This window comes from uncultured Shewanella sp. (assembly GCF_947495455.1).
In the GTDB taxonomy this organism is placed as follows: domain Bacteria; phylum Pseudomonadota; class Gammaproteobacteria; order Enterobacterales; family Shewanellaceae; genus Shewanella.
This window is the reverse complement of record NZ_CANLZC010000024.1, coordinates 1-57,671: the sequence shown is the minus strand read 5'-3', so window position 1 is coordinate 57,671 and position 57,671 is coordinate 1. Positions and strand designations below refer to the sequence as shown.

The following is a 57,671-nucleotide window of genomic DNA, read 5'->3' as shown; positions in this document are numbered from 1 at the left end:
CGAAAGCACAGATTGAAACCATGACATTTCAAGAGTCTATGTTACAAACCGATCTGGAAACCCTAAGAGGGGTGATCCGCACGCAAAATGATCAGCAACGGCAAATGATGAATGAGTTTAACTTGTTGGCAGAATTGAATAAAGCCAATGCCCAAGCTAAAAAAGCACTATCAAGTGAACTTAATCAACAAATGCAATTATTGGATAATTTAATGGAGGCTGATAATGGGGAGGCTAATGTGTGGGCGACTGAGCCTGTTCCTGTGGATGTTAGCCGGGTGCTCGAGTACGCCAGTGACTGTGCGAACACTGCCCTACAGCCAAGTCGTGTATGTTTTACCGCCCAAAAATATGATAGTCAGGTGTCAGATCCCGCGATTTTCAAACAATGAGGCGTTAAGTCAACACTTGCGGTTTGAAACACTTAAGGTTGATGAGCATATTGAACAGACGGCTTCACTCAAAATGTGGCCGACTTCGTCTGCAGAAGCACCTATGACATCACCATCTATTACAGCACCCATAAGAAAACAGGTCATCAGTAGGCAAACCAATGCTGATTTGATCCAATATACCATGAAACTCATTGCCAGTTTGACCCGCTGTAATGCCGATTGGCAGCGGATCGATAGCTGGTATTTGATGAAAAAAATGGCACAAGAAAAAAGAAAGGAGTGGGGAGGGAATGAGTAGCTTAGAGGAAACGGGTATTCAAAAAGTGCTCAGTCATGCCTCCTATAGCGCTTCGGTGACAACAGCAGCAGGAAGTGCATTAACAGTCAATGATTGGGCATTATTATTGGGCATTATTCTGGCGGCATCAACCTTTACAACCAATTGGATCTATCGCGCTCGGCAGAATAAACGCGACAATGAAAAACATGAATTGGAAAAGCAATGGTTGAAGTTACGTCTTCAAAAATGTTTACAGGATGATAGCGAGGATGAGTGATTGTCATTCCAGTCCGTCGCAGTGAAATAATAAAACAAAATTAAAAGTCGGAGGCGACATGGAGCAGAGCAGATTCTCTGTGAGCAAACCCAGTGAGTTTTATCAAGCCATAAAACAAGCGCTGCAGGCACAGTTAGCGGATTGGAAAGCACAAGGTATAGTGGAAGAGGTGTTAGTGCAAAGCTACCAAGGTGCTGAGCGGCAAGCACAAATCTATAGTACGTTGAGCTTAGCGGCAATTTTTATCGAATTTGAATGGCAAGTGGAGCAAGCATCAAGTGGCCAAGGTTTATATGGTCATGGTTTATATGGTCATAGTTATCATATCAAGTTGCATTGCGCTGTGCCGCAAACGGCTGCTGACAATATCACTCCCAGCACAACAGCGGCGCTGATGAACCTGAATCTATTAGCGGCATTAACCCGTTTTGTTGATGACAATACTTGGGGCATTAATCCACTACAAATCGATAAGCCCAAATACTTAAATACCAGTGGTTGTGGCTTTTATGCTATCGATCAGGAGCAGAGTCATCACGAACACGTCAATGCGGATATATCTGCTTTAGGCACTCATGAAGAAAGCACTCATCAAGACACCACTCATGAAGATGTCATAGTGAGAGTCTTAAGCTGGCGGCAAACGCTATATTTAGGCGAGCAAGAACAAGCAGAAGAAGCACGAGCAGGCATGCGTGTTGCGGCTAATCCGGTGAATATAGATGTCACCGATGAATACCGAACCATTTTAGTGACGCCCCGAAGCCCTGAGACCCCGAAGCCCGAGGTCCCAGAGTAAGTCATGTTCAGCGAGTAACATTACATTGAGAGTAACATTGAGAGTAACACTTAAATATATTCATACCTTTTTAATCGCTTTTTTCATTAATCATTTTATCCATCTTTTAATCAATCGAAAGGATCTTTATGCGTGACGCTATCGAATCGTTAGTGCGGGAGCAGCTGCGCCCCTATTTAGCGCAATTATCACAGCTTAGCAGTGAAACGGAAGAAGTCAGGCGGCGTATGCAATCTATGATCCGCTTAGGTCGAGTGAGTGATATTCATGAGAATAACAAGCTCATTAAAGTGGAACATGGCGCATTAACCACCCCTTTTATTAAATGGTTTGCTCATGCTGCAGGCAAGGTGAGCCATTATCGTTGTCCAAGTGTTGGCGAGCAAGTCTTGCTATTAAATTTTGGCGCGGGTTATTCGGCTCAGCAATACATCGCCCTTGTGGGGTTGATATCAGAAGACTTTCTACTGGAGGGAAATGCTCAGTCCCAAGTGATCACTCACTTTGGTAACAAGTGTAGCCAAATATGGGACATGAATGCAGGCACCTTAACCTTAAAAGCCGATGCGAAAATCACACTGGATACTCCTTTAGTTGAGGCATCAAAGGATGCAGAGATCATCAATAACCTCGATGTGGGGAAGCATATCAAGGCGGGCGCCGATATTACTGATAAGAAGCAGAGTATGGCTGAAGATCGAAGGATTTATAATGGCCATACTCACCCGTATAAAGATGATGGTGTTGATACGACAACGGCTAAACCGACTGAGCAGCAATAAATCAAAAAGGAGCCTTCTATGATAGGCATAGACAGAGCAACTGGTCAGCAACTTGATGGCTTTGAGCAATTTGTCAGTCGCGTCACTCAAGTCATGACCACACCGTTAACGGGACGGGCGAAACGAGCAGGGTTTGGCAGCCGAATACGTGAGTTGTTGGGTGCCAATATGTCACCTAGCACTTTAGTGAAAGTGCAGTCCTTTGCTATTGAGGCATTTTACAATAGCAACAATGGCTTAAGTGATTTTATTCCCAGTCGCTGTGTCGCTAAACGGCGAAAAGAGGGTTTAAATCTTTATTTTGAAGGTCAATGGCAAGGTCGCCATGTTAATTTTGAGGTTCCCGTTAATGTTTCCACACCAAAACCCCTTACCTAAACCTGAGTTATTAACAACGCCAGATTTTGAAGACTTATTTGCGCAAATTAAACAGGATGTGCTTGCGCATATTCGTTTAGCGTCACCTCAGAATGAGGCGGCAGTTGAACAAACGCTAGAAAATGAAGCAGAAATTCTGACTAAGTTTACGCAAGCTTTTACTATCGTGTTGCAAAATCACATCAGGCAAATTAATCAGCAGGCGCTGCAAATGTTTGGCATGTACGCCACAGATGATGACGCCGTCGATGTCATTGCCAGCCAGTTAGGCGTCAAACGCTTAGTATTAGATACTGGGGATGCCAGCGGTGAAAACCCTATCATGGAGTCTAATGAGTCCTTACTGAACCGTTATTATTTGGCGGCTTATGCGCTAGCGAGCACGGGCACGCGAGCGGGATATCGTTTTCATGCTATGACCTTAGGGGCCAGACCCAATATTGACATTTCAAGTCCTGAAAAAGGGCATGTCCGTGTGGATTACCAATTTGACGAGTCGGCTCTTGCGGGTCTCACTAAAGATGCGCAAGCAAGGCAAGTGAGTCCAGGCGTTGTGGACTGTTATATTTTGACTCACCTTGATGAAGGGATCCCGAGTGAGGCGCTGATCGCTCAAACCCAAGCCTATTTAGAAAGTGATGACATTGCTCAAGAAACGGATTTGATCACAGTGAAAGCCCCAAGTATTAAACTCTGGCAATGTGAACTGGACTTGTATATTCACTCAGGATCCGATGCGAATGTTATCAAAGTGGCTGCAACTAAGGCCTTGCAAGATTATGGTAAAAAGCAACATCAATTGGGCGCCCATATTGAACCTTCGATGATTTACAAGGAAGTCCTTGCCGCGACTGGCGCTTATCGCGCCGACATTATTAGCCCTAAAGAGCCACTTCGCTGCAATTTTAGTGAAGCGGCTTATTTAACGGGGGTGAAGATCCATGTTTTCGCTGAAAGCGGTGAAGATTGAATCGCTGAAAGCGGGGAAGATTGAATCGCTGACAACGGTGATGACTAGCCTGAAAGCTCAGTGATGATTGAATAGCGTAAAGATGGATTAACCAGAATGAAAGGGAGAAAAAATGTGGATGACCAAGCATTAAGCGCGCTTCCTCAAGGATTACAGACGCACAGTGTGCTGCCGGATAATCGCAGCGCCCTAGAGCGTGGTTTAGAGCTGGCGCTGGCTCGGCAACTCAATGGGATTGAGCATCCCTTTCCTGATTTACTCAATGGAAAAACTACGTCAAACGCGAACCTGCCCTATTTGGCTGCGGAGCGACAACTCACGGTATGGGATGAAAATGATGAGCCTCATATAAAGCAAAATTTGGTATCACAAGCCTGGGAAGTGAAGCGGTTAGGGGGCACACGAGGGGGGCTTAAAAAGGCCCTGGCATCACTGGATTTTGACAGTGAAATCACCCCTTGGTATCGATTACAAGAGCAGAATGCCAAGCCATACTTTTTAGACATAGTGGCGTGGAAAAAGGGCAATAGAGCACTGGATATGTCTAAATTGCATAAGTTGCAGCGCTACATTCAAGACAATAAATCTGAGCGGGATGATGTTAGTTTATCTTTGATGTTTGGCGTTGAGACACAGTTAGGTTTGGCTGGCGCAGCAGCGCCAGTCACTAATGTGGTGGCGACAGAGTCAACGGCAACAATGTGGCCTATGCCGCATTTAGCGGCAAAATTAACGTTAGGTGGTGGTGCAATACCGCCTACAAATATGACTTATGTTAGCGCACAAGCCGTCACCTAACATTTAGTTAAAATTAATAGTCGTGCTTAAAAGCGAATGAATAAACGCAATGATATTGACTTATTAAGCAGTGATTTTATCGAATAATAACTTTTTCGATTCGCTGTTTTATTAACCCATTATTTTATTAAAATATTTTATCAAAAACTATTTTCTCACACTATTTATCACAATCTATTTTATCAGAAATAAGGTGACGTAATGAGCGAAGAATTAAACTTGGTGATCACTCGCCAAGGCTTAGAAGAGTGCATTAATGCCAAAGCCCAAGGTGTACAGCTTAATTTGAAATGGGTCTCGGCGGGGGATAGAGCTTACACGCCAAGTCGTGAGCGCACAGCCCTTGAAAATGAGCTGCAACGGGTTGAGTTTGGCGAATATAAAAACATTGGTGGTAATCAATTACAGGCGGTGGCCAAATTCAGTGGCGAGCAAGAATACCCTATTCGTGAGCTGGGGTTCTGGCTCGACTCGGGCACTTTGCTGGGGGTCATCTCAGCGCCCAATACGACACTGAACTATAAAGCTAAGAATGGTCATTGTATTCAGCCTATTACTCTAGATTTAAGTGCGCTACCAACTGATAGTGTGACTGTGGTGGTGGGCACTGAAAACCTCAATATTTTAGTGGATACCGAGTTCACCAAAATGGCTACCGCCCAAGTGGATACTATGCATAGGCAAATTCTTCAAGAGTTTCGACTGCTAGAGCTGGAGAAGAGCTAGAGCTAGAAAACTGCTAGAGCCTGAGAAGAGCCAGAGCTTGTGAAGAGCTGAGTTAGAAAAGCGGCGAGAGCTGAAAAAGGGCCCGAGAAAAACCTGAGTTGGAGAACTGCTAGAGCCTGAAAAAAGGAAGAGTTTAATAAAAGTCAGCGCTTGAAAAACCAAGCAAGAAAAACTTATAGAATAAAAGGAGTCTTCATGAGTACAGAGCAAACTGCGAATTTAATAGAGTCGGTCACTGAGTTGACGGCCACAGTGGCGAATAAAATGGGTGTTATTGATAATCGTATGGCACAAGCGGAAGCAACATTTGATGAGTGGCGAAATCAACGGGATTTACATGGTGAGGCATCTGAACACGGTACAGTTAGAATGGGTATTTTGCAAGGTTTTGTAAATACAACGGATGGATTAAACAGTGTCAATTCAGGTACAGGAGCATTTGCAAATGTGTCTAATTTGGAGACTAGACATAATATTTATCTACACTTTAAAACACCTTTAAATATTAATACTCATGCGGAAATGTTTTGGTTTAATATTAAAGGCTATAGTTACGGTTCAGCTTGTATTATAGATGAAACTATTGTGGGTTATTGTTATAAACCAAATAATAAATTAATAAACCAATCCGCTTTCGGGTCGTTAAATCCTTCTAGTTATGCAGATGTAAATGGTAATGTTATCTTGCGGATATTATTGCCATCTTCTTATTATACAACTTGTCGAGTCGATACTATGCGTGTGGGAAATGGTCGTTTGTTCAATGAAGGAGATTTAGAAGCTAAGTTTAGTTTAGAAGAAAAAATTACGTTTGATTAGTGTCTGTTTACAGTTGTTAATTGATAAGGTTAAATAATTATGGATATAAACGTAGAAGATTTTATATTAATGAGTTGGGCATCAATTCGAACACGACGTGATCAACTCATAAAAGAAACAGATTTTACTCAATTACCAGATAGCCCATTGACCAGCGATAAAAAACTAGCGTTTGCTGAATACCGCCAAGCATTAAGAGATATTCCACAAACAAACACTTCGCCCGATAATATTGTTTGGCCAGTAAAGCCTGAAGTTGAATAGCTAAATACAAGGACAATTTATGAGTACAACAGAAACGGCTGATTTAATTGAGTCGGTAAATGATCTAACCGATACAGTGATTGGAAAAGTCGAAGAAATTGATAGTAGAGTCGAAGTTAAAGAAAAACAAGTTGATGAATTTTTAATAAATGCGACACCTGAAAAGCGTTACGTACAAGATATTAAAATAGGTGGTTCAACAGATTATTTGTATCCTGTTTTTTGGCGATTTCCAGATTGCAGTTTTGGTGTAGGAAAATTAGAAATTAGTCGACATTATTCTTGGAATAGAAATACATTAGATGATAGTCATGTCGCTTCTCTTCTACTTCAAATTGAAGGAAATGCAACGCCATGGAATGGTGATGCAAATTATTTGAGACTATTAAGGTATCGATATCGTTATAATAAAACGGCATCTCATTTACAATTTGCTGGATTTTCTTACAGAGAATCTACGGATGAAAATCCACCTGAATATGGTGCTGATGGTGTTAATTATCGATATTCTGGTGTGTATTTAAGAGGTGGATTAGATTATCGTTTATCCTCTAACTGGAGTTTTTCACCGGTTAGATTACAGAATGAAGATAATATTAATGAAACACTTGAATTACATCGTCATTATAATACTAAGTTTATGGTAAAACCCATTCCATTTTCGGAATTGGTAACACCTGTGGAGGATTTTTATGTCGGATAAAGAAACAAGTTATGTATTGAGTCATGATGATGCGTTAGCTTTAGCTGTATCGCAAAAAAATTATTTGAGTAAGTTGCGCTTAAGAGCCGCGATTGAAGATGAAGCTGGTGATATTAGAAGTTTACTTGGAACAACTAATGATGCAATGCAAATGTTATTTTACCACTTTTCTAAAGTTATCTTGGAGCTAGAAAAGATAAATAGTATAGATGATGTTAAATCTGTTGGAGAAAATTTTAGAGTTTTAGCCAAGGATTTTATTGATAGTGTAGAATCTGACAGTACCTCATTAACATTAAAAACTAAAGGAGAGAAATTAATATTAAATGATATAAAGTCACGTTCTAATATTATTAGTTTAGCACTAGCAAATTAACTTCTAATCTAAGTGGGATTTATTATGCATAAGTTTAAATATAAAGTTCTCACTTCATTCTCCTGTCCAAAGACGAATAAGTGGTTTCAGGTGGATGAGACATTATCACTATTAGCTTGTGAGGCAACCTTGTTACTTCTGTCAAATAAAATAGAAAAGGTGGGTTGATTATTAACTTTTTTTAATGCTATCCTTAATATAAGGATTAAGCATTGCTTGAATAAAAGTTTTCAACAAACTTGTGATTAAAAAACTAAAGTAAAAAAGTATCTATTTTTTTCATTTTCCTATTCTATTAAACATTCAGTTGAACATGCGATGTTGAATGGGATTCAGTGTGTTTTAAATATAATTTAAGTGTTCATTCATTGAAATGAAGGCTTATTTTATACCGTACTTTTGTTTTTCGCTTTGGCTTTGCCTATATAAAAGCAAAGTAGAAAAAAAGTCAAAGATAAAGTTAAAAAGAAAGTCAAAAAGAAAGTACCGATATCAATACCAAACAAAAAGGAAACACTATGCCAAAGATTGCAGCCTTTGCACATAACGGGATCAGTATTGAGCGCCAACCGACGCCGCCACCTATGGGGCCATTGGGAGGGATTATTTTGGGCTTAGTGGGCACGGCGCCTGATGCCGATGAGTCATTGGCCAAAAATACGCCGATACGCATCGCAAACATGAGTGATGCCGCCAAATTAGATACCACGGGGGATGAAAAAGGCACCCTTTGGCGTACTTGCTATGAGCTATTGCGCTTAGTTTCAGTGCCTATTTATACGGTTATTGTGGATGAAGGTGATGATGTGGCGGCGACTACGGCCAATGTGGTGGGTAAAGTGGATGCCACGACTGGCCAACGCTTAGGCATTGAAGCCTTAGCCGATTGCATGGAAACCCCGACCCATATCGCCGCACCGGGTTTTAGCAGTAAAGCTGCGGCGGATGCGCTCGCGGCCATGGGCAAACGTTTGTTCGCCATTGCCGTGGGTGATGGCCCCAATACCAATGATATGGATGCGGTGGCCTTTTCACAGAGCTTAGGCGGCGAAGGCACAGGTTATGAAGGCTTTTATCTGGTGGATCCCCAAGTGTCGGTGTACAGTCAAGCGGCTAAGGGCAATGTGTATTTTTCCGCGGCAGCAGCGGCGCTTTCTTGCTTTGCACGAGTCAGTGCTTGGGAAAGTCCCGCCAAAGGCGGCATGGGCGCCCTTATTCAAGGGACGGCTCGCAGCATTGATTACAATATCATGGATAAATCCACTAATGGTGGCTTGCTCAATAGCCATGGTGTGTCTTATTTTGCTCGCACATCTATGGGCGGCTTTTCATTGATAGGTAACCGCTGTGTCACAGGGCGCTTTGTGTCTCAAGTTGGGCTGGAATATGCCATCATTCGCAAACTGGCGCAAACCGCCCAAGGGGCTATGGGGCGTAATCTTAGTAAAAGTCTGATGGATCAAGAAATTGCCAAGCTTAATTATTGGCTGCAATCTCTGCAAGCGGATGAAACCATTATGGGCGCGGAAGTCTATTTGCATCCAACGCTTAATAATGTGGAAAACTACACCAATGGTGAGTGGCATATTGCCATTAAATATTATGGTTTTGCGCCTAATGAGCACATGGTTTATCACATGATTGAAGACACAGGCATTGTGGAGTCTTTTATCGAACAAGTGCTGTAAAAGCCGCTTATTTATTAGGATACATTACCGTTTAACAAGGAATATTAACTATGGCAGGACAACGTTCACGTATTACTCGCAGTGCATTGGTTCATGGACAGCCGCTAATGAAAGAGCTGGATGAATTCACACCACCCGAAATTAAAAAAACCATGCAAGAAACTCGAGGAGGTTCCTTTATTCCCGGTGAGATCATGGTGGGGCTGGAAAAAATGTCCTCTAAATTGAAAATTAAAGGCGCGCCTCAAGCCTTGTTGGCCGCTTTTGGTTTAGGTGAAGGCGAAGTGTGTCAAATTGATGTGAAGGAGTCACATCAAGATGAAGACGGCAATAAATTTGCTGTGGCCTATAGCCTGACGGGCGAAATCATTACCGTGACTGAATCGGCCAGTAAAATGGGTGAATTGCCAGATCAAGAACTGGAGATGTCGGTGAGCGCCTATAAAAAGGTGGAAAGCGGCAAAACCATCTATGAGATTAACCGTAATGCGCAAATTTTGAATTTGGGCAATGGCGACTTGATGGCCGAACACAGACGTAACATAGGCATGAGCTAGGGATGAATCTGCCATGAGCTAGGTATAAGCTAGTGGTATGAGCTAGTGGTATGAGTTAGCCATGAGCTAAATGGATTGCTTTATCGTCAGAAAATAAAGCGCCGCAAATATGGCGCTACAAATATAGCGTCACAAATATATAGCATAATAGAAAAGAAAAGCCGCTAATTGATATTTGATTAGTGGCTTTTTTATCGCCTATTAGCTGGCTAAATAGACTTAAGAGAAAAATAAATAATGATAAATGAAGGTGACCAAATGATGAGTGAAGCACAAGGGCCAGTATTTGAATATTCCCCTCATATTTTACATTGGCCAATCGAAGATGATAAAGGCCAATCACTTGAACAAGTCCAGATCAAGACGATCACTATGGCCACTCATAGAAAGCTCACCCAGCAGTATAAAGATCAAGACTTAGCTTTATTGCATGCTTGTATGAGTGGCAGTACTGGACTCACTAAAACGGAATTAGAGCGTTTAGTGACGCCAGATTATAATAGCCTGCAGGCATCTGTGTTGGCATTGATGCAAAAAACAGCATTCAGCCTTTTACTTGATCAGCAAAGCGATGACAATGAGCTTGATTTGAGTGAGCTTGATTTGAATAAGTGTGCAAAATGTGATGTCGACCCCAATCAGCTTCAGCTACTCGTGCCTATTCGAGGGGATGATGGCGAGATCAAGCAAACTTATCATTTAAGGCCGCCCACAGTTCGCACCACCATTTTAATGGAGACTCACAAGGATGAATGGGAGCGCACTCTGTTTATCAGTGCCAGCTGCTCAGGGTTTAGCCGTGAAGAGTTGGGGCGTTTAAGCCTACCTGACTGGAATCAACTGCAGGAGCGGCTTATCGATTTTTTGCAACAACCGGCGGACTTCTTTCGCCGCGAGACGTCCAAGTGTTAACGGATATTATTCCGCTGGCCTATCATGTGAGACCAGACGATGTGCTGGGTTGGCACAGCGATGAAGCTTTGAGACGTTATCATTTAGCCGCCGCTAAGCTTGGAATGAAGAAAAGCTTGGAATGAAGAAGGCGTGATAAAAAGGCGAGATATACACCCTCAAGTCAAATTAGCATTAAAGGTCAAATCAGCATTAAAGAACAAAGTTAGAGAAGATAAAAAAGATAAAGAGGATAGACAAGATAGAACAGGCATAACTTTTGGCAAAACAAATAATAGCGCTTTAAATATTTCATTCATTTATATATAAAACAGCTGGTTATTTAGCTGTATTGTCTGTGATCTAAAGAACGTGAGAATAAATAAAAATAGGACAGGCATAACTTTTGGCAATGCAGATGATAAAGGCTGAAATCATTCATTTATTTGTATACAGAGAATAGCTTGTTATATCAAGAGTGATGTGAAGGGCGCTGAGCAATAAAAAGGAGGCGTTATGGCGGCAGGAACACCAAGACTTGCGACAGCATCGGTGGCATCAAATATGTCATTATTAAATACTCGAGTAGCCGGATTAACGGGTCATGTTAGTAGCATTAATGTGGCATTCGTTAACCTTATTCAGGGGATTAACCAGTCGGCTGCAGAGCTCGATGCCAGTAGCCAGTCATTAAAGGATAAAATGGCGACGGCTGTTGATGCTGGCGCCAGCCGATTGGCTAATGGCATGGTTATCGCTGGTGTGTCTGCAGGTAAGGCTGCGATGAATTTTGAGTCTAGTTTTACCAAATTAGAGAAGAAATTCAAATTAAGTGGTAAGGCTGCTGAGGATTATCAGAATCAACTAATCAATGCTGGAGCTAAAATAGGTATTGATGCGGATACGTTTGTGAAGACAGTATCATCAGCTACGCAATCCGGAGATACTAAAGAGGAGGCATTAGCTACAGCCAATTTGGCTGTGAGTGCCAGTAAAGTTTGGGAAGACTCTCTTGATAATACTCTGGCTCAGCTTAATGGTTGGCGCAATGCTTTAGGACTCAGCCAAAAGGCAGCATTAGAGCTAGTTGATGTGACGACGACATTGAGCATCAAAACAGGAGTCAGTGCAAAGGATATTGCGGCTGTAACATCCTCTCAAGGGCGAAGTGCAATGGATGTTGGGCTTGGAGCCGAAGCGATAAGTGCACTCGCTGCTAGTTTATTGGCAAGTGGTTCAACGAATGCAGAAGCTGGCGCCGCACTGAACGTGATTGCTGGTGGGTTAAGTCAATTAAGGCAAGGTGCCGACAAGGAGACTTATGTTTTACTTGGGGTTGAGCAAGGAAAAATTGAAGAGGCCATGAAAGCGGGTGGTGAGGCCTCTCAAGCTGTATTAGTCCAAGTATTGAATAAGCTCAAAGGATTATCAGCAGAAGACCAAGCTAAGGTTAAAAAGGACTTATTTGGTAATAAAAGTACCGTCGCCATTAATCAGCTTTTGGCTAAATCGAAAGATAAAAAAGTAGGATTAAGCAATAGTTTAGCGCTTGCTTATGATGATAAACAAACAGCGGGCAGTTTGGCTAAACAACAAGGCCCTGAAACACGTGCAGAATTAATGGCTAAGTTAAATGCCAGCTTTTCTGCTTTAAGTATCACTATTGGAGACAAGTTATTACCCATTATTGATGCGGTTATTCCTCCTCTGACGCAAGCTGTGAAGTCGGTTACAGAGTTTGTGCAATCCAATGGAGATTTAAGCCTTGGCATTATCGGAGTTACAGGGACTTTGGCGACGGGTTTTTTAGCCTTTAAAAAAATAAAATCGGTATTGGGGATAGTTCAATCAGGTTCAATTGCTGACTCCTTGGGAGTGGGAGGAGGCAATTGTTGTTGCAGATCTGCGGGCAGTGTTTCTGCTGGTCCGCTTGAACAATTGAGTGGTAGCGAGCGAAACAGAGAAAATAGATCTTCTAATAGAGGGCGCCGACGTAGAAATGCTGTTGCTCGCATACGAAGTGCACCTCGCTCTGCTGGAAGAGGGTTAAGTCAACTATTAAGACTTGGCGGCAGCTTAGGAAAAGGCGCGTTAACTGCTGGCCGTAATATGGCGAGCAGTAGCTTGAATATTGGAAAAAGATTGGCAACGAAAAGTCAGGGGATGGTGAAGCGCCTCTTTTCATCTGGAATGACATTGTTTAATAGGGCACCGAGTGCAGTGCCCCGCGTTGGTGGAGGGGCGGCTTTATTTAGTGCGGCTGGTGGAAAGTTGGCGGCTAAAGCCTTGGGTAAGGTATTTAAGCCATTATCAGCCTTGATGTCTGTCGGTCAAGTGATCAGTGCCGTGAAAGAAAGAGACAGTAAAAAAGCAGGTACAGCCTTAGGTGATATGTCTGGAGGATTGGCGGGAGCGGCGATGGGCGCCGCGTTGGGAACGGCGATATTCCCTGGTGTTGGAACTGCAATAGGTGGCTTGATTGGAGGGTTAGCAGGCGGGGAGCTTGGTGCCACGGTAGGTGAATATGTGGGTGGCTGGTTTAGTGATGATAAAACTGAGCAAGCGGTGCCAAATGCGGTAGCTAAACAAACCCAAGCAATGGTCAACCCATTAAATAATGCTCAAGGCACAGGAGCAGCATCCAATGCCAATCAAGGAATTAACTTTGCACCTGTGATTAACATGACGCCTTCGGGAGATCCCCGTTATGACACTCAAGTCAGTCAGAATATTATTGCTAAACTCAAAGCGGAATTGACGCCATTATTGTTGGGCAATATGGATGTGGCCACACAAAGTGATGCACGCTTACTGGACAGTTATGGCGTGTAATGAGTAATGGATTAAGTGAATAATAGTGAAAATCACAGTCGCAATCACAGTTAAATGAGTTAAATGAGTTAAAGCTTATGATCAAAGCTCAATAATCAGAGCTTCACAAACAGCGTTCAATAATGAAAGTTCAATCATTAAAGCTCAATAAACAGAGTTTCGAGTTCAAAAAGATCATAAAACCAGCCAATTGAGCTGGTTTTTTTTATCTGTTCAATGGGATTCAATGGGAATAAGGGGGGATATTAGGAAGGGATATTAGGAAGGGATATTAGGAAGAACAGTATGGATGAAAGCTAAGGGATATGATGGCTTTTTATGAGCTGGTTTTTTATCTGTTCAATGGGGTTCAATAGGAATAAGGGGGGGATATTAGGAAGGACAGTATGGATGAAAGCTAAGGGATATGATGGCTTTTTATGAGCTGGTTTTTTTATCTGTTCAATGGGGTTTAATGGGAATTGTGGGGATATTAGGAAAGGACAATATGGATGAAAAACAAAGCGGCATGATGGCTTTAGGTGGGTTTGTTTTTTCATTAAATGAAAATACACCTTACGAGAGCCTGCAGAGAAGCAGTGATGGAGGTTGGGTGAATGTGGCACGCTTCGGCCAAAAGCCCACCAGTCAAAATACTGGGCAAAAGTTAGAGACCATGACTCTATCCGGCACTTGGTTTAAAGGGGAAGGCATGGACAATATGAATAATCTGAGAGCACTTCAAGCGCAAAGAACACCTTTAGTGCTCAATAATGGTTATGGCGAATCTATGGGTCGCTGGGTGATAAAATCCCTGCAAGAAAAACAAGAGCGGATCATCATGGATGGTACAGCCTTTGTCGTAGGTTTTACGGTAGATCTTGAAGAATTTATAGGTTAATCACTAAGTATAGATCTAAAAATATCACCAATTTTCAAGATTTATTTTAAGCCGGTGAAAGGCTGACTTTATCGAATAATCATAGGGTTTAAAGGGGAAGGCATGGCTAATATGGATAACCTGAGAGCACTTCAAGCGCAAAGAACACCTTTAGTGCTCAATAATGGTTATGGCGAATCTATGGGTCGCTGGGTGATAAAATCCCTGCAAGAAAAACAAGAGCGGATCATCATGGACGGTACGGCCTTTGTGGTGGGTTTTACGGTAGATCTTGAAGAATATATAGGTTAAGTCGTGTATCGAGAAGATGACGAGGAGGCGTTATGGTTTTACCGAATATCAATAATGAGTTGAAAACCATTATCAGTGCTGATGGTGATTTACCTTCGCTTATTTTATGGCAACAATTACAGCGGGATGACGATGAAGCGGAAGCGGCATTGCATAGGCTCAATCCACATTTGGCGGCTTTTGGCCCGGTTCTGCCAAAAGGCGTGTTTATTAAATTACCTAAATTGACAGAAGCAACACCGAGCAGAGTGCTGAATATTTGGGACTAGATAATGAAGAGTGATGACACAGAGGGTGATAGGGCTGTGCTCATAGAACTAGTCTCATAGGATTGAATGTTGATTAAGGAGAATGATGATGTCAAAGGTGGGGAATATGACAGCGCCGCAAGTGAGGGTGTCTGGGGCGGGAGCCGAGATCATTAATCAAAGGCTATTGTCTTTGAAGCGCATCGATGCGGCGGGCATTGCATAGCTCTGAACAATAGCTTGAATCAATAGCTCTGAACAATAGCTCGAATCAATTGATACATAGCTTAATAGGGCTGTGCTCATAGAACTAGACTCATAGGATTGAATTCTGATTAAGGAGAATGATGATGTCAAAGGCGGGGAATATGACAGTGCCGCAAGTGAGGGTGTCTGGGCCGGGAGCCGAGATCATTAATCAAAGGCTATTGTCTTGGGAGCGTATCGATGCGGCGGGCATGGAGTCCGATCAACTGAGTTTAACCTTGGATACGACGGGCCAAACAGGGTTGCCAAAAGAGGGAGCGCGATTAATCTGGTTTGAAGGTTATCAAAATAACTTGAAGCAAAAAGGTCAGTTTATTATTACTCGCATTACACCGCGTTTATTTCCGCCAACCATGACCATAGTGGCGACTGCTGCGTCTTTTCAGATAGAAGATAATACGGGGTTAAAACAGCGTCGAAGTCGCTCATTTGAAAACATGAGTTTGGCGAGTATTTTTAATACCTTGATCCATTTTCATGGCTTTACAGCAAAAGTGGCACCAGAATTTGAAAATATTCATATCGCTCATGTAGATCAAGTGAATGAAACAGACTTAGGTTTTTTAAGCCGTTTAGCAAAAGAATATGACGGTGTCGCCAAACCCGTTGATGATATGTATGTGTTGGCTAGCGCCGGACAGTCTCATACTGTGACGGGAAAGACGATCACGCCTGTGGTGCTCTCTGTGCCGGATCACAATAATCCTTCTATGGCGGGGCAGTTTATTAATTGTCAGCTCGATAAGCCAAGTCGTGGCAAAGTGACGGGCGTAAAAGCCTTATGGACGGAGGTTAAAACGGGTCTTGAGCATGAGGTGAGTCAAGGTATTGCGCCCTTTAAAGCCTTACCACAAAATTACCTTAGCAAAGAAACGGCCATGCAAGCATGCCAAGATCATTTACAGAAAGTGCAAAGAGAAGGCATGAGCGTGCAAGTCAGTTTGCCGGGGTCGCCTTATTTAGTGGCAGAAGGTCTATTGGAGCTGGATGAGAGTTTTCCTCCTGAAATGGCAGGCATTTGGTCTATTGATAAAGTCACGGCTAAAGGGGATAGTAGTGGGGGATATCGCTGTGCGCTAGTGGCTACATTACCTGCTTAGCAGCAAGTCTACAGTTTATGATGTTATGAGTCACAGCCAATTACTGGTATGCTATTTCATATTAAAAGACAGAGTTGAAATGTGGTCGCTATGCGGGATGTAATTGATGAATAAGCAGGCTTATTTGAATGCAATGGGAATAACTCGCTGGACGATCCGTCGGCCTAAATTGCCAGTTTGTACTGTGTTAATCGATGATGATAATACAGAGAGCCAAATTAGTGAGCATCCTATTTTTTTATCGGTACTCACATTTATTGGCCACAGCCTAGGCACTTGTGAGTTTAGAACCACAGAAGAGAAAGACGATACGATTATTTGGGATCTTCGCCGTCCTAAACTTGAGCACGCACTGCTAAGACGTGTGAGTAGAAAATCATCGAATAAGCAAGAGCGCCTTGTTTCTAAGCCGCTTTGGGAGCTGGAACACAGCGTGGAGGATAAAAAAGCCTTATGGCAGCAGATTTCAACCCTTTATCCTGAACAAGTGTTACAGTTTGGCCAGCAGCTTGTACGAGAAGCGGATAGCGAAGAAGAGCGAAGTGAATAGTGAAGCGACTCATATTCCAGGTAATATTTCGAGTAATTCTCATGACGGCAAAAAATTATGACAAATAAGTGTTTACGTATTGATGTGTTGGAAGTCAATGATGTTTCAGAAATGGCCAGTATCGCTCAATTAGCGCATTCTCATCCCATGAGCGAGTCAACAATCAAGAGCTGCTTTGGGCATTTATATCGCGTGTCGGGCATATATAGTGATGAAGTATTAGCCGGTTTTGCCATAGTCCATCAAATTTTTGAAGAAGCCAGTTTGATGGATATTTGCATCGCACCTCAGTATCAAGGCAAAGGCTTAGGAAAAGCTTTATTAACCTTTGTGATTGAGGATGTGAAAGCGCATAAGGCGAATAAGGTGTTTTTAGAAGTTCGAGCATCATCAAAGGGAGCCCAACAGCTGTACCTCAATTGCGGTTTTAAGCAAACCGGAATACGTAAAGGGTATTATAAGACATCGATTATAGAGAATAATGACCAGCAGGTAAGCGGTGTGGAAGATGCTGTATTGATGGAATTGGCGATAGATTAAATGATTTTTCTATTAAAAAGCCTTCAGATTCCAATTTGAAATCTGGAGGCTTTTCTGTGTTTACAGTCAAGTGACTTAAAGATGCATGAAAGAAGTGAAATAAAGCTAACTTTATTTCACTTCTTTTCCTTGGGCTTGAAGATCCGCATGGTAGCTTGAGCGAACTAACGGCCCACAAGCAGCGTGAGTAAAGCCGATGTTTTCAGCCAAGACTTTAAGTTCGTCAAATTCTGCTGGTGACACGTAGCGCTCCACTGGTAAATGGAATTTTGACGGTTGCAAATATTGGCCTAAAGTCAGCATTTCCACATCATGAGCACGTAAGTCATGTAGTACTTGAGCGATCTCTTCATTGGTTTCACCCAGTCCCATCATTAAGCCCGACTTTGTTGGCACATGAGGATGGCGAGCCTTAAATTTTTTCAGTAAATCTAAAGACCATTGATAGTTGGCTCCGGGACGCGCTTTACGGTAATGGCTTGGCGCGGTCTCAAGGTTGTGATTGAATACATCAGGTGGCTCAGTGGCTAAAATATCTAACGCCACATCGATTCGACCACGAAAATCAGGTACTAAGATTTCGATTTTGATTTCAGGGTTTAGCAGACGAATTTCACGAATACAATCGGCAAAATGTTGTGCACCACCATCACGCAGATCGTCACGATCCACTGAGGTGATCACTACATATTTAAGCTTCATATCCTTGATAGTCTTAGCTAACTTTTTGGGTTCTTCGGCATCCGGTTTTAACGGTCTACCATGGGCCACATCACAAAACGGACAACGACGGGTACAAATGGCCCCCAAGATCATGAAGGTTGCCGTACCATGGTTAAAGCATTCGGCCAGATTAGGACAAGAGGCCTCTTCACAAACAGAATGTAAGTTATTTTTCCGTAATGCTTGTTTAATTTCTGTAATGCGCTGATTGGATGCGGGCAATTTGACTTTTAGCCAACTAGGCTTGCGCAGCATAGTTTCAGGTTCTGATGGAACCACTTTGATTGGGATCCGCGATACCTTATCGGCGTCTCTTAGTTTTACGCCGGGTTGTAATCTTTCAGGCCTATTCATAATGACTCTGTTAATCCTTGGTGATGAACGAGTTGCTGATAGCCAAGCTGTTGGCTAAGCGTATTGAGCAATTGGTTGCCAGCCTCGATGACAGTTTGAGGGCCGCCAAGAGGCTTACATTGGATCATTTCCATTCCTGCATACCCACAAGGGTTAATGCGCTGAAAAGGCGACATATCCATATCGACATTGAGTGCCAGTCCATGAAAAGAACAGCCTTTACGGATCCTAAGCCCCAATGAAGCAATCTTACGCTCATCAACATAAACACCGGGGGCATCGGCTTTGGCGTAAGCCTTCACTTGGTATTGTGCTAGCATATCAACAATGCTTTGCTCAATCTTTGTGACGAGTTCTCTTACACCTATTTTTAATCTTTTGATATCAAGTAAGGGATATACCACAAGTTGGCCGGGTCCATGATAGGTGACTTGGCCACCTCTATCGACTTTAATCACAGGAATATCACCTGGATTTAGGATATGTTCGCTCTTACCTGCTTGTCCTTGGGTAAATACTGGTGGATGTTCAACTATCCAAAGTTCATCAGGACTCGATGCATCACGATTATCGGTATAATCTTGCATGGCGTGCCATACGCTTTGGTAGTCTTGTTGTCCTAGATGCCTGATCTGCAAAACCGCTTCTTGCAAGGGCAGCCTCTCTAATCAAAAGATCCATTATACAATAAGTGTTAACTGAATCACACTTATCCTGTTTTTGTGCGAAGGCGCTGCTTAAAGGACGCGCTTAACGCCATCAATCGCCGCTAATTCAGTATAGAGGGTTTCGACATGATCTTTACTGGTTACCATGACTCTAATCGTGACTGAATGATAAGTCCCCTTGCTGGATGCTTTTGTCGTGGGACTGTAATCCCCAGGTGCATGTTTCTGCACAACGGCCACAACCCTATCGGCTAAGGTGTCACAGGCATCGCCAACGACTTTAAAAGGAAAAGAGTTAGGAAATTCCATCAACTCATCAAATTTAGTCTCTAACATGTGTTATCTCTTACTGAATACGAATACGGCTTATATGGTGACGATTATACCCAATAGCAAGCCTCATTGGTATGCGATCTTTTAGTGATACCGAATGCAGGTGTTTGTTGAGGGAAGAAGTGAGGTGATTAAGGCATAGTAAAAGCGACGACTTGGTCGCTATTACTATGCAAAAGAGAGCTTAATTTAGCTAAACCATGCGCTGAATTTTTGTTGGAAATAATCCATTAAGCGGCTAAACCAGCTGCCTTCATTCACTTCTTGAAGCGTCACTAGCGGGAATTGAGCAATATCTTTGTCGTTCAGTTGGAAATAAACGTTACCGACGACTTCACCTTTTGCAATAGGTGCTGTCAGAGGCTTAGTGAGTTCAAAGTTGGCTTTTAAATTCTTCGCTTGGCCACGATTGATGGTGATAGGGGTATCGGCATTAAAGCCTAAATCTATGCTGCTACGATCGCCATACCAGATTTTTTGTGTGACAAAGCTTTCACCTGCTTTATAGGGGGTGACGGTTTCAAAGAAGCGGAAACCGTAGTTGAGTAATTTTTTGCTTTCAGCTTTACGCGCCGCTTCACTTTTAGTGCCCATGACAACTGAAATGAGGCGCATGCCATCTTTTGTTGCTGAAGCCACTAAGTTATAACCTGCACCAGAAGTGTGGCCGGTTTTAATACCATCGACATTAAGGCTCTTATCCCACAATAGACTATTGCGGTTGTACTGTTTAATGCCGTTATACGTAAATGACTTTTCTTTGTAGAGTTCATATTCTTTGGGCACATCACGGATTAATGCTTTACCCAGTAATGCCATATCATAAGCGGTTGTTTTATGATCTTTAGCATCCAGTCCATGGGCATTTTCAAAATGGCTGTCTTTCATGCCAATTTGCTCTGCCCAAGAATTCATTAAATCAACGAATGCATCCTGACTGCCTGCAACATGCTCTGCGAGTGCAACACAAGCATCATTACCCGATTGTATGATGCTGCCTTTGTTTAAGTCTGCAACGGAAACTTTTTTACCCACTTCAATAAACATTTTTGATGAGTCAGGGAAATTTTTTGACCATGCATTTTTACTGATGGTAACTTCATCGGTTGGGCTGATATTACCGGCCTTAATTTCTTGGCCAACGACATAGCTGGTCATCATTTTGGTTAAGCTGGCAGGATTTAGGCTTTCATATGCATTTTCTTCTGCAATAATTTGCCCAGTATTATAATCCATTAACACAAATGCTTTGGCGGCGACTTTAGGTGCATCAGGGATCACCATAGGTGCCGCAAAGGCCTGAGTAAAAGAAAAAGAGCTGACAAGTAGCACTGCTTTGAGTGAATTATTTAAACATTTCATAATAACAAGGCGCGTCTTATTTGTTTAGGTGAGAAGAAAACCATTTTTCGAAGTATACCATTTACTGGACAGAGAAATAGAAAGAAGGTTCATTAAAGTTACTTTATTCGATGACGAGGTAACTGTTAGGGTAACCGTCATTTTTTAGTTTATCAGCAAGTTCAGTCGCTAGCTGTTGTTGGCCAATGGGGCCGAGTTGTAGGCGATAGAGGTTATCAACAGTTTGTAGTCGTGACTTTAATTGGTACTGAGTTGAAAGTTTCTTTGCAAGCTGATTAATTTTTTTCTTGTCAGCGGAAGCAAACACTTGAATATAATGTTGCTTATTTGAGCTTACGTCACTGATAGCGAGCAGAGTGGGATCGGGAATATAGATGACCTCGATTTTGACTTTCGCCGTACCTGTGTCAAGCATATCCAGCTTATAGGCTGCTGCGTAGGATAAATCAATTAATCTATTTTGGTGAAAAGGCCCCCTATCATTGACTCGAACGATAACGGTCTTGCCGTTACTGGTATTAGTGACTTTGACAAAGCTAGGTAAAGGTAGAGTTTTATGAGCGGCAGACATGCTATACATATCATAAACCTCCCCATTGGAGGTGAGATGACCATGGAATTTGAGGCCATACCAAGACGCGATACCTGTGGCTGTGTAATCTTTTCCTGAGTCTAATACCTGATAGGATTTACCCATGACGGTGTATTTTTTAGGATTGCCCCCTAGGCTGTAAGGCTCATACTGAGGGATCGCATCAGTGACCTGACTGACATCCGGCGCGAATGTTGGCGCTTTGTCTTTATCCATCGCATAACGGCCTGCGTTGGGGTTATCGGTATTGGACTTATTGCTTGAACAGCTAGCGATAAAGAATAAAACGGTAAGACTGCAAATAAGGGTGATGCTTTTTATCATTGATTTTATTTTACAGCTCAGGCGATGAATAATATGCAGCATAAGGGTTAGGGAGTATTAGTGCTAGTGCTAATTTTAATTTATATGTTAATTTCTGTATCATTTTAACACAACTCTTAACTTGGTTCAGCTTGCAGTCAGAAAGCTGATTTGCCTGATCCACTTGATTTAGCTATACATGAGAGTGTTTTGTTGAAAGTGCGTATGTTTGACGGTTTATTGAATATTATTTCGGGTGATGCTTTGAAGTGAATGATCGCGGCAAGAGGGATGAATGTAAGCCTACTTGATATGCTCTATTCAAGTAGGCGAAATGGTGATGGCATTAGGTTATTTTAAGGCCAATGATTGGCTAAGATAAACTGCCTTTAACTCCTGGCTAAATTGATATACAGCCATGGCATATAAAGGACTGCGGTTATATCGAGTGATCACATAAAAATTGTTAAAGCCTAGCCAATATTCATTCTTGTCTGCTCTGTCCAGCTCAATAAGCAAGGCGGGTTTGTCCATATTGGATTGATAGAGATGAGATTGCGTATCCACATAAGGCCCAAAGTCTGAAACTTGGTATGTAGGCTTTTTTTCTTCCCATACGTTAAGGGTGTCAGGTTTAGTGTGATTTTGTGTTAGTGGAATGGCAACAGGTTCGCCTTGTTGCCAGCCATGCTGATGAAAGTAATTGGCGACACTGCCAATGGCATCAATGGGACTATTAAGTAAATCTTTACGTCCATCTTGATCAAAGTCCACAGCATAATGGCGATAGCTTGAAGGAATAAATTGCCCGTAGCCCATGGCGCCGGCATAGGAGCCTTTTAGATGGGTGATATCCAATTGCTCTTCTTGAGCTAAAGCTTGTAAGTTGGCAAATTCGGATCGAAAAAAATCGGCACGAGGGGGGTAGTAAAACCCTAAGGTGTAGAGTGCATCGACAACAGGATAATTGCCCATCACTTTACCATAGAAGGTTTCAATGCCTATGATAGAGACGATAATTTCGGGTTCGACTTGGTATTGCTTCGCGGCTTTTTCTATTGTGTTCTGATATTGATTCCAAAACTGAATGCCGGCATCCAAGCGTTTTTGTGTGAGAAAAATAGGATAGTATTGATCCCAAGGTTTCGCTTCCCAAGGTCGAGTCATTGCATCTATGACAGCTTGATTATAATGCCCTTGTTGTAAGAAAGCATCAATGTCGGTTTTATCATAGCCTGCGGCTAATTGTGTGTTAATAAAGTCTTGTTTGTATTGTTTGGCTTGTGTTTCTGATGCAATATTGGTTGAGGAGCAAGCCATTAATCCAAAAGAAGTTGCGGCTAAGAGTGAAATCTTAGCCAAAGAGCGGGAGAGAAAAGTCATAAATCCTTGTCCTATCTGTCGATGAAACGTCTATGGGTGTGTATGCTCATGAGAATGCCAAAACCCGTCATTAATGTCAGCATCGAGGTACCGCCGTAGCTGATTAAAGGCAGTGGAACACCCACCACAGGCAAGAGCCCTGAGACCATACCGATATTGACAAAAATATAGACGAAAAATGTCAGAGTAATACTACCTGCTAATAATCGTGAAAAGCTGGTTTGCGCTTGAGAGGCAATCATGAGTCCTCGGCCAATAACATAAAGATATAATGTTAGTAAGATAAGACTGCCAATTAAACCAAATTCTTCACCGATCACGGCAAAAATGAAATCCGTATGGCGTTCGGGTAAGAATTCAAGCTGGGATTGGGTTCCCTGTAGCCAACCTTTTCCCCAAAGTCCACCGGAACCAATGGCAATTTTTGATTGAATAATATGATAACCTGCGCCAAGTGGATCTTGTTCAGGATTAAACAATGTCAACACACGTGTTCGTTGGTAATCATGCATTAAAAAGTACCAAAGGATAGGCAACATGGCTAATACACCAAGGATGACGCCAATGACAATGGTCCAGCTCATACCGGATAGAAAGAGTACAAAGATCCCCGATGCAGCCACGAGTATAGAGGTGCCCAAATCAGGTTGCTTTGCGATTAGTAAGGTCGGGATCAATAATAAGATCGCCGCGCCTGCAAGGTAGCGTTTTTTAGGCGGAAGAGGAAATTTACTAATATACCAAGCCATTGTGATAGGAAACACTAACTTGATAAGCTCAGAGGGTTGAAACTTCATAAAGCCTAAGTTTAACCAACGTTGTGCGCCTTTATTAATCTCACCAAAAAAATGAACGCCCAAGAGCAAAATAATTCCTGTGATGTAAATAGGGAAAGCCCAACGTCTTAACACTTCAGGATTGATCTGAGCCATGCCAAATAAAATGACCAAAGAGAGTGCCATGCGGACTAATTGACGATCGAGTAACGCCATATCTTCGCCACCGGCAGAATAAATGACAATTAAGCCATAGGCCATTAAACTTAAGAGCCCTAATAGTAAGGGAAGGTCAATATGTAATCGTTGCCAAATATTCGGCTTATGGTTATGTGTACTCATTTCACCGTTTTCCCATTGTCTCTTAGCATATATTCATCGAGCATAGCACGGGCGACAGGCCCAGCATTTTTTGATCCCCAGCCTGCATTTTCAAGTACGACAGCAAGGACTATTTGAGGATTTTCATAGGGAGCGTAAGCAATCACTAATGCATTATCCCGTAAATGATCTTTAACGGTTTTTGCGTTATAGCGTGTATCTTCAGCAACACTGAATACTTGAGCAGTACCTGTCTTCATTGCGGCAGTATAAGGTGCATTTTTAAAGTGTTTATGGGCGGCTTCACGCATGGCTTCTGACACTATGTTCCAGTTATTTGGGTTTTTTAATACAATAGGCGCTAATTCATTATCAGGATTTTCCTCGGTACTATTAGTGGTGACCGATTTCAGAAAATGCGGAATAAAACGCTTACCTTTGTTGGCTAAAATAGTGGCTGCATTGGCGATTTGTAGTGGCGTTGCCGTCCAATAGCCTTGCCCTATGCCCACTGAAATGGTGTCACCAATATACCAAGGCTGGTTATAACGGGCGCGTTTCCACCCCTTAGAAGGTAAAATACCTGGCGATTCCTCTGTAATATCAACGCCTGTGTTTTCACCAAATCCAAAAGGGGTCATAAAGTTAGCTATGCTATCAACACCCGTTTTATAGGCCAAACTATAAAAGTAGATATCGCAAGACTCAACAATTGCGCTATGTACATCGACCCAGCCATGTCCCCAGCGTTTCCAATCTCTATACTTTCTGTCAACGCCGGGGATTTGCCAGTATCCTGGATCCCATACGCGGGTTTGAGGAGTGACGGTTTTATGTTCAAGTCCCATTATCGCCAAAAAGGGTTTGACGGTTGAAGCGGGAGCATATTGACCTTGTGTCGCACGATTGATCAAAGGACGAGATTTAGAGTTAAGCAATTTATTATACGCTTTGGAGCTGATCCCGTGAACAAATTGATTAGGATCATAGCTGGGATTTGAAACCATGGCTAAAATCCCTCCATCACGGGGATCAATAGCGACAACAGCGCCTCGTTTGCCTTTTAATAGCTCTCTGGCTTTTTGTTGTAATTTTAAATCGAGAGTGAGATAAATATCTTTTCCAGGTTCTGGGGCTTCAGACTTAAGTACACGAATCGTTCGGCCACGGTTATTCACTTCTTCTTCTAAGTGACCAGGTTCTCCATGTAATGTTTTTTCGTAATAACGTTCAATTCCTTGTTTACCGATATCCTCAGTTCCAGCGTATTGCTTCCATTCATTTTCCCGTTCAAGTCTGGCTTGATCACGTTGATTAATGCGGCCGACATAACCTAATGCATGAGTTAACAAGCTCGAATAGGGATAATTGCGTTTGAGTCCCGCTTCAACTGAAACGCCAGGAAAGCGATATTGATTAACACTAAATTGTGCCACTTCGTCTTCAGTTAAACGGTTTTTTATGGTTAAGGGCTTGAATCGGCGGTGTCCTTTGAGGGAGGAGATAACATCGTCGATTTGATCATCACTTAAAGGAACGATTTTTTTAAGGCGATTGAGCATTGCTGGAATATCTTTGACTTTTTCAGGTAACATTTCCAGCGAATAAAAAGGCTGATTTTCGGCGAGTAATACGCCATTGCGGTCGTAAATTAATCCTCGGTTAGGTGGAATGGGAACGACGCGAATACGATTGTCATTTGAGCGTGTAGTGTAATCTTGAAAAGAAAGGATCTGTAGATGATACAGGTTGCCTAACAGCACGCCTAACAATGCAATGACGCAGACAAAAGTAAAAATGGCACGACGTTTAAACAGTGATGCTTCGGCAGCATGGTCATTCATTGTGACTCGTTTATTGGGTGCCACTGATGCAGTCTCCTTAATCCTTAAATTGTTAGGCACAGGCATTGAATCATCTTCAATGTGATGCTGCTTTGCCTATTCTCTATGATACGGATGATTGTTATTGATGCTCCAAGCGCGATATAAACTTTCAGCAACGATGACTCGCACTAAAGGGTGAGGTAGCGTCAGTGCCGATAAGCACCAGCTTTCTTTGGCTGCTTGTTTACAGGCTGGTGATAATCCTTCTGGCCCGCCAATGAGTAAACTGACATCGCGTCCATCGAGTTGCCATTTATTAAGTTGGGTAGCCAGTGCTGGCGTTGTTAAATTTTTACCGGGCAAGTCAAGACTCACAATATGATTGCTTTTGGGGATTTGTGCGAGCATTAGCTCGCCTTCTTTATTTAAAATGCGTGCAATATCGGCATTTTTACCCCGTTTACCGGCAGGAATTTCAATAAGTTCAAGCGCCATATCTCTAGGAAAACGGCGCTGATACTCTTGAAAACCTTGTTCGACCCAATTTGGCATACGCGTGCCAACGGCGACTAACTGTATTTTCATTATTCTGGTTTTTCTGACCAAAGTTTTTCAAGTTGATAAAAATCACGGGTTTGTTGTTGCATAACATGCAAAATAACATCCCCTAAATCCACTAATACCCATTCACTGGTGTCTTTGCCTTCGATGCCTTGTAGAGGGATCTTGGCACGTTTTGATTCAACAACGAGATTCTCAGCAATAGAGCGAACATGGGTTTTCGAGTTACCTGAGCAGATCACCATGTAGTCGGCAATATTAGACTGCTTAGAAACGTCAAGTACGGCTATGTCTTTTGCTTTCAAATCATCAATTTTATCGATTACAAATTGCTTTAATAGGGCGCTTTCCACGCTAAGTTACCTTTTGTCTTAAAAATAGCGCAGCAGTATAGCAGGTTTAAAGGCCGACAAGTAGGTGACTCTTTAGCTATCGCTAAATTTTAATGTCATTTTCCTGATGAGTAAATTTTTTACTCGATTTATGTCTTTTTTTTTAATATGGGATAAGAGTTGATATGAACGGAACTTAATTATTCTATTGAGGTTGAAAAGTATACACTGAGTCAATGGTGTTCTCTGTATATTTGACCTGCTTTTTGTTGAATGTGAGTTTTATTTAGGTTTCTAATTTGTTTTTATTTTGGTGTTTTTTGTTTTTTGTTTAGCCAATATGTATTCTCTTGTTGTTGGTGTTTTTTTAATGTGCTAAATACACTCTTTTTTTATTATATCTTTGAAATGCAGTTGAGTATTGAGTTTAATGGGCGGCATTAGTCATTTTGGATTGGCAGAATGAATGGTAAGGTTTGAGAAAGCGATACTGGCATTGTGGGCTTTCTTTATAAGGGCTTTTGAAATGTTGCTTTACTCAAAATTTGATGGGCTAAATTGAAATGCCAGCAATAATAAATCAATGTGGTGAAGATATTTTTGATTACTGATAAGCAATAGCTAATGTTTTTATCTTAATGATATTAAAAACTTTAAATTAGTGTTGTTTTAGTGTGGTCTATTTTAAATTGGGATAGTGACTTTGCAAAAAAATCAATTGAGTTTGGCGGATACTTTAGGTTTAGGTTTTATGACCTTTGCATTCTTTTTGGGCGCAGGAAATTTGATTTTCCCTCCTCTTGCTGGCTACTTGGCAGGGAATAATCTGACATTCGCCATGTTTGGCTTTTTGTCTACGGCAGTGGGTTTGCCTTTATTGGCGTTAATTGCTGTGGCTAAAGCTAATGGAAAGATCATGGCGCTGTTACCTGCGGGAATAGCGACACTATTTGCCGTGACAATTTTTATTATTATTGGTCCTGCGTTTGCTGCGCCAAGAACGGGATTAGTGGCATTTGAGGTGGGGTTTAAGCCCTTTCTAACGGATACCAGTGCGACTATTGAGTTTGCTGATCTTACCTTTAATCTTGCGCAACTTTATTATACTTTTGGCTTTTTTATTGTTGCGATGTTTTTTGCGCTTTTTCCTGGGAAATTATTGGATAATGTTGGAAAAGTATTAACCCCTGTTTTATTGTCATTACTTATCGGATTAGCGATATCTGTTATTGTATTACCGAGAGCAGATATACAAGCAGCTTCTGGGGATTATGTGTTGCACCCGCTAACCACAGGTATCTTAGAAGGTTATAATACCATGGATGCATTAGCATCGCTTATTTTTGGTATTCTAATTATTGATATTCTGCGTAAAAAAGGCATTGATAGTCCAAAGGCACAAACACAATATTTAGTGAGAGCGGCAGTCATTGCAGCCATTGGCTTAGCTTTTGTTTATATTTCACTTTTTTATTTAGGGGCAACGGCTGGTGATCTTGCGTCTAATGTGACTAATGGAGGGCAAATTCTAACAAACTACGTAGTGAGAGAATTTGGTTCTGTCGGTCTCATTTTGCTTTCAAGTGTGGTGACTTTAGCTTGCTTGACAACCGCAGTCGGTTTACTGAGTGCTTGTTCTGAATTTTTTAATGAAACCTTTCCTGTTATCTCATATCGTGTGTTTGTGGTTTCCCTGAGCTTGATTTGTGCTTTAGTGGCGAATGTGGGGTTATCACAATTGATTAGCATTAGTGTGCCCGTTTTGATGATGATTTATCCCGTTGCGATTGCTTTGGTGTTAGTGACTTTTTTGACATCGAAATTGCCACGTCCCGTATTTTCCCAGCGGTTAGTGCTTAGCGTGGCTTTGTTCTTTGGCATTATCGATGCGCTAAAGGAGGCAGGGGTCAATGTCAGTGCATTTGATTTTATGCCCTTGCAGCATGAAGGTATGGCATGGCTATTACCGACATTGACGACGATTTTTATTTGTTTATTTATCAAAGAAGATAAAGACAAACTTGACAATACAGCTGAAAATTTTAGCTAATAAGTGTTTTTTATTTGAATAAATAAGGCCCTAATCATATTAGGGCCTTATTTTTATGCTGCTATTTTTTATGTTCCCTTACGCCATCAAAGAGTGATTACTGCTACAGTATTTACATGGCTTAAAATGATTATGGATAATGGGTGAGCATTAATAAATTGAATCGTAAAGATACGCTAGCCCTTGGGTTGATGACTTTTGCTTTTTTTCTTGGTGCTGGTAATTTAATTTTTCCGCCTTTTATTGGTTTTCTGGCGGGACAAAATATGATGTTAGCGCTATTTGGTTTTTTGCTAACAGGTGTGGGTTTACCTTTATTAGCCTTGATTGCTGTGGCTAAATCTAATGGTCAAGTTTTTGCTTTATTACCTAAGAGTGTGGCAACTTGTTTATCTTTTTTGATTTTTATCATTATAGGTCCAGCTTTTGCTGTGCCTCGTACGGCGTTAGTTGCCTATGATATCGGTTTTTCTCCTTTTCTTAGTGAGCATTTACCTCAATTAAATGTTTGGCTATTTGATATTAACTTAGCGCAATGTTTATATACCTGTATTTTTTTTATTCTCGTGTTGTTTTTTGCATTATCACCGGGGAAGTTAATTGATACTGTGGGAAAAGTATTGACACCAATAATGATTATACTGTTGCTGAGTCTAGCGGCTTCAGTGATGTTATTACCCAGTGAGCCCTTGACGATGGCGCAGGGGAATTATCAATTCAATCCTTTTACCAATGGGATTTTGCAAGGATATAATACCATGGATGCGCTAGCTGCCTTGGTGTTTGGAATATTATTGATTGATGTGTTGCATCAAAAGGGGGTAGATAAAAAAAGCATGCAAACACGTTATTTAGTTCGCGCGGCAATGATTGCGGCAATGGGATTGGCTTTTGTCTACCTTGCTCTTTTTTATTTAGGGGCGACGTCGATTCATTTAGGCTATTTCCCCAGTGACGGAGGGCAAATATTAACAAGTTATGTGACGCAGCATTATCATTATTGGGGATTAGTACTATTGTCAATGGTGGTGACCTTAGCCTGTCTCACCACCGCAGTGGGTGTGCTGGGGGCTTGCGCCGAATTTTTTCATAAGCAACTTCCCGTACTTTCATATACGAGTTATCTGATGCTTTTTTCAATAATTTGTATTATTGTCACTAATGTAGGGCTTAACGAATTGATCATGACGAGTGAACCTATTTTACGGATCATTTACCCTGTTGCGATTGCGCTTGTTGTATCGACTTTTTTGACTTCATATTTTTCACGACCTCATTTGTCTCATTGTTTGATTGTCGGTGTGGCTTTCATTTTTAGTTGCCTTGATGGGTTAGCAAAATTGGGCGTGATCTTTCATTTTTTATCTTTTATACCGCTGCAATCACAAGGGTTAACTTGGCTGTTCCCTACTGTACTCATGGTAGTCTTATGTTTGCTATTGAGAAAGCCTGTATATAGCCGTGACTGATGGATCCTCAGCTTATTAGTCATGGGCATAAATGACATTCTTGGACTTGTTTTTCATGTTCTCTTATAGGTAAGATCGAGTTCAGAAGAATGAGTTATTATTGAGCATATTATGAAAATCGCTATGATTGCAGCGATGGCGAATAACAGAGTGATAGGGAAAGATAATCAAATGCCTTGGCATTTGCCTGAAGATCTTCGTCATTTCAAAGCCATCACAATGAATAAGCCTATCGTGATGGGAAGAAAAACATTTGAATCAATAGGTCGGCCTTTACCAGGCAGGCATAATATTGTGATCACGAGACAAACGGACTTCACAGCAACAGGGATCACTGTTGTCGATTCAATTGAAGCGGCTATTGAGTCGGCAAAAGAGTGTGATGAATTGATGATTATTGGTGGTGGACAATTATATTCTGCAGTGTTACCTAAAGCTGATAGCTTATATCTAACCGAAATAAACCTTGAAGTCGAAGGAGATACCTTTTTTCCTCATTGGGATGATGGTTCTTGGGTAGAAGTGTCTCGTATTAATGAAAAAAACAGTAATGGGTTGGAATATTCCTTTATCAATATGGTCAAAAAGTGTTAAATTGTATCGGGTTAACATTGTATTCAAAGGATTAGTCAGCACGATTTTCGTGCTTTCTTTGGGTTGATAAAAATAAGATAAGGGAGTACCCGATGCGTTTATTACCTACCGCGATGGCTTCATTGATTGTAGCGTCTTCATTTACCGTCCCAGTTCAAGCAGATCCACAACAATTAGCTGCCAATATTTGCCATTACGTAAAGAGTGATGATAAAAATCGTTTACGGAAGAAGTTAAAAGAAAACCGCCTAAAGTTGAGAAATATTTATGCCGGTATTTCATGTGATGGGAAAAGTTTATTGCGAACAGCTTTTGACGCGAATGCTGACAAAATCGGCATTTTTGTTGCTAAGCGTTTATCAGTGAAAGAGTTGAAGTCTGTTGAAGCAGATGGTCAGACTATCATTGACTGGGCTAAAACAAAAGGCTATGAATCAAGTGACATAACCACCGCCATTGAGGCGCGTATCGCAGATAGTTAATATAATTTTTAAGACTAAAATACCGAGTGCTAGGCTCGGTATTGTAGTCTATTCTCCAAGATTAAGTTATATTTTAAATTCTTTTACAGAGGCTTGTAACTCTTCGGCAAGTTGAGCGACTTGGTGACTCGATTGAGCGGTTTGTTCTGCGCCTGTTGCCGTTTCTTCTGATATTGATGCTATATGCTCAAGTTTTTCTGACACTTGCTGGCTGACAACATGTTGCTCTTCTGCAGCTTGGGTAATGTGAGTGCCTGAATCATGTGCTTTGTGAACGGCATGGCTAATGCTTTCTAACGCATTATTCGCTTGCTCAGTTTTTTCAACACATGAATTAGCTTGCTCTTTACCCAACTCCATTACTGATACGGCGTGCTCTGCGCCTTGCTGAAGCACTTCAATCATTTGCTGTATTTCTCGAGTTGAATCTTGCGTGCGAGAGGCTAAGCTTCTGACTTCGTCTGCGACAACGGCAAAGCCTCTGCCTTGTTCTCCTGCACGTGCAGCTTCAATTGCTGCGTTCAGGGCGAGTAAATTGGTTTGTTCGGCAATGCCTCTAATTACATCTAAAATTGATCCTATGGAGGCACTGTCTGCATGTAATTTATTGATCACAGAACCTGCTTTTGATACTTCTTCAGCCAGTGCCAAGATGGTTTGTTTATTTTCATTAGCAATCAGTCTCATGTGCTGGCTCTCATCATCTGCGGCTTTGATTTCTGTGAGGGCAGCATTTGCACTTAAGGTGACTTGTTGTGCGCTGGAGTGTAATTGAGTGGTTGCAGCAGCAACTTGATCGACTTGATTTTTTTGTTCTTGGATCCCAGTCGTTGTTTGTACTGTGATGGCTGAAGTTTCTTCAGCTGCCGCAGCAAGTTGATCTGAGCGATGTAAAATGCCTTCTATGAGTTGACGAAGGCTATCAATTAGGCGATTACAATTTCTTGATAGTCTTGCAAATTCATCATGGCCTTCTTCATTGAGTTTATGGGTTAAATCACCAGAAGCAAGAATATTAAAAGCTTGGTTAACACTGTTCAACGAACGCTTTAATGGCCAAATGACGGCTATGCTAACGAGGATTGACACAATAATAGCGGCGATCCCTAAGATAAGTGTATTGATACTGGCGGAATGGATATTGTCGATGGCAGAAAGACTGATCTTTTGTGACATAGATTCGATGGCGTATGTCAATTTCTGCATTGACTCATCAGTATTACTAAATTCTTTCTCAATTTGTAAAAATAATTTATCTGCCAAATTTTGACTTTCAATTGATTGCTTTTTTAGCGTTAAAATGGAATCTTCGCCTTCAATAAGAGAAAATAATGCGGTAGCTTCAGCATTAATTTTATGTATGACATCGGCATCAATAACGTGGCCCCAGGTTTGTGACAGGTCATTAAGTTTATTTTGTGTGTCGCTAATGATGAAGGTGAGTTCTTTTTGAATGGTCTCAAACTTGGCTTGATCTTTGACTTGTAATAAGTCATAACTGGTACTGATAATACCGCTGAACCCAGTATCGATACTGCTTGCGATTGAAGCAATTTGTTGTTTTTCTTCATCTTCACTGATTTCAAAATCAATTAAATCCAGTAAATATGATGCGGTGTCATCTGCGGTGTTTTCAATGGTATCCATTTTTTTGAACAGATGTTTTTTCGTTAATAGTGTCGCTTTATGAGTCGTGAGTAGGCGCTGACTATTATCATGAAATGCTTGATAATTTCTTGTCAAATTGGCCAAAATGTTATCAAAGCTAGTATCATTATTGATTTGACTCGATAATGCTTTTAATTCTTGAGTAAATTGTTGAGCGTATTGTTCAGATTCAGCGGCAAAAGCCGTTATCTCATTGGTATCTTGGCTATAAAAAGCAGTGATATTTTGTTTTTCTTGAAGAAAGAGGGAGCTGGATAATGTGTGGCTTGATTTTAAGGCTGGAATACTGACATTTTGCAGCACACTGGTACTGGTTTTAAGTTTATTATTGGTGAGTAAAGCGGCTGCACCTAATATAATCAATAACAAAGTGACGACACTAAACCCTCCTATTACACGTGTAGCGACATTCATTTTCATAGGGGACTCCATCGTTGTGTTTACTGGTGTAAAATCACGTGAATATATTGCTATATCGGCAATAAAGTGAATGAGTTTAGTCATTTTTTTATTTTTTTTAACTTTAACTTAACCTTGATAAGTAAAAGCTAAATAAAGCGTTATTTCTTGAGGCGATTGAGATGTGATTTTTCTGATGGGTCGTGGCTGCAAACAGATTTCCCCTTAATGGCTAAGTGATGGAGTGAGATAAAAGAGACGAGATTATAAGACAATAAAACAATGGGAGTTAAGGCGATATGAATGATGTTGCGCAATAAACTGACTTTTTCATTTTTAAGATGGAAAAAATGGGTGAAAAGGCCATCGATACAAAAGACCCAAATAATAAACAGCCAAGGGATAAGGCCTAAAATATACCAAAGTTTTGCATCATTCGTCAGTTGATAATGATGCCAAATGGGGACTGCAATTAATGTCGCAAAGAAAATAATACTTTGAAAAAGGCCGTAGAGTAACGTCATTGTAATCGTTAAGCGGCTTGTCATTATGATCCCCAGATTAAACGCTTTAATACAAATGTAATGAAATACTTCAAATGCACCAATGCTCCATCTTTTTGTTTGTCTGTGCCACTCGCTGATTTCTTCTTGCCAATTGTCACCTGAAGTCGGCCCGCAAATAACGGGCAAGTATACAGGGCGCAATTTTATTTTGCCTTTGCGTGTATTCATAGAAGAGACAAAATAATGCATATCTTCCATCTGATAGGTAGGATCAAAAAAATTATTATCAATACAAAGCGTTAAGGATGATGAGTAAACACTCATCGAATGAACTTGAAAAGGAATATTGAAGCCTATCATCCAAATTGTTCTAAAAAGTGCTGTTATTCTTGTGAAAAAAGGGGATTGATTAAGGTTCCAATTATAGAATAAGGCTGCTTGCCATATGATATTAACGCTATCACTGCCTATGCTTTTTTCATAGTCTTGGGCGATATATTCTAAATATCGACGATGTAGCAGTGTATCAGAGTCCATCACAGTTAAAAGAATATTGCGAAGATTGAATTCATTGGGAAGCTGGTGGATCATGGTTAAAACTTGCTTCACCGCAAAACGTTCATTACTGCACTTTCCTGGTATTTCATTTTTAATATCAATAGGGTGAACTAGAACGTTAAATAAATAGAACTGCTTTTCGTAAGTATTCATCAAAGCGCGTTTAGAGGCATTGAGGTTGGGGCTTTTGGCTTCAAAGCTGATGATGAGGATAATGTTGTTTTGAGCATTGATTGTTTGTTTGAGTATGGATTCGATAGACTGTTGGATGACTTCAATAGGCTCTTTAAAACAGGGAATGATCACTAGATGTTTGGTTTTTGTTTTGTCAGGTACAGCATTCACTTTTTTATGCTCAATGAGCATTTGATAAAAAAAGCATCCACTGGTTATCATCATTAATAGCATTAAGCAGGCTTGTAATCCCCAGAGGGTTATTGAAAAGTGATAGCCTTTTTCAGGATTAATGCGCCAGAGATAATCGGCAAGAAATAAAATGCTCCAAAGTGTTGGTAGTAATAATAAATACCAACGAAATATTTGTCGATTTTTGATGTAATCTAACATATTTAGTTGATCCATATAGCATGGTTCATGTTGAATGACATTTTGAATGTATCAAGTATAGAAGTTATTCGGTGACTTTTTAGGTTTTATCATCAAGTGATTTGAAGATGAAGATTTTTTCAATGTGATTATTTTAATCTATTTGATAATTTTTATGTGTTAATGCTATTAATTAGTTATTTTTTGAGTGGAATGAAGTGTTGGTAATACTTAGTTTGTCTTATTAATGTTTTAAATGTTTCCTTAATGTTTTAATTGTTTTTTTGTTGGTTATTTATGTGTTTTTAATGTCTGTAATAAACAATATCTTTACAAATGATTTTTGTATTAACTATTTGTATTTTTTAATTTTAGTTAAAAAGATATCAACCTTGTTGCAATGTGAAAGGATACTCGATAGTTTATACCCGTTATATTATTAAGAGATCCTAATGAATAGGTTAAGCGGAGCTAATGACTGACCATGTATTACCAAAATGATGATGTTCGTATTAATAAGATTAAAGAACTCTTGCCTCCTATAGCTATTTTAGAACGATTTCCGGCAACACAGAACGCATCAGCGACAGTATTTAATGCTCGAGAGAATATTCATAATCTTTTAGCAAAAAAAGATGATCGTTTATTGGTGGTTATTGGTCCTTGTTCTATTCATGATCCAGAAGCGGCCATTGAGTATGGTCAGCGCTTGGTTAAAATGCGTGAAAAATACAAAGATCAACTCGAAATCGTTATGCGAGTGTATTTTGAAAAACCAAGAACAACGGTTGGGTGGAAAGGGTTAATCAATGATCCTTACATGGATAATAGTTTTAAGCTTAATGATGGATTACGAACTGCACGCAAGTTACTGTTAGATCTGAATGATATGGGAATGCCGACTGCCGGTGAGTTTCTTGATATGATCACACCACAATATGTCGCAGACTTAATGTGTTGGGGGGCGATTGGAGCGCGTACAACAGAATCTCAAGTGCATCGAGAGTTGGCTTCTGGATTATCTAGCCCAGTTGGCTTTAAGAATGGTACTGACGGTACAATAAAGGTTGCCATTGATGCTATTGGGGCGGCAAGTGCCTCGCATCATTTTTTATCTGTCACTAAGTATGGACATTCAGCGATTGTTGAAACCAAAGGTAATCCTGATTGTCACATTATTTTACGGGGGGGAAAGGAGCCCAATTATAGTGCAGAACACGTTGCGAAAATCAGTGAGCAGTTGAGTGAAGCAGGTCTTGATCAAAATATTATGATTGACTTTAGCCATGCAAACAGTAGTAAACAATTTCAACGCCAAATGCTGGTGGCCGACAATGTGGCATCTCAAATCTCACAAGGTGAACAGGCCATTTTTGGTGTTATGGTTGAAAGTCATCTTGTTGAAGGGCGCCAAGATCATGTTTCGGGTCAGTCACTTTGCTATGGGCAGAGTATTACGGATGCTTGTATTGGTTGGAATGATACAGAAGTATTATTGAAAATCCTAAACGATAGTATTATTGCGCGCAGAAAGTAAAAGGTAATTTATGGAGGCAGTTATCATGCCTCCATATAAAGGTTTTGTATTTTTAATTTTTAATCGAGACGCTTTTAGGCTCGTTGGCTCAGTAAATAGTCATTGGCTTTTGCTAAGCTTCCAAAGGACGCGATTAAGTTATTTTGACCTTTTTCTTGGATTTCAGGGTTACCCGATTGGGTCATCATCCATATCCAAGTTTGGATGAGTGGTAATGGTGGGTATTGTATATTTGATGAATCCAACATTGTTGCCCCTTGCTTGAATCTGAGTGAGAATACTTTTTTACTAACTCAATAATACGAATAGTCGATATTTTTGAGCTTTAAAGCCATGGATTATAGCCTTTACAAAGGTTAACAATATTCGACTTAATGTTAAATCTTTTTTTACATATATGGCTAACCTTTTTTGTTTCATTTTTATTGTTTTTAAATCGGAACAATTGGGTTGAATGACAACAGGCTATCAAGATACAGCATTTTTTGGAAAAAATGATGATAAAACAAGTAAGTTGTTTTATTTGCTTTATGCAAAATAATGGGAGAAATTATAGGTTTTTAGAGTAAATATGCGAATTATTTAACTAAAAAATCAAAAAAAGAGTGCATATTGTGTGCATATGAATTAATTTAGATACGGTGTTATTAATAATTTTTGCTAATTGGGTGGTGATTTATGAAAAATATCCCTTTACAGGTCAACATTGAAGGTCAGGGTGCTAAAGTTAATACTGATTGGTTAGCGATAATGGCGACACTTAAGAAAAGAGGTTTATCTCAGTTAGAGCTTGAATCTGTCTATTGTGAAGTTAATGCTGGAATGCTGGTGACAACACGTGGATTGACGCTAGCCAGATGGGTACCTTCAGAGTCATTAAATGGCATTATTAAAGAAGGGAGTTTATCTTCACAGGGAAATCCTAATTTAGTCACGGCTTAACTTGGTGTTATTGATGACGTAAATAGGTTAAATATCAATTAATGGTAGATATCACTGGGTTATTTAATATAGATTAGTTATAAGCTATACCTAAAGCATCCAGAGGAGATAATACTAATGAAGAATATTCCCCTACGCGTTAACATTGAAGGTCAAACGAGTAAAGTAAATACTGATTGGTTAGCAATAATGGCAACGCTCAAGAAACGTGGTTTAGAGCAAGATGAACTGGCTAGGGTTTATTTTGATTTAAATGCTGGAATGAGAGTAACAACCCGCGGGTTGAGCCTCGCAAAGATCACGGTCACTGAAAATTTGGAAGGAATAATTAAAGAGTCTTCTGTATCAAAGACCGATTTTACTACTGTGATCAGTGATTAATAGGTTAATCGTCCTAATTTCCAATCATGGCAGAGTAAATACGTTTGAGAAGAAGGAGGCGATTGTGTTAATGATACAATGCTTCCTTTTTTGTAACATATTACTTCACCTTCGATGGTGACCATGCGGTTACAACTCCTGCAATTGGAATACATACTTTGTTTATTTTGCTTTGAATCCTTCATGTCACAGCTCTTCTACTGAACGAAAAAATCACCTTATGATGTTATTTAAGCACTTTTCATATAAAATATAAAGTATTCATCATATGGTTTTATTTACTGTTTAACTTGGTTTTATTGACCTTGTGAACTGTTAATCCCTTTTGTTGTGGTTATTTTAGCTTTTCTGGGTAAGTTGTATTCATTAAGATAATGGTATTTTTTCATAGTCGGTGTGTTTACATTTTCTTCTAAGCTTGTGTTAATTTAATAATTCTTGTTTTTTCATCCTATGAGGTGATTATGTGGACTACAGGTCAAGTTGTTGAACGCATTGATTGGAATGATAAGTTGTTTACTTTAAAAATAAAGTCAGATCTTTCTCCTTTTATTGCTGGTCAATTTATCAAACTAAGCCAAATGATTGATGACAGGCGGGTTGCTAGGGCCTATTCGTTAGTGAATGGTCCCGATGCTCAGTATCTTGAGGTGTTAGCTGTTACCGTAGAGGGAGGTCAATTATCGCCTCGTCTACATTTATTAGAGGCTGGCGATGAAATTGAGGTGACAACGGCAGCAGCTGGTTTTATGACATTAGATGAATTGCCAAAAGAGCAGCAAGTGTCATCTGATTTATGGTTCTTAGCGACGGGTACGGCTGTAGGGCCTTTTATTTCAATCATGGATACGAAAGAGCCTTGGCAACGCTTTAGAAAAGTGATTTTAGTTTATGGTGTTAGAGAAAAAAAAGATTTAGCTTATTTAGATAAACTACATGAATTAGCATCAAGATATGCCGATCAGTTTAGGTTAATCTTGTCTGTGACTAGAGAAGCAGTCAATGGCGCATTAATGGAACGTATTCCTGCTGCGTTAGCGTCTGGCGACATAGAAAAAATGGCCGAGACGACACTGAGTCCTGAGCATTCCCAGGTTATGCTTTGTGGCAATCCTGGTATGATCTCAGAATCCGTTGAGGTGTTGAAAGCTAAAGGGTTAACGAAGAATTTACGTCGTGTACCGGGTCAGATAACGATGGAGAAATATTGGTAATGAATGATGATTCAAATTTATTAATTTTGAATCATCATTTTATATAAGTGATGGATTATTAGGTTGAGAAAGTTTCGTGATAAAGGTGATGAGAGATGGAAAGTCAGACAATGCCTCGTGAACAGTTAGGAATTTGTGCTGAGGGAAACTTGCATAGTGTTTATTTGATGCTAAATGCAAATGAAAATGTTGAGTCTCAGCTGCGTCCTTGTGTTGCTAATGTTGCTCAATATTTGTATGAATTAGCTGATAAGTATGCTGATAGTGCCTTTAATGGTTTTATTGCCATCGGCGCCAATTATTGGGAAAACCTTTATGGTGATCTTCGCCCAGAACAGTTGAAGCCTTTTCCTGCTATCCAAGAAGGTAATAGAGAAGCGCCTGCTTTGGAATATGATTTATTTGTTCATATTCGCAGTGATAGATTTGATATTTTACATCTCGTTGCTAACGAAGTGGATCAGATGTTTGATGGCTTAGTTGAACTTGTCGACGAAGAAAGGGGCTTTCGTTTCATGGATAGCCGAGATCTTACTGGTTTTGTGGATGGGACTGAAAACCCTCAAGGCAGGCAGCGGCAAGCAGTGGCTTTAGTGGGGGAAAGAGAGCCGAATTTTAGTGGTGGCAGTTATGTACATGTTCAAAAGTTTGTGCATAATTTAAGCAAGTGGAATAAGCTTCCTCAGAAAAAGCAAGAAGATATTATCGGTAGAACTAAGCAGGATAATATTGAATATGCTTCTGAAGATAAGCCGCTCTTTAGCCATATCAAGCGTGTTAGTTTAAAAGATGAGCAAGGTAATTCAAGAGAAATTCTACGTCAAAGTATGCCATTTGGCTCCGTCAAAGAACAAGGTTTGATGTTTATCTCACTGTGCGAAAATGCTATTAATTTTGAAAAAATGCTGGAAAGTATGATGCTAGGCGATAAAGAGGGTCATCACGATCATTTGATGCACTTTACTCAAGCCATAACAGGTTCATCATTTTTCGCACCATCATTAGATTTTATGATTGCAAATACTTAAGGTAAGTGAAATGCACAAGCAGAACTTTTATTAGCACTGCTTGTGAATTTTGCCATTCTTATTTCATTGTCATTGCATAGCTTTCATAAATGAAACCATTATTGATGGTGTTAATTGTTTTGCCATTTAAACTCACAATGACTTGGCTGACACCCTGTTTTGCCACTTCAATATTAAATTTTTCAATTGCATGAGTTATCGTTTTCTTTAATTGATTCTGGAGCAATTTTTTGACATTGGTACTATGTAGTATGCCCATTCCCTCATTTTCACGATCGACTTCGTTGAAAATTTCATTATAAACAACAGGCTGGCCAAGGTTATCATTTAAGGTTAATTGTAGTGAAACGTGTCTTTTGCTTGTGACCGTCACAAAACCTGTTTCATTTTCAAATTCAAAATTAATAATTTTTCCTTTCAATTCATAATCAAATGGTAAGTTTTTATCAAAACTAAATGCATCTGCAGAGACAGATTGAAGTTCATTAATGAAAATATCCTGCAAAATATAGGATATTTTTTGATAATCAGTACCTTGGTAACTTAAACCGAATCGCCATACGCCTTGTTGAGCAATAAATGAGGGAGATTTTTTGTCTGATGTGTCGATCCAAGCTCGTAGGTCTTCAAATTCATGCACAGCTATTTTCTTATTTTCTAGTACATTATTACTAATGTTGATGCCTGATTGATAGTTTGCATCGATAGTTTTTGTACAGCCAGAAAGAAACACTAAAGATAAAATGATAAAAAAATATTTAAACATACGTTAATTGACTTTGTTAATTACTGAAAAAAACGGATAGTAAATATGTGGGATACATTTGTCAATTTTATGTTTTTATGTATTATTTTCTAAGATGGTATTGATTGAAATCCCCAGTTTTAGTGAGCATTCCAATAATACCTTTATATAACAGCTTAATATTTAATCATTATAGTTAAATAATGACTTAACTGTTTGTAGTGTATCTTCAATATCTTGGATATTTGACGGAGTGATAAAAATGGTATCATCACCGGCAATTGTACCTAAAATACCTTCAGGCTTACCGATAGAATCTAATAAACGGGCAATCAATTGTGCCGCCCCTGGGCTTGTTCTTACCACTATCATGGCTTGGTTATGATCAACATCCAGTACTAAATTTTTTAATGGACTGGTCGCGGTGGGGACGCCTAATTCTGCTGGTAAACAATAAACCATTTGTTGCTTGGCATTACGGGTTCTCACGGCACCGAATTTACTGAGCATGCGTGAGACTTTGGATTGGTTGATATTGCTAAAGCCCTCGGCTTGCAATGCATTCACAATTTCACTTTGGGAGCCAAAACGCTCTTCTTTTAAAATGGCTTTAAAAGTTTTAACAAGATCATCCTGATTTCTAATTACTGGCATCATATTATTATTCTTTATTCAAAAATACGCCTTATTCTGAGTATTACGGCACTATTTGTCAACAATTATTCGTTTTTAGTGAATAAGAATTCAATTGGGTAATGTTGATAGCGGAAAAAGCGTGAGGGGAGTGAATGAAGAGTAATACACTTGATGTTTCTTAGGTGGTTTTTTTGTGTTTATTGTAACTCAGTTGTTTTACTTTAGTAACCCCCAGTTAAAATAAACATAACGTTAGAGTAATTGAACTTTTGTCGTTAATCCAGTAGGGTGACGGCATTAAAATTGTTCTAGTTTACACACTATCAGAGAATTAATGGAGAAAACTATGAAAGTTGCCGTTCTTGGTGCCGCAGGTGGTATTGGACAAGCATTAGCCTTATTGCTGAAGACACAATTACCAGCTGGGTCTGCATTATCGCTGTATGACATCGCCCCTGTAACGCCAGGTGTTGCCGTTGACTTGAGTCATATTCCAACAGATGTTGATGTGAAAGGTTTTGCTGGAGAAGATCCTTCAGCGGCCCTTGTTGATGCCGATGTTGTTCTTATTTCTGCTGGCGTTGCTCGTAAGCCAGGTATGGATCGTTCAGACTTGTTCAATATTAACGCAGGTATTGTCAAAAACCTTGTTCAGAAATGTGCAGATAACTGCCCTAAAGCACTTATCGGTATTATCACTAACCCCGTTAATACAACTGTAGCCATTGCGGCTGAAGTCTTAAAAAAGGCGGGCGTGTATGATAAGAGCCGCTTATTTGGTGTCACAACATTGGATGTGATCCGCTCTGAAACCTTTATTGCTGAAGCGAAAGGCCTAAATGTTGATGATGTGAATGTCAATGTTATTGGCGGACATAGTGGAGTGACCATTCTACCTTTACTTTCACAAGTAGAAGGAGTGAGTTTTACAGATGAAGAAGTGGCTGCATTGACGACGCGTATTCAAAATGCAGGAACAGAAGTGGTTGAAGCCAAAGCGGGTGGCGGAAGTGCGACCTTATCTATGGGCCAAGCAGCATGTCGTTTTGGTTTATCCTTAGTACGTGGTTTACAGGGGGAAGCAAACGTCGTTGAATGTGCTTATGTTGATGGCGGTAGTGAGCATGCGCAGTTCTTTGCTCAACCTGTCTTGCTTGGTAAGCAAGGTGTGGAAAAAGTATTGGCTTATGGCGAGATCAGTGCCTTTGAAGCGAACGCTCGTGATAGCATGTTAGAGACCTTAAAAGGTGATATTGAATTGGGCATTGACTTTGTAAAATAAGTTTCCAATTGAGTATCACGGGTATAACTATAAAAATGGCGCTTGATAGCGCCATTTTTATACTCGTAACGGGTGAAAACGTCATAATAAATTGCGTTAGTATTTACGGGAGACGGCTATTTTAGCGAGTGAAATCAGCGCTGTTTTATAATCTGACTCAGGAATATTCCTTAAGGCTTGAATGGCTTTATTAGACTCTTCTTGCGCTCTTTTTTCTGTATATTCTAATGCGCCACAGCGGTTTAATGTCGCTAAAATAGTATCGATATGCTCGGTACCATCGCCTTTTTTAATGGCTTCTTTGATTAAGGCAACTTCTTGCTCGCTACCATGTGTGATGGCATGGATTAAGGGTAATGTTGGTTTACCTTCAGCAAGATCATCACCAATATTTTTACCTAATTCTTCAGTATTTGCGGTGTAATCCAGCAAATCATCAGTGAGTTGAAAAGCGGTTCCTAAATATTTACCGTATTCAGCAAGTGCCTTCTGGGCATCGCTAGAGCTTGCTGCAATAACACCAGCCAGTTGGGTGGCGGCTTCAAATAATTTTGCGGTTTTACAGTAAATGACCCGCATATAATCCGCTTCGCTGGTATTGGGATCATTGCAATTCATTAATTGTAACACTTCGCCTTCGGCTAAGATATTGGTTGTATCAGCAAGAATTTCAAGTACTTTTAGGCTTTTCAATTCCGTCATCATTTGAAATGAACGGGTATAAAGAAAATCGCCGACAAGCACGCTGGCACTATTGCCAAATAAAGCGTTTGCGGTTTCTCGCCCGCGTCTGAGTAATGATTCATCAACCACGTCATCATGGAGTAAAGAGGCGGTATGGATGAATTCTATGATGGCGGCAAGTTTTAAATGATCTTCACCTTGGTATCCCATAGCGCGAGATGCGAGGATGCAAAGCAGTGGACGCATACGCTTTCCACCGCCATTAATAATATAGACACCTAGTTGATTGATTAGGGCTACATCAGATTCTAACTGTTTGTAAATCAATTTATTAACATCTTGCATATCATTGTCTGCAAGATGTCGAATGGCGTTTAAATCCATAAATAGACTCGGGTTCGATTGGCTGCAAATACTATGGAAGCAACGCAATGCTAGATTCAAATAAAATAGATATTGGGATTCTACCTAAATTTAACGTACAAGACAGCATGAGAATGAGAAAGAATACCGAATAATGTTCTTTTTTTATTCTTTCGGAATTAAGACTTGTCAGTGAAGTCTTCTTAGCGTAAACTCCGCGACCATTGTCATTAAAGCTTTTGTGGCACCCCGATCTCAACATTATTGAGCGGCGTGCTAGAAATTTTGGAGTAAAATAGCTATGTACGCTGTTTTTCAAAGTGGTGGTAAGCAGCATCGTGTTGCTGAAGGCCATACAGTTCGTTTGGAAAAATTAGAAGTTGCTACTGGTGAAACTATCGAATTCGATCAAGTTCTTTTGGTTGCTGATGGTGAAACAGTACATGTAGGTGCACCTTTAGTTGAAGGTGGTAAGGTTGTTGCTGAAGTTGTTAGCCACGGCCGTGATGAGAAAGTAACAATCGTTAAGTTCCGTCGTCGTAAGCACCACGATAAAAAAATGGGCCATCGTCAATGGTTCACCGAAGTTAAAATTACAGCTATCAACGCTTAATTAGGAGTCTAGCTCATGGCACATAAAAAAGCTGGCGGTTCTACTCGTAACGGCCGCGATTCAGAAAGTAAACGTCTTGGTGTAAAACGTTTTGGTGGTGAATCTGTTCTTGCTGGTAACATCATCGTTCGTCAACGTGGTACTAAGTTCCATGCTGGTAATAATGTTGGTATCGGTCGTGACCACACTTTATTCGCTTTAACTGATGGTAAAGTGAAATTCGAAGTTAAAGGTCCTAAGAACCGCAAGTTCATTAGCATCGAAGGTTAATTTGTAGCGCTAAGCGCAAATGACTGAAAGAGCCCCGCCATTGGTGGGGCTTTTGTTTTTGTATAACAATAAAACTGTTATTTGGTCACAGAGTGAGTAACACAGTATAATGTTTATATTCTGTTGTGCTAGGAGTGGATATGAAGTTTGTCGATGAAGCCGTGATCCGAGTTGAAGCAGGCGACGGTGGTAGTGGTTGTGTGAGTTTTAGGCGCGAAAAATATGTGCCTGATGGTGGACCTGATGGTGGTGACGGTGGTGATGGTGGTAGTGTTTACCTTCAGGCTGATGAAAACTTAAATACCCTTATAGATTACCGTTTTGAACGTTTTCACCGAGCGGAGCGCGGTCAAAATGGTCGAGGTCGTGATTGTACAGGTCATGGCGGCAGTGATCTTATCTTAAAAGTTCCTGTTGGAACTCGAGCGATCGACGAAGAAACAGAAGAATCACTAGGTGATTTGACTCAGCATAATCAAAAAATGTTGGTGGCAAAAGGCGGTTTCCATGGCTTAGGTAATACCCGTTTTAAAAGCAGTACCAATCGTGCTCCTAGACAAAAAACCTTAGGAACGCCAGGTGAAGTACGCAGTTTACGGTTAGAGCTGATGTTGTTGGCTGATGTTGGCTTATTAGGTATGCCGAATGCGGGTAAGTCGACCTTTATCCGTTCGGTTTCTAAAGCTAAGCCCAAAGTGGCGGATTATCCGTTTACGACATTAGTGCCTAATTTAGGTGTGGTTAATCCACGGCATGGACAAAGCTTTGTGGTTGCCGATATTCCAGGTCTCATTGAAGGCGCTGCTGAAGGCGCTGGATTAGGTATACGCTTTTTGAAACATTTAGAGCGTTGCCGAGTATTGCTCCATATTATTGATGTCGAGCCAATTGATGAAAGCTGTCCGATTGAGTCAGCTCGTGCGATTGTCAAAGAGCTTGAGAAGCACTCTCCAAAGCTTGCGAGTAAACCGCGCTGGTTGATCATTAATAAAGCGGATTTAATGCTTGAAGAGGAACTGCAAGAGCGTGTTGATCACATTGTTTCTGAACTTGATTGGCAAGGTGAAGTGTTTACCATTTCAGCCTATAACCGTGAAGGAACAGAAGAGCTGGCTCTTAAGCTGGTAGACTTTATTGATGCACTACCTGCTGAAGCAGTTGTGGATGTTGAAGCCGAAGTTGAATTTAAGTGGGATAATTATCATCAAGACAGTCAAAATGTTGAGCATTCGGATTTCGATGATCTCGATGATGATGACTTTGACGATGACGATGACGATTATGATGTTGAAGTGATTTATCAGCGATGATGTAATCTTTCAAGCTTTATCCCTGCGATGAACATAAGAAACCACTGATATTTTTCAGTGGTTTTTTGTTTTGGGTCATTTGTTTTAGGTGTGCTGTTATACCAATTCCATTATATAGATGATCAATTCAGAGCCTCTCAGGCTTTTCAATTCAAGGCGCATTTATGCTGTAATGGTGATTCCCTTTCAAATGAATGCAACGCAGAAGTGGAATGTCTGAGAAGCTCACTTTGTGCGGGTTTCAACATACTTTATGTGACTTAGCTGCTTTCGATATACGACCTCATGGATGAGGGAGGTAGAGCGACGTTTGAACCCAAGCCGAGAATCACTATTAGCTTCAATCATCTGCGACCACCATGGATGGTGGGACTGTCTGTTAATGCAGGAGCAATTAACGACCTGGCCTACAGCATGTTGAATTCCCGCTGAAAGATCACTTATATAATGGAATTGGTATTATAACTTCAAAGAGAGCGGGAATGGTTTACCTTTACATCAGAATGTTTGTTGGCTGAAATTAAAAAGAGCTGCAGATCAATTATTGCTTAGTCGAGATTAAAGCTATTTTAGGTATTGTATTCGCGTTATAACCAGAATTATGAGCTCTGAGTCCCACTAAGCCTTTTCTAGGGCTTTTAAACAAGTTTATGACCAAATATATCAATCCAGTATAGAAAAGCGTTAAAATAGCTATTCTGGAAGTCTATAGGGTAACCGTTAAGAGTACTATGATGATAGAACTGAGGATACGCTTTTTTGAAGGGGGCCGTTTGGCAGTGGTGAAGCATAGAGGGCGTCCCAGTGATTTCTCTCAGTCAATTGAAAAACGCTTAAGCGATCTGTGCTGTTGATGTGGCATAATACCAATTCTATTATATAGATGATCAATTCAGAGCTTCTCAGGCTTTTCAATTCAAGGCGCATTTATGCTGTAATGGTGATCCCTTTCAAATGAATGCAACGCTGAAGTGGAATGCCTGAGCAGCTCACTTTGTGCGGGTTTCAACATACTTTATGTGACTTAGCTGCTTTCGATATACGACTTCATGGATGAAGGAGGTAGGGCGACGTTTGAACCCAAGCCGAGAATCACTATTAGCTTCAATCATCTGCGACCACCATGGATGGTGGGACTGTCTGTTAATGCAGGAGCAATTAACGACCTTGCCTACAGCATGTTGAACTCCCGCTGAAAGATCACTTATATAATGGAATTGGTATAAAAGCCTTGTTTTACAAACAAGGCAAGTGCGGGATCCGGTATGGATGGTTTTTTTCATGCTGTGGGTATATGGATGTTTAACGTAAAAATATTTTGAGTATTAAGGCACCCATTTTACCACCATAAGGTGGATGAACGAATTTTCCCGTGTTTATTTTACCGCGGCTCAATACGGTTTTTGCATGACTGAAAGTTAGAAAACCTTCTTTGCCATGATAATGCCCCATACCTGAGGGACCTATTCCTCCAAATGGTGCGTCATCAACGGCGACATGGAAGACAGTTTCATTAATACAAACACCACCAGAGTGAGTTTTCGTTAATACCTCTTGTTGAATGCTCTTCTTTAAGCTCATTAAATATAAAGCTAAAGGCCGAGGATGATCATTTACATATTGAATGGCTTCGTTAAGGCTTTCATAAGTCATAATGGGCAACAAGGGGCCAAAGATTTCGTCTTGACTAATGTCCATCTCATTGGAGACTTGAGTGATGAGTTGTGTGGGAATTTTTCTGCTATCAGAATCGATTTCTTCGTCATTGGCGCTTTCTACATGCGCACCTTTTGCTTGAGCGTCGATGAGTAATGCTTGAAGGCGTTCAAAGTGGCGAGTATTAACAATACTGGTGTAATCTTTGTTATGTTTAACCTTACCATACATTTTTTTAAATTGATGTTTATAGGCATCAATAAAGGCTTGTTGTTTATGTTTGGGCACTAATACGTAGTCAGGAGCGACACAAATTTGACCCGCATTGAGACATTTACCATATATGAGTCGCTCAACAGCCATGTCTATTGGCATATCTTCAGCAATGATGACGGGAGACTTTCCACCGAGTTCTAAAGTGACTGGAGTGAGGTTTTTGGCGGCGGCTTCCATGACTTTTTGCCCGACAGTGCCAGAGCCTGTGTAAAGGAGATGATCAAAAGGTAGTGTTGAAAATTCGGCTGCGATATCCGCTTCCCCTTGTATACAAGCCACATATTGACTGTCAAATACACTGTTTAATATTTTTGTTAATTGTGCATTGGTTGCAGGAGTGAATTCTGAGAATTTAAGCATGACGCGGTTGCCTGCGGCAATGGCTGTGATCAATGGACCAATAGAGAGCATGACAGGAAAATTCCAAGGAGAAATGATCCCTATGACCCCTAATGGTTGATAATGAACAGCAAGCTTAGCAGGCATAAATAACAAGCCTGTATGACGGCGACTCGGCCGCATCCATTTTTTTAGATGCTTAATAGTGTAATTGATGTTATTAATACAAGGAAGAATATCTGCTATTAAAGTATCATCGAGTGAGCGCTGACCAAAGTCGGCGCATAAAGCATTTTGTAAGGCTGTTTTATTATCCAGTAATGCTGTTTTAAGTTTTTTGAGTTGAGCGATTCGAATGGTTAATGATGGCATTGGGTTTGCGCTGAAATCACGGCGTTGAGTATCCAATATTTGTTTGAGTGTCATAGCTTCTTTATTGATTACCATATTCATTTTTATACTCCTTTTTAAGCTTGTTTGACTAACAAGTTGTTATTATTCAAAGGTGTTATTGAAGCTGGCTAACTGGTTAGTCAGTTTATATTATGTGAGTTAACGGTTTTTATCTATCTATTATTAAGCGGATCCTTTCACGTATTGAAAAGTATGATTAGGATGATTTTATTTTGTTAATGTCAATTTGAAATGGGAACGTCAATTAGGGATGAATTAATTATACTTTATGGCTAATATCAAATGAGTGGTAAATAAAGGTTAGGCTTTTTGGGGTCCAGAATAGGAGAAGAAATAATGCGTACTCGTGAAATACTATGCCCAACAGACTTTTCAAAAACAGCTGAAAATGCACTAGAATATGCAATAGAACTCGCTAATCTTTATCAAGTGGATATTCGTTTGTTACATGTCATGAGTAGCCCGTATGGTAAACATAACTATGGTATTATTGTTGAAACACCTGAAGAGTTAGAGCATCATTTAGAAGCGTATTCATTAGAGAAAATGCAAGCCTTGTTAGCCAATATAGAAAATAAATTAGAAGCGGGATTATCCCTTAAAACGGTAATAAGAAGTGGTGGAATCGCACCACAAATATTAGAAGAAGCTACGGAGCATGATGTAGGAATGATAGTGCTTGCAAGTCACCACAGTGCAGGAACCTTGCATTTTTTACATGCAAACTTGGCTGAAGAATTAGTGCATAAAGCCAAATGTCCCGTTTTGGTGGTAAAAGATGCGACGAAAAAATAGTTGTCATTATGGAGAAGCTCACTGGTCAATAGTGATAATGTCAGTGAGCAGGTGAAAATAAGTCATTCTTTGCATTATTTATCATAAAAAAAGAGATAGAGTAAAAACGCGAGCCAACTCAATGCCAATAATAGCCAAGGTAAATAAACAAATGATTGACTAGGTGTTGGCTCATTGTTGTTCGGTATTTTGTCCATTGCCGGTTTTTTCAAAGATTGCTTACGCTGTTTGTCACGCTCCCGTGCCTTGGCTTTTTGTTGTTTTTTATATTCACTGATCCCTTTTTCAATGCCTTGTGCAATGAGTTTTGTCTGCTCTTTTGTTTGTCCTGGTTTTTGCGTGGCTTTGGCTACTTTGAGCGCTTGGTTTTTTGTTTCATTAGATACAGAAGATGTCATATAGAGTGGCTTGATATTTAACTAGAAAGCTGGATTATGACTAAAATACAACAATAATACCTGATAGAACAAGTTATTGAGAAATTTAACCTATAGTCTTTGTTGCCATTCAAGTTTAATAGCTGTGACTCGAATGCTTTATGAAGTGTTCGAGTCACTCATTTCTTCGACTAGTGTATTTTTGTATTCAATGGAATGATCTCATTGTTACTCTTTTATGAGCTCAATAGGGCCATGATCATCGCAATGGCCATTATGGACATGGTGTAAACGACCATTGACTAAATAGTCAATATGGTCGCCATGGGGAATGGCTTCATGTCCACAATTGGGGCCGTGAACATGCTTGCCACAGTCATGAGTGGGTATACATAGATCAGGGTTGACTTTAGTCACTTCAATAACATGATCATGGTAATGATCTTCATGGGGTTGATGTAAATGCCCATCGTGAACATAACAAATATGATCTTCATGATGAATGGCGGTATGACCGCAATGAGGGCCATGAATATGATCTGGATGAGTATGACTGTTTGAGCAAGGCATAAGCTATTCTCCCTTAATTGATACGCATAAAGTGTAGGCTAGCTTTTGAGATCTTGCAGTTTGAACATGGCTTCATCTCAGATTAAAGAAATAATTTTGTGTCATTATCCTGTCAGTTTCATGTGCTTGTTGCCAATAACTAGACATCACTTGTGGATCAGAGACAGCCAGCTACCCTGATTGGCCAAGACTCACTTCTTGTTCGGCATCATTCAATATAAGCTATTGTAACAGGCTAATTGCTCTAGCGAGCTTGGTACGGGTTGTAATCAATGTTTTCCCCAGCCTTAAGCGCATCCATAAAACGAAAATGATTAAAATCAGCTTTGTATGAATACGCAGATTAACGCCAAGGCTCACCTGCGTATTGATTATATTACAAGGGGCTAAAGAAATTGGAAGATTGAGAAACCCAATTGTTTTTACTGTCACCATTATCTATCTCTTTAATAGTGAAATTAATGGGGCTGCGACTTGAATTTAATCTATCTTGTTTGGCCAGTACGGTAACAGGATAGTCCAGTTGTTCTCCCGGAAGAATGGTCACTTGTGTATTACCAACCAATTGATAGATATGCTCATTATCTATGTTGATCTGGTATTGACGGCGCTCTTGGGTTTTATTTCTGATCTTAAGCGTATAACTGTTTTCTATTTTACTGTCCAAGGTTTCACGATATAGGTTCTGTCTGTCTCGAATCACGTTCAGCTGAATATTATCTCGATTAGCGATATCTAAGCCAATAACACTGAGCATGATTAAAGTGGCAATACCATAACCAATAAATTTAAATGAAGTAAAAATAGGTTTAGGGGTATTTTTGAGGCTATTTTCGCTAATATAACTAATTAAATTGGGGGCATAACCAAATTTTTTCATGGTTTGGTTACAAGCATCAACACAGGCGCCGCAATTAATGCATTCATATTGGAGTCCATTTCTGATGTCGATACCCGTTGGGCATACATCAACACACAAATGACAGTCGACACAATCGCCTAATGCCGTCTCTTGTTTGCGCTTTCTCGGACCCCGTGATTCGCCTCGCTTAGTATTGTAAGTGACGGTTTGGGTATTAGCATCAAACATCACGGATTGAAAGCGAGAATATGGGCAGCAATGTAGGCACATCTGCTCTCTCATCCAGCCGGCATTGAGATAAGTACAAAGTGCAAAAAACCATACCCAAGTGGTCGCCCAAAAACTGCCACTAAAGGTCAATATTTCAGGATAGAGTGTACGTGCAGGAATAAAATAGGCGATAAAACTACACCCTGTTAGTAAGGCTATCATACCCCATATAAAGTGTTTTCCTACTCGTTTATAGATTTTTGTCAAAGACCAAGGGGCTTTATCTAATGTAATTCTTTGATTACGGCTACCTTCTAAACGGGTTTCGACCCAAACAAACATAAATGTCCAAGCAGTTTGTGGGCAAAGAAAGCCACACCATATTCTTCCCCAAAATACGGTGACAAAAAATAACATGAAAGCAGCAGCAATAAAAATCCACGCTAAAACAGTGAAATCTTGCGGCCATAATGTGGTGCCAAAAAAAATAAATTGTTGCTCACTAATGTTAAATAAAATGGCTTGTCGTCCCTGATAATTGATAAAAGGGGTGAGCAGAAATAATAGTACTAAGAGGCTATTCATTCCCGTTCTTATTCGTTGGAAATAGCCTTTTTGTTCACGTATTTGAATTTTGTTTGTTGGTGTTGAAATTTGCTTAATGGGAATGCGATCCCCCATAGCGGGATGGGTGTTGACAATATTATTATTTGACATGTTACTTCTCTTTGGCGTTGACACTGCACACTTTTTTACGAGTTAATAGCAAGCATTAGGCCAAAAAGGCTATGTTATTTAAGTTGTTGTTATTAATAGGTAAGTTGCTGTTTATTTTGTTTTTGAGTCACGATATATCGCTACTGTGTGATATATCGTGATATTGAGCGTTAATGCTGCGCGTGATCACATAAATACAGTGAGATCGCGATCACAAAAACTAATTTGGCCTGTTTATTCCCAATTTCTTCATACGGGATCTGAGTGTACTTGGGGCAAGATCCAGCAATTGTGCCGCGCCAGCGGGACCTGAGATCCGCCAACTGACTTGCCGTAATACTTGAGTGAGGTATTGTTTTTCCATTTGTGCGAAAGTCAGTAGTTTTGTTTGTGGTGTATTGTTATTGTTTGTGATTGGCGCAATATGTAATACATCACTTTGAGATAGTATTATCTCCCTTTCGAGTACATTTTGTAATTCGCGTACATTACCTGGCCAGCGATGTGACATCAGTTGCTGCAGACCTTTTTGACTTACCCCTTTTATTTTTTTACCTAATTTTCTATTTAAATCATGAATGAGGTGATTAACAAGTTCTGGAATATCTTCTAATCTGTCTCTTAAAGGGGGAACTTGAATAGGAAAAACATTGAGCCTATAGTAAAGATCCATTCTAAATAAACCTTGTTGGACTCTCTTAAGCAAGTCATGATGGCTGGCGGTAATAAGGCGAATATCGACTTGGATGGTTTCGCTGCTGCCAACCCGTTCAAATTCTCGTTCTTGTATGACACGTAACAATTTAGATTGAGCTTCAAGGGACAGTTCTGCTACTTCATCTAGAAAAAGTGTGCCGTGATTGGCCAGTTCAAAGCGACCTTTTCTGCGGTTAGTGGCGCCTGTAAAGGCACCTTTTTCATGACCAAATAGCTCACTTTCCAGTAAGGTCGCTGAAAAGGCAGCGCAATTAACGCTGATGAGTGGTTTATCTGCTCTATGGCTAAGCTGGTGGAGGTTACGAGCGACTAATTCTTTGCCTGTGCCATTTTCGCCACTGATCAGCACAGTACTATCTGTATTGGCAACCAATGCAACTTGCTGTATTAATTCTTGTATTTTCTCACTATGCCCGGAAATACCCACATCGCCAGTCTTATTGGCTAATTCCAGTTGTAAGTATTGGTTTTCAGATGACAATTTTTCAGACAATGCCTGAACTTGTTTCAAGGCTTGCCTTAAAGACTGCTCTGTTTGTTTCTGTATGCTAATATCACGAAATATCGCGACAACACCGATAAGTTGCTTGTCTTTATAAACGGGGGTTGAATTATACAATACCGGAAAACAAGTGCCATCTTTGCGCCAAAAGACTTCGTGGCTGATTTCTCTCGGTAGGCCATCTTGCAAGGTATTATAAATTGGGCATTCTTCTTGAGGGTAATGACGTCCATCACTGTGGCTATGATGATGGCTATCGTGAATGTTTTTCCCTAGTAATTCTTCGGCTTTCCAACCTGTCATCTTTTCTGCTGCAGGATTGATAAAGACGGCATTTCCATTGAGATCGAAGCCATAGATCCCTTCACTCACAGCATTTAAAATCAATTGATTTTCTGGCAAGAATTCAGTGTTAGCAACATTTTTTGACGTGGAAGAAGTCATAAAGCCTACTTGTCATATCAGTGTAATGCTTGATTATAAATCGAATTGTCAAAAACACGAAATATCGTGGATTTAGGTTTATCTTTAACATTGTTTATTAATATGAATGCTTTATCTTAAATACCGTGATTTTTAGAGTATTTAGGCATCTCTTGTGCATTGTTATTGTTTTTTGTTAGATTAATGTTTCGCTTATGTGCTTGCTGTTGAGTGTTCCTTTACATTCTTAGCTCATTTGGGTTCAGTTCACTGCTCGCTTCACTGAAGTGCCGCGGCAGGACCATAACAATAAAAAATGAGAATTTGATGAAATGCATATAATGAATAAGTTCAAGCAAAATACTCTCAGTATTGCCATATCAATCGCCATTTCAAGTAGTTTAGTGACTCACAATGTGTTTGCAGAAGATGTGCCAGTTGCCGTCGACGAAAAAGTGGAGCGTATCGCCGTGGTGGGATCAAGAGCGGCACCACGATCGATAGCCGATTCTCCGGTGCCTATCGATATTATCGGCAGCGATGAAATAAATCGTTCTGCCAGTACTGATATGTTGGAAATTTTAAAAGGCTCAGTCCCTTCGTTAAATGTACATGCCAATCCCATCAGTGATACAGCAAGTTTAGTTCGCCCCGCTAATTTAAGGGGATTGTCTGCGGACAGTACACTGATTTTAGTTAATGGTAAGCGCAGACATAGATCGTCTGTGATCACTTTTCAAGGCGGGGGAATTAATGATGGCGCTCATGGCCCTGATATTTCTGTTTTTCCCAGTATTGCGCTTAAGCAGGTAGAAGTGTTGCGTGATGGCGCAGCGGCGCAATATGGCTCGGATGCTATCGCTGGAGTGATTAACTTTGTGTTAAGGGATGACGCAGAAGGGGGATCATTAGAGGCTAAAGTGGGAGAATATTATGAGGGTGATGGTACCACGGCGCAGTTCCTCGGTAATATTGGCATGCCGTTAACACAAGATGGGTTTGTGAATTTAAGTTTTTCTTATAAGGATATTGATCCTACGAGTCGCAGTGTTCAAAGGCCGGATGCTGCAGCATTTGCTGCAGCGGGAGTCGACGTAGATAACCCGGCTCAAATATGGGGCTCACCTGAAATCAGTGATGACATCAGTCTTTTTGCTAATTTAGGCTTAGAGTTAGATGCATTTTCGCAAGCGTATTTATTTGGTAATTACTCCCAACGCGACGTGAAAGGGGGGTTTTATTATCGTAACCCTAATACGCGAGGAGGCGTGTATTCTAATGATGATGGTGCAACCTTGTTGGTGGGGGATTTAACGCCCGGTGATGCCGGGCAAGTCAATGATGGGTTAGCGGATGGTGATGGAATAAGTTGTCCAAGTATTGCAATAACCTCGAACAATATTGCCACTCAGCAAAATTATATTGATGGTGTGGCCAATGATCCTAATTGTTTCGCCTTTACTGAACTACTACCGGGTGGATTTACACCGAATTTTGGTGGGCATATTGAAGACACATCGATTGTGGCTGGTACGCGAGGGGAGTTTCAAATTCCTTGGTTGCAAGGCATTGATTATGATTTTAGTGGCAGTTATGGCAGTAATGAGTCTCGATATGAGATCTATAATACAGTCAATGCCTCGCTAGGACCTGATACACCAAGAGATTTTAGTCCAGGAAAATACATTCAATCTGAGTGGAACTTTAATGCCGATTTAGTTAAATATATCGATTTTGGCATGGCGGATGATTTTAATTTTGCCTTTGGTGCCGAGTGGCATGATGAAACCTTTGAAATATTAGCAGGGGATGTAGCGTCATATGAAGCGGGGCCATTGAGTACGCAAGGTTTCAGTGTGGGTTCCAATGGTTTTCCTGGGTTTACACCAGCTCAAGCAGGAGAATATACCCGCACAAATTACGCCGGTTATATTGATGTGGGAATGCCCTTTACCGATAACTGGTTGTTAGAAGCAGCGGTGCGCTTTGAGGATTATGATACATTTGGCTCAACCACCAATTATAAGATCGCCACTAACCTACAGGTGACCGATGATATTGCGTTGCGTGCATCCTATAACACAGGCTTTAGAGCACCGACTGTGGGGCAGGCGAATGTCAGTACAGTGCAAACCAGTTTTGAATCCGGCATATTAGTTGATTCGGCGTTATTACCGCCGACGAATCCTATTGCACAACAATTGGGAAGTGAAGCGTTAAGTCCTGAGAAATCGAGCAGTTATACTCTAGGTGTGGTGTACACTTTAGGGGAAGTTTATATGACGCTGGATTATTACAACATTAAAGTGGATGATAGGATCAGCCAGTCAGCGAAAATTGATTTAACCGATGCAGACAAAGCAGTATTAATCGCCGATGGCGTGCCCAATGTTGAAGGCTTATCTCAGGTCAGTTATTTCACCAATGACTTTGATACAACAACGCAAGGTGTGGATTTTGTTGCTAACTACAGTAGCGATTTGCTTTGGGGAGATGCCAGTTTTGCTTTAGTGTATAACTGGAATGAAACGACGGTGGACAGTTATACTGATGTCACGGGAGACTTTAAGGTTTCACGGCTTGAAAATGATTTGCCCAATCACAGAGCCACTTTCACTTGGAACCAAGCTTGGCAGGATTTAGGCTTATTTACGCGAGTGAATTATTATGGTGAATATCAAGGTGTACATGTGGATTATGATGCCACGGCAAAAACCGCATCAGATGCAGTCACTGTGGATATGGAGCTGAGTTATTACATTAATGAGGCCTTCACTGTGGCCGTGGGGGCGCAAAATATTTTCGATAAAAAAGCTGAGTTGATTGATTATGACGGAGCCTCTAATGCATGGGGCGGCGTATATTATGAAACCTCGCCTTATGGCTTTAATGGGGGTTACTATTACTTGAAGGGAATTTATCGTTTCTAGGGTTTCTAGTTTTTGGAAATCTGAGGTGATATTTTAGTAATAAAAAGCCTTGTTTTTAAACAAGGCTTTTTATTACTAAGGTGATTTTTAGGGGGCATCAAGCCAGATGCGATCAATTTTAAGATAACCCCATGTACTTCCACGCATTTGTATAGTGACATCACGATTGGATGCTTGAGCGGCTAAGGCCGTTGAGTAAAGCATTTTGGCAAACTCGGGGTTTTGATCAACAGAAAATGCAGCTGCTGAGTATTTTGAAACATTATATCCTGCTGAATCGGCGACTTCCGAGGGAAGATCGGTATCAAAATAAAGTAACATCAAGTTATCGGCATTAACGTATATCCTATTGACTTTGCCAATGTACTTGCAATAAGGCGGATTGCCTGAGTGGCAAGTTGGCTCAGCTGCTAATGCATTAAGATTGAGCATGGTTAACAATATGATTGATGAAAATAAATATTTCATGGGCTTTCCTTTTTTCTATATCCAGTTTAACTTGCTAAAAAGTTTGTATTATTTTTGTATAAAATACTTTGTATTATTTTTGTATAAAATACTGTGAATTATACATTAGATTGATGAAAGACAAAGACAAAGACAAAGACAAAGACAAAGACAAAGACAAAGACAAAGACAAAGACAAAGACAAAGACAAAGA

Annotated in this window: 61 protein-coding genes (1 of these 61 running past the window's edge); 39 read left to right on the top strand and 22 right to left on the bottom strand. The window is 40.4% G+C overall.

All coding sequences use genetic code 11. The features are described from left to right. The 23 genes from Q0791_RS08965 to rimI all read left to right on the top strand — a co-directional run. Positions 1-392, top strand: the 3' portion of a protein-coding gene (locus Q0791_RS08965; protein ID WP_299005050.1) for a hypothetical protein. The gene continues 100 nt to the left of window position 1, outside the view; only the last 392 of its 492 coding nucleotides appear in the window; its start codon lies beyond the left edge, outside the window; the stop codon is at positions 390-392. 16 nt (positions 393-408) lie between these two features. Continuing rightward, positions 409-693, top strand: coding sequence for a hypothetical protein (locus tag Q0791_RS08960; RefSeq protein ID WP_299005049.1), 285 nt, complete (start codon positions 409-411; stop codon positions 691-693). Further along, positions 686-952: an HP1 family phage holin gene (locus Q0791_RS08955; protein WP_299005048.1), complete on the top strand. Its 267-nt coding sequence runs from the start codon at positions 686-688 to the stop codon at positions 950-952. The genes Q0791_RS08960 and Q0791_RS08955 overlap by 8 nt, the downstream gene beginning before the upstream one ends. A 58-nt stretch (positions 953-1,010) precedes the next feature. Next, complete coding sequence (locus tag Q0791_RS08950) at positions 1,011-1,751, top strand: hypothetical protein (protein WP_299005047.1); 741 nt, start codon at positions 1,011-1,013, stop codon at positions 1,749-1,751. Positions 1,752-1,879: 128 nt separating this feature from the next. Continuing rightward, complete coding sequence (locus Q0791_RS08945; protein WP_299005046.1) at positions 1,880-2,533, top strand: phage baseplate assembly protein V; 654 nt, start codon at positions 1,880-1,882, stop codon at positions 2,531-2,533. Between the two features lie 18 nt (positions 2,534-2,551). Continuing rightward, positions 2,552-2,911, top strand: a complete 360-nt coding sequence (locus tag Q0791_RS08940; protein WP_299005045.1) for a phage baseplate protein — start codon at positions 2,552-2,554, stop codon at positions 2,909-2,911. Further along, positions 2,883-3,881, top strand: coding sequence for a baseplate J/gp47 family protein (locus tag Q0791_RS08935; RefSeq protein WP_299005043.1), 999 nt, complete (start codon positions 2,883-2,885; stop codon positions 3,879-3,881). Before Q0791_RS08940 ends, Q0791_RS08935 begins: the two co-directional genes overlap by 29 nt. 96 nt (positions 3,882-3,977) lie before the next feature. Further along, a complete protein-coding gene (locus tag Q0791_RS08930; RefSeq protein ID WP_299005041.1) occupies positions 3,978-4,679 on the top strand; it encodes a phage tail protein I in 702 nt (233 codons plus the stop codon). Positions 4,680-4,880: 201 nt separating this feature from the next. Continuing rightward, positions 4,881-5,405 (top strand): phage tail protein, encoded by a 525-nt coding sequence (locus Q0791_RS08925; RefSeq protein WP_299005038.1) that lies wholly within the window; start codon positions 4,881-4,883, stop codon positions 5,403-5,405. A gap of 195 nt (positions 5,406-5,600) precedes the next feature. After that, on the top strand, positions 5,601-6,224 hold the full coding sequence (locus tag Q0791_RS08920) for a hypothetical protein (RefSeq protein WP_299005036.1): 624 nt from the start codon (positions 5,601-5,603) through the stop codon (positions 6,222-6,224). 39 nt (positions 6,225-6,263) lie between these two features. Then, complete coding sequence (locus Q0791_RS08915; RefSeq protein WP_299005031.1) at positions 6,264-6,488, top strand: tail fiber assembly protein; 225 nt, start codon at positions 6,264-6,266, stop codon at positions 6,486-6,488. Positions 6,489-6,507: 19 nt separating this feature from the next. Then, entirely contained in the window at positions 6,508-7,191 is a 684-nt protein-coding gene (locus Q0791_RS08910; protein ID WP_299005029.1) for a phage tail protein, read from the top strand. Continuing rightward, positions 7,181-7,567 carry a hypothetical protein gene (locus Q0791_RS08905; RefSeq protein WP_299005026.1) on the top strand — a complete coding sequence of 129 codons (387 nt, stop codon included), beginning with the start codon at positions 7,181-7,183 and terminating at the stop codon, positions 7,565-7,567. Before Q0791_RS08910 ends, Q0791_RS08905 begins: the two co-directional genes overlap by 11 nt. Before the next feature lie 518 nt (positions 7,568-8,085). Then, positions 8,086-9,255, top strand: a complete 1,170-nt coding sequence (locus Q0791_RS08900; RefSeq protein ID WP_299005023.1) for a phage tail protein — start codon at positions 8,086-8,088, stop codon at positions 9,253-9,255. Positions 9,256-9,305: 50 nt separating this feature from the next. Beyond that, positions 9,306-9,812, top strand: coding sequence for a phage major tail tube protein (locus tag Q0791_RS08895; RefSeq protein WP_299005020.1), 507 nt, complete (start codon positions 9,306-9,308; stop codon positions 9,810-9,812). Positions 9,813-10,070: 258 nt separating this feature from the next. Further along, on the top strand, positions 10,071-10,724 hold the full coding sequence (locus Q0791_RS08890; RefSeq protein ID WP_299005018.1) for a phage tail assembly protein: 654 nt from the start codon (positions 10,071-10,073) through the stop codon (positions 10,722-10,724). Between the two features lie 495 nt (positions 10,725-11,219). Further along, a complete protein-coding gene (locus tag Q0791_RS08885; RefSeq protein ID WP_299005015.1) occupies positions 11,220-13,535 on the top strand; it encodes a phage tail tape measure protein in 2,316 nt (771 codons plus the stop codon). 406 nt (positions 13,536-13,941) lie between these two features. After that, on the top strand, positions 13,942-14,415 hold the full coding sequence (locus Q0791_RS08880) for a phage tail protein (protein WP_299005010.1): 474 nt from the start codon (positions 13,942-13,944) through the stop codon (positions 14,413-14,415). 102 nt (positions 14,416-14,517) lie between these two features. Continuing rightward, positions 14,518-14,706, top strand: coding sequence for a phage tail protein (locus Q0791_RS08875; RefSeq protein WP_299005008.1), 189 nt, complete (start codon positions 14,518-14,520; stop codon positions 14,704-14,706). Positions 14,707-14,738: 32 nt separating this feature from the next. After that, positions 14,739-14,975, top strand: a complete 237-nt coding sequence (locus Q0791_RS08870; RefSeq protein WP_299005005.1) for a tail protein X — start codon at positions 14,739-14,741, stop codon at positions 14,973-14,975. Positions 14,976-15,322: 347 nt separating this feature from the next. Next, positions 15,323-16,321, top strand: coding sequence for a contractile injection system protein, VgrG/Pvc8 family (locus tag Q0791_RS08865; RefSeq protein WP_299005002.1), 999 nt, complete (start codon positions 15,323-15,325; stop codon positions 16,319-16,321). 106 nt (positions 16,322-16,427) lie between these two features. Then, positions 16,428-16,871 carry a hypothetical protein gene (locus Q0791_RS08860; RefSeq protein WP_299004999.1) on the top strand — a complete coding sequence of 148 codons (444 nt, stop codon included), beginning with the start codon at positions 16,428-16,430 and terminating at the stop codon, positions 16,869-16,871. Between the two features lie 57 nt (positions 16,872-16,928). Next, positions 16,929-17,411 carry a ribosomal protein S18-alanine N-acetyltransferase gene (gene rimI / locus Q0791_RS08855; protein WP_299004996.1) on the top strand — a complete coding sequence of 161 codons (483 nt, stop codon included), beginning with the start codon at positions 16,929-16,931 and terminating at the stop codon, positions 17,409-17,411. A 111-nt stretch (positions 17,412-17,522) separates the two neighbouring features. Here the strand turns inward: rimI and lipA are convergent, their stop codons facing one another. The 10 genes from lipA to rsfS all read right to left on the bottom strand — a co-directional run bounded on the left by lipA (position 17,523) and on the right by rsfS (position 26,966). Next, complete coding sequence (gene lipA / locus Q0791_RS08850; RefSeq protein ID WP_299004993.1) at positions 17,523-18,488, bottom strand: lipoyl synthase; 966 nt, start codon at positions 18,486-18,488, stop codon at positions 17,523-17,525. Further along, entirely contained in the window at positions 18,485-19,141 is a 657-nt protein-coding gene (lipB, locus tag Q0791_RS08845) for a lipoyl(octanoyl) transferase LipB (RefSeq protein WP_299004991.1), read from the bottom strand. Before lipB ends, lipA begins: the two co-directional genes overlap by 4 nt. An 84-nt stretch (positions 19,142-19,225) precedes the next feature. After that, positions 19,226-19,492 carry a DUF493 family protein YbeD gene (ybeD, locus tag Q0791_RS08840; RefSeq protein WP_299004988.1) on the bottom strand — a complete coding sequence of 89 codons (267 nt, stop codon included), beginning with the start codon at positions 19,490-19,492 and terminating at the stop codon, positions 19,226-19,228. A 186-nt stretch (positions 19,493-19,678) separates the two neighbouring features. Further along, the gene (locus Q0791_RS08835) at positions 19,679-20,854 is read right to left on the bottom strand and encodes a serine hydrolase (RefSeq protein ID WP_299005063.1); all 1,176 of its coding nucleotides are present in this window, start codon (positions 20,852-20,854) and stop codon (positions 19,679-19,681) included. 100 nt (positions 20,855-20,954) lie between these two features. Next, positions 20,955-21,767: a septal ring lytic transglycosylase RlpA family protein gene (locus Q0791_RS08830; protein WP_299004985.1), complete on the bottom strand. Its 813-nt coding sequence runs from the start codon at positions 21,765-21,767 to the stop codon at positions 20,955-20,957. Between the two features lie 330 nt (positions 21,768-22,097). Next, a complete protein-coding gene (gene mltB / locus Q0791_RS08825; protein WP_299004981.1) occupies positions 22,098-23,129 on the bottom strand; it encodes a lytic murein transglycosylase B in 1,032 nt (343 codons plus the stop codon). 11 nt (positions 23,130-23,140) lie between these two features. Further along, positions 23,141-24,247, bottom strand: coding sequence for a rod shape-determining protein RodA (rodA, locus tag Q0791_RS08820; RefSeq protein WP_299004978.1), 1,107 nt, complete (start codon positions 24,245-24,247; stop codon positions 23,141-23,143). Further along, the gene (mrdA, locus tag Q0791_RS08815) at positions 24,244-26,094 is read right to left on the bottom strand and encodes a penicillin-binding protein 2 (RefSeq protein ID WP_299004975.1); all 1,851 of its coding nucleotides are present in this window, start codon (positions 26,092-26,094) and stop codon (positions 24,244-24,246) included. Before mrdA ends, rodA begins: the two co-directional genes overlap by 4 nt. A 72-nt stretch (positions 26,095-26,166) precedes the next feature. Further along, positions 26,167-26,637: a 23S rRNA (pseudouridine(1915)-N(3))-methyltransferase RlmH gene (gene rlmH, locus Q0791_RS08810; protein ID WP_299004974.1), complete on the bottom strand. Its 471-nt coding sequence runs from the start codon at positions 26,635-26,637 to the stop codon at positions 26,167-26,169. Beyond that, entirely contained in the window at positions 26,637-26,966 is a 330-nt protein-coding gene (gene rsfS, locus Q0791_RS08805; RefSeq protein WP_299004972.1) for a ribosome silencing factor, read from the bottom strand. Before rsfS ends, rlmH begins: the two co-directional genes overlap by 1 nt. A 682-nt stretch (positions 26,967-27,648) precedes the next feature. Between rsfS and brnQ (Q0791_RS08800) the strand changes: the two genes are divergently transcribed. The 4 genes from brnQ (Q0791_RS08800) (at position 27,649) to Q0791_RS08785 (ending at position 31,540) form a co-directional block, all read left to right on the top strand. After that, complete coding sequence (gene brnQ / locus Q0791_RS08800; RefSeq protein ID WP_299004971.1) at positions 27,649-28,995, top strand: branched-chain amino acid transport system II carrier protein; 1,347 nt, start codon at positions 27,649-27,651, stop codon at positions 28,993-28,995. A 143-nt stretch (positions 28,996-29,138) separates the two neighbouring features. Then, the gene (gene brnQ, locus Q0791_RS08795) at positions 29,139-30,464 is read left to right on the top strand and encodes a branched-chain amino acid transport system II carrier protein (protein ID WP_299004969.1); all 1,326 of its coding nucleotides are present in this window, start codon (positions 29,139-29,141) and stop codon (positions 30,462-30,464) included. A gap of 111 nt (positions 30,465-30,575) precedes the next feature. Continuing rightward, positions 30,576-31,058 carry a type 3 dihydrofolate reductase gene (gene folA, locus Q0791_RS08790; RefSeq protein WP_299004967.1) on the top strand — a complete coding sequence of 161 codons (483 nt, stop codon included), beginning with the start codon at positions 30,576-30,578 and terminating at the stop codon, positions 31,056-31,058. A gap of 92 nt (positions 31,059-31,150) precedes the next feature. Further along, the gene (locus Q0791_RS08785; RefSeq protein ID WP_299004965.1) at positions 31,151-31,540 is read left to right on the top strand and encodes a DUF3718 domain-containing protein; all 390 of its coding nucleotides are present in this window, start codon (positions 31,151-31,153) and stop codon (positions 31,538-31,540) included. Positions 31,541-31,606: 66 nt separating this feature from the next. Here Q0791_RS08785 and Q0791_RS08780 read toward each other — a convergent pair whose 3' ends face one another. After that, positions 31,607-33,628 (bottom strand): methyl-accepting chemotaxis protein, encoded by a 2,022-nt coding sequence (locus tag Q0791_RS08780; protein ID WP_299004963.1) that lies wholly within the window; start codon positions 33,626-33,628, stop codon positions 31,607-31,609. 140 nt (positions 33,629-33,768) lie between these two features. After that, positions 33,769-35,238 carry a glycosyltransferase family 2 protein gene (locus Q0791_RS08775; RefSeq protein ID WP_299004962.1) on the bottom strand — a complete coding sequence of 490 codons (1,470 nt, stop codon included), beginning with the start codon at positions 35,236-35,238 and terminating at the stop codon, positions 33,769-33,771. Positions 35,239-35,701: 463 nt separating this feature from the next. On the opposite strand from Q0791_RS08775, the gene aroG reads away from it, so the two are divergent. Then, positions 35,702-36,754, top strand: coding sequence for a 3-deoxy-7-phosphoheptulonate synthase AroG (gene aroG / locus Q0791_RS08770; protein WP_299004960.1), 1,053 nt, complete (start codon positions 35,702-35,704; stop codon positions 36,752-36,754). A gap of 74 nt (positions 36,755-36,828) precedes the next feature. On the opposite strand, the gene Q0791_RS08765 is transcribed toward aroG, so the two are convergent. Beyond that, positions 36,829-37,002, bottom strand: a complete 174-nt coding sequence (locus Q0791_RS08765) for a hypothetical protein (protein WP_298770460.1) — start codon at positions 37,000-37,002, stop codon at positions 36,829-36,831. Between the two features lie 430 nt (positions 37,003-37,432). Here Q0791_RS08765 and Q0791_RS08760 point away from each other — a divergent pair, with 430 nt between their 5' ends. The 4 genes from Q0791_RS08760 (at position 37,433) to Q0791_RS08745 (ending at position 40,319) form a co-directional block, all read left to right on the top strand. Then, a complete protein-coding gene (locus Q0791_RS08760) occupies positions 37,433-37,696 on the top strand; it encodes a hypothetical protein (protein WP_299004957.1) in 264 nt (87 codons plus the stop codon). A gap of 117 nt (positions 37,697-37,813) precedes the next feature. Continuing rightward, positions 37,814-38,077, top strand: a complete 264-nt coding sequence (locus Q0791_RS08755) for a hypothetical protein (RefSeq protein WP_299004954.1) — start codon at positions 37,814-37,816, stop codon at positions 38,075-38,077. A gap of 464 nt (positions 38,078-38,541) precedes the next feature. After that, positions 38,542-39,291 (top strand): ferredoxin--NADP reductase, encoded by a 750-nt coding sequence (locus Q0791_RS08750; RefSeq protein WP_299004951.1) that lies wholly within the window; start codon positions 38,542-38,544, stop codon positions 39,289-39,291. A 95-nt stretch (positions 39,292-39,386) separates the two neighbouring features. Further along, the gene (locus tag Q0791_RS08745) at positions 39,387-40,319 is read left to right on the top strand and encodes a Dyp-type peroxidase (protein ID WP_299004949.1); all 933 of its coding nucleotides are present in this window, start codon (positions 39,387-39,389) and stop codon (positions 40,317-40,319) included. Between the two features lie 58 nt (positions 40,320-40,377). On the opposite strand, the gene Q0791_RS08740 is transcribed toward Q0791_RS08745, so the two are convergent. Together Q0791_RS08740 and argR are read right to left on the bottom strand one after the other, a co-directional pair. Continuing rightward, on the bottom strand, positions 40,378-41,085 hold the full coding sequence (locus Q0791_RS08740; RefSeq protein ID WP_299004946.1) for a hypothetical protein: 708 nt from the start codon (positions 41,083-41,085) through the stop codon (positions 40,378-40,380). A 162-nt stretch (positions 41,086-41,247) separates the two neighbouring features. After that, a complete protein-coding gene (gene argR, locus Q0791_RS08735; RefSeq protein ID WP_299005061.1) occupies positions 41,248-41,718 on the bottom strand; it encodes a transcriptional regulator ArgR in 471 nt (156 codons plus the stop codon). A gap of 328 nt (positions 41,719-42,046) precedes the next feature. Between argR and mdh the strand changes: the two genes are divergently transcribed. Beyond that, positions 42,047-42,982 (top strand): malate dehydrogenase, encoded by a 936-nt coding sequence (gene mdh, locus Q0791_RS08730; protein WP_299004943.1) that lies wholly within the window; start codon positions 42,047-42,049, stop codon positions 42,980-42,982. Between the two features lie 96 nt (positions 42,983-43,078). Here the strand turns inward: mdh and ispB are convergent, their stop codons facing one another. Continuing rightward, positions 43,079-44,050, bottom strand: coding sequence for an octaprenyl diphosphate synthase (gene ispB, locus Q0791_RS08725; protein WP_299004941.1), 972 nt, complete (start codon positions 44,048-44,050; stop codon positions 43,079-43,081). 280 nt (positions 44,051-44,330) lie between these two features. Between ispB and rplU the strand changes: the two genes are divergently transcribed. The 4 genes from rplU (at position 44,331) to Q0791_RS08705 (ending at position 47,076) form a co-directional block, all read left to right on the top strand. After that, positions 44,331-44,642: a 50S ribosomal protein L21 gene (rplU, locus tag Q0791_RS08720; RefSeq protein ID WP_298770476.1), complete on the top strand. Its 312-nt coding sequence runs from the start codon at positions 44,331-44,333 to the stop codon at positions 44,640-44,642. A 15-nt stretch (positions 44,643-44,657) separates the two neighbouring features. Beyond that, the gene (gene rpmA, locus Q0791_RS08715; RefSeq protein ID WP_299004939.1) at positions 44,658-44,912 is read left to right on the top strand and encodes a 50S ribosomal protein L27; all 255 of its coding nucleotides are present in this window, start codon (positions 44,658-44,660) and stop codon (positions 44,910-44,912) included. A 140-nt stretch (positions 44,913-45,052) separates the two neighbouring features. Beyond that, positions 45,053-46,222, top strand: a complete 1,170-nt coding sequence (cgtA, locus tag Q0791_RS08710) for an Obg family GTPase CgtA (protein WP_299004937.1) — start codon at positions 45,053-45,055, stop codon at positions 46,220-46,222. A 731-nt stretch (positions 46,223-46,953) separates the two neighbouring features. Continuing rightward, positions 46,954-47,076 (top strand): hypothetical protein, encoded by a 123-nt coding sequence (locus Q0791_RS08705; RefSeq protein WP_299004935.1) that lies wholly within the window; start codon positions 46,954-46,956, stop codon positions 47,074-47,076. A 448-nt stretch (positions 47,077-47,524) separates the two neighbouring features. Here Q0791_RS08705 and Q0791_RS08700 read toward each other — a convergent pair whose 3' ends face one another. Further along, positions 47,525-48,946, bottom strand: a complete 1,422-nt coding sequence (locus Q0791_RS08700) for a coniferyl aldehyde dehydrogenase (RefSeq protein WP_299004932.1) — start codon at positions 48,944-48,946, stop codon at positions 47,525-47,527. Between the two features lie 297 nt (positions 48,947-49,243). On the opposite strand from Q0791_RS08700, the gene Q0791_RS08695 reads away from it, so the two are divergent. Continuing rightward, on the top strand, positions 49,244-49,702 hold the full coding sequence (locus Q0791_RS08695; protein WP_299004929.1) for a universal stress protein: 459 nt from the start codon (positions 49,244-49,246) through the stop codon (positions 49,700-49,702). A gap of 74 nt (positions 49,703-49,776) precedes the next feature. On the opposite strand, the gene Q0791_RS08690 is transcribed toward Q0791_RS08695, so the two are convergent. The 4 genes from Q0791_RS08690 to Q0791_RS08675 all read right to left on the bottom strand — a co-directional run bounded on the left by Q0791_RS08690 (position 49,777) and on the right by Q0791_RS08675 (position 54,101). Beyond that, positions 49,777-50,100, bottom strand: a complete 324-nt coding sequence (locus Q0791_RS08690) for a DUF2956 domain-containing protein (protein ID WP_299004926.1) — start codon at positions 50,098-50,100, stop codon at positions 49,777-49,779. A 207-nt stretch (positions 50,101-50,307) separates the two neighbouring features. After that, a complete protein-coding gene (locus Q0791_RS08685; protein WP_299004922.1) occupies positions 50,308-50,649 on the bottom strand; it encodes a hypothetical protein in 342 nt (113 codons plus the stop codon). A 376-nt stretch (positions 50,650-51,025) separates the two neighbouring features. Next, positions 51,026-52,402 (bottom strand): cytochrome c oxidase accessory protein CcoG, encoded by a 1,377-nt coding sequence (gene ccoG / locus Q0791_RS08680; protein ID WP_299005059.1) that lies wholly within the window; start codon positions 52,400-52,402, stop codon positions 51,026-51,028. A gap of 256 nt (positions 52,403-52,658) precedes the next feature. After that, the gene (locus tag Q0791_RS08675; RefSeq protein WP_299004920.1) at positions 52,659-54,101 is read right to left on the bottom strand and encodes a sigma 54-interacting transcriptional regulator; all 1,443 of its coding nucleotides are present in this window, start codon (positions 54,099-54,101) and stop codon (positions 52,659-52,661) included. Between the two features lie 320 nt (positions 54,102-54,421). On the opposite strand from Q0791_RS08675, the gene Q0791_RS08670 reads away from it, so the two are divergent. After that, positions 54,422-57,010, top strand: a complete 2,589-nt coding sequence (locus tag Q0791_RS08670; RefSeq protein WP_299004918.1) for a TonB-dependent receptor — start codon at positions 54,422-54,424, stop codon at positions 57,008-57,010. Between the two features lie 87 nt (positions 57,011-57,097). Here the strand turns inward: Q0791_RS08670 and Q0791_RS08665 are convergent, their stop codons facing one another. Further along, positions 57,098-57,478 (bottom strand): hypothetical protein, encoded by a 381-nt coding sequence (locus tag Q0791_RS08665; RefSeq protein ID WP_299004916.1) that lies wholly within the window; start codon positions 57,476-57,478, stop codon positions 57,098-57,100. Positions 57,479-57,671 lie beyond the last annotated feature (193 nt).

Excerpts from the sequence above, each read along its gene's own strand:
- ybeD (WP_299004988.1), bottom strand. The coding sequence starts at position 19,492 with ATGTTAGAGACTAAATTTGATGAGTTGATGGAATTTCCTAACTCTTTT.
- Q0791_RS08890 (WP_299005018.1), top strand. The coding sequence starts at position 10,071 with ATGATGAGTGAAGCACAAGGGCCAGTATTTGAATATTCCCCTCATATT.
- rpmA (WP_299004939.1), top strand. The coding sequence starts at position 44,658 with ATGGCACATAAAAAAGCTGGCGGTTCTACTCGTAACGGCCGCGATTCA.
- Q0791_RS08885 (WP_299005015.1), top strand. The coding sequence starts at position 11,220 with ATGGCGGCAGGAACACCAAGACTTGCGACAGCATCGGTGGCATCAAAT.
- Q0791_RS08860 (WP_299004999.1), top strand. The coding sequence starts at position 16,428 with ATGAATAAGCAGGCTTATTTGAATGCAATGGGAATAACTCGCTGGACG.
- Q0791_RS08915 (WP_299005031.1), top strand. The coding sequence starts at position 6,264 with ATGGATATAAACGTAGAAGATTTTATATTAATGAGTTGGGCATCAATT.
- Q0791_RS08910 (WP_299005029.1), top strand. The coding sequence starts at position 6,508 with ATGAGTACAACAGAAACGGCTGATTTAATTGAGTCGGTAAATGATCTA.
- cgtA (WP_299004937.1), top strand. The coding sequence starts at position 45,053 with ATGAAGTTTGTCGATGAAGCCGTGATCCGAGTTGAAGCAGGCGACGGT.
- Q0791_RS08685 (WP_299004922.1), bottom strand. The coding sequence starts at position 50,649 with ATGCCTTGCTCAAACAGTCATACTCATCCAGATCATATTCATGGCCCT.
- Q0791_RS08765 (WP_298770460.1), bottom strand. The coding sequence starts at position 37,002 with ATGTTGGATTCATCAAATATACAATACCCACCATTACCACTCATCCAA.
- Q0791_RS08940 (WP_299005045.1), top strand. The coding sequence starts at position 2,552 with ATGATAGGCATAGACAGAGCAACTGGTCAGCAACTTGATGGCTTTGAG.
- rlmH (WP_299004974.1), bottom strand. The coding sequence starts at position 26,637 with ATGAAAATACAGTTAGTCGCCGTTGGCACGCGTATGCCAAATTGGGTC.
- Q0791_RS08925 (WP_299005038.1), top strand. The coding sequence starts at position 4,881 with ATGAGCGAAGAATTAAACTTGGTGATCACTCGCCAAGGCTTAGAAGAG.
- Q0791_RS08880 (WP_299005010.1), top strand. The coding sequence starts at position 13,942 with ATGATGGCTTTTTATGAGCTGGTTTTTTTATCTGTTCAATGGGGTTTA.
- Q0791_RS08745 (WP_299004949.1), top strand. The coding sequence starts at position 39,387 with ATGGAAAGTCAGACAATGCCTCGTGAACAGTTAGGAATTTGTGCTGAG.
- aroG (WP_299004960.1), top strand. The coding sequence starts at position 35,702 with ATGTATTACCAAAATGATGATGTTCGTATTAATAAGATTAAAGAACTC.
- mdh (WP_299004943.1), top strand. The coding sequence starts at position 42,047 with ATGAAAGTTGCCGTTCTTGGTGCCGCAGGTGGTATTGGACAAGCATTA.
- Q0791_RS08665 (WP_299004916.1), bottom strand. The coding sequence starts at position 57,478 with ATGAAATATTTATTTTCATCAATCATATTGTTAACCATGCTCAATCTT.
- Q0791_RS08775 (WP_299004962.1), bottom strand. The coding sequence starts at position 35,238 with ATGTTAGATTACATCAAAAATCGACAAATATTTCGTTGGTATTTATTA.
- Q0791_RS08675 (WP_299004920.1), bottom strand. The coding sequence starts at position 54,101 with ATGACTTCTTCCACGTCAAAAAATGTTGCTAACACTGAATTCTTGCCA.
- rimI (WP_299004996.1), top strand. The coding sequence starts at position 16,929 with ATGACAAATAAGTGTTTACGTATTGATGTGTTGGAAGTCAATGATGTT.
- Q0791_RS08945 (WP_299005046.1), top strand. The coding sequence starts at position 1,880 with ATGCGTGACGCTATCGAATCGTTAGTGCGGGAGCAGCTGCGCCCCTAT.
- rplU (WP_298770476.1), top strand. The coding sequence starts at position 44,331 with ATGTACGCTGTTTTTCAAAGTGGTGGTAAGCAGCATCGTGTTGCTGAA.
- Q0791_RS08755 (WP_299004954.1), top strand. The coding sequence starts at position 37,814 with ATGAAGAATATTCCCCTACGCGTTAACATTGAAGGTCAAACGAGTAAA.
- Q0791_RS08955 (WP_299005048.1), top strand. The coding sequence starts at position 686 with ATGAGTAGCTTAGAGGAAACGGGTATTCAAAAAGTGCTCAGTCATGCC.
- lipA (WP_299004993.1), bottom strand. The coding sequence starts at position 18,488 with ATGAATAGGCCTGAAAGATTACAACCCGGCGTAAAACTAAGAGACGCC.
- Q0791_RS08700 (WP_299004932.1), bottom strand. The coding sequence starts at position 48,946 with ATGAATATGGTAATCAATAAAGAAGCTATGACACTCAAACAAATATTG.
- Q0791_RS08865 (WP_299005002.1), top strand. The coding sequence starts at position 15,323 with ATGACAGTGCCGCAAGTGAGGGTGTCTGGGCCGGGAGCCGAGATCATT.
- ccoG (WP_299005059.1), bottom strand. The coding sequence starts at position 52,402 with ATGGGGGATCGCATTCCCATTAAGCAAATTTCAACACCAACAAACAAA.
- rodA (WP_299004978.1), bottom strand. The coding sequence starts at position 24,247 with ATGAGTACACATAACCATAAGCCGAATATTTGGCAACGATTACATATT.
- Q0791_RS08920 (WP_299005036.1), top strand. The coding sequence starts at position 5,601 with ATGAGTACAGAGCAAACTGCGAATTTAATAGAGTCGGTCACTGAGTTG.
- Q0791_RS08900 (WP_299005023.1), top strand. The coding sequence starts at position 8,086 with ATGCCAAAGATTGCAGCCTTTGCACATAACGGGATCAGTATTGAGCGC.
- argR (WP_299005061.1), bottom strand. The coding sequence starts at position 41,718 with ATGCCAGTAATTAGAAATCAGGATGATCTTGTTAAAACTTTTAAAGCC.
- Q0791_RS08830 (WP_299004985.1), bottom strand. The coding sequence starts at position 21,767 with ATGATAAAAAGCATCACCCTTATTTGCAGTCTTACCGTTTTATTCTTT.
- Q0791_RS08760 (WP_299004957.1), top strand. The coding sequence starts at position 37,433 with ATGAAAAATATCCCTTTACAGGTCAACATTGAAGGTCAGGGTGCTAAA.
- Q0791_RS08905 (WP_299005026.1), top strand. The coding sequence starts at position 7,181 with ATGTCGGATAAAGAAACAAGTTATGTATTGAGTCATGATGATGCGTTA.
- ispB (WP_299004941.1), bottom strand. The coding sequence starts at position 44,050 with ATGGATTTAAACGCCATTCGACATCTTGCAGACAATGATATGCAAGAT.
- Q0791_RS08875 (WP_299005008.1), top strand. The coding sequence starts at position 14,518 with ATGGCTAATATGGATAACCTGAGAGCACTTCAAGCGCAAAGAACACCT.
- Q0791_RS08870 (WP_299005005.1), top strand. The coding sequence starts at position 14,739 with ATGGTTTTACCGAATATCAATAATGAGTTGAAAACCATTATCAGTGCT.
- Q0791_RS08690 (WP_299004926.1), bottom strand. The coding sequence starts at position 50,100 with ATGACATCTTCTGTATCTAATGAAACAAAAAACCAAGCGCTCAAAGTA.
- Q0791_RS08780 (WP_299004963.1), bottom strand. The coding sequence starts at position 33,628 with ATGAAAATGAATGTCGCTACACGTGTAATAGGAGGGTTTAGTGTCGTC.
- Q0791_RS08695 (WP_299004929.1), top strand. The coding sequence starts at position 49,244 with ATGCGTACTCGTGAAATACTATGCCCAACAGACTTTTCAAAAACAGCT.
- Q0791_RS08950 (WP_299005047.1), top strand. The coding sequence starts at position 1,011 with ATGGAGCAGAGCAGATTCTCTGTGAGCAAACCCAGTGAGTTTTATCAA.
- folA (WP_299004967.1), top strand. The coding sequence starts at position 30,576 with ATGAAAATCGCTATGATTGCAGCGATGGCGAATAACAGAGTGATAGGG.
- Q0791_RS08935 (WP_299005043.1), top strand. The coding sequence starts at position 2,883 with ATGTTTCCACACCAAAACCCCTTACCTAAACCTGAGTTATTAACAACG.
- Q0791_RS08785 (WP_299004965.1), top strand. The coding sequence starts at position 31,151 with ATGCGTTTATTACCTACCGCGATGGCTTCATTGATTGTAGCGTCTTCA.
- Q0791_RS08670 (WP_299004918.1), top strand. The coding sequence starts at position 54,422 with ATGAATAAGTTCAAGCAAAATACTCTCAGTATTGCCATATCAATCGCC.
- mltB (WP_299004981.1), bottom strand. The coding sequence starts at position 23,129 with ATGACTTTTCTCTCCCGCTCTTTGGCTAAGATTTCACTCTTAGCCGCA.
- Q0791_RS08930 (WP_299005041.1), top strand. The coding sequence starts at position 3,978 with ATGAAAGGGAGAAAAAATGTGGATGACCAAGCATTAAGCGCGCTTCCT.
- Q0791_RS08895 (WP_299005020.1), top strand. The coding sequence starts at position 9,306 with ATGGCAGGACAACGTTCACGTATTACTCGCAGTGCATTGGTTCATGGA.
- Q0791_RS08705 (WP_299004935.1), top strand. The coding sequence starts at position 46,954 with ATGATGATAGAACTGAGGATACGCTTTTTTGAAGGGGGCCGTTTGGCA.
- Q0791_RS08740 (WP_299004946.1), bottom strand. The coding sequence starts at position 41,085 with ATGTTTAAATATTTTTTTATCATTTTATCTTTAGTGTTTCTTTCTGGC.
- Q0791_RS08750 (WP_299004951.1), top strand. The coding sequence starts at position 38,542 with ATGTGGACTACAGGTCAAGTTGTTGAACGCATTGATTGGAATGATAAG.